The 57671-nt window shown below is 36.9% G+C and carries 62 protein-coding genes, 1 riboswitch and 1 other annotated feature (2 of these 64 cut by a window edge); of the genes, 15 read left to right on the top strand and 47 right to left on the bottom strand.

Going from position 1 to position 57671, the window contains the following annotated elements; genetic code table 11:
- Window positions 1–454: the 5' portion of a hypothetical protein gene (locus C9J37_RS05520; protein WP_153063483.1), read on the bottom strand. The gene continues 20 nt to the left of window position 1, outside the view; only the first 454 of its 474 coding nucleotides appear in the window; it begins with the start codon at window positions 452–454; its stop codon lies beyond the left edge, outside the window.
- 241 nt (window positions 455–695) lie between these two features.
- Window positions 696–1118 carry a hypothetical protein gene (locus C9J37_RS05525; protein WP_107894593.1) on the bottom strand — a complete coding sequence of 141 codons (423 nt, stop codon included), beginning with the start codon at window positions 1116–1118 and terminating at the stop codon, window positions 696–698.
- A gap of 376 nt (window positions 1119–1494) precedes the next feature.
- Between C9J37_RS05525 and C9J37_RS29380 the strand changes: the two genes are divergently transcribed.
- Window positions 1495–1626, top strand: coding sequence for a hypothetical protein (locus C9J37_RS29380; RefSeq protein WP_268807980.1), 132 nt, complete (start codon window positions 1495–1497; stop codon window positions 1624–1626).
- A 100-nt stretch (window positions 1627–1726) separates the two neighbouring features.
- On the opposite strand, the gene C9J37_RS05530 is transcribed toward C9J37_RS29380, so the two are convergent.
- Window positions 1727–1930, bottom strand: coding sequence for a transposase (locus C9J37_RS05530; protein ID WP_167397262.1), 204 nt, complete (start codon window positions 1928–1930; stop codon window positions 1727–1729).
- A 67-nt stretch (window positions 1931–1997) separates the two neighbouring features.
- Window positions 1998–2357, bottom strand: a complete 360-nt coding sequence (locus C9J37_RS05535) for a DUF4275 family protein (RefSeq protein ID WP_235617036.1) — start codon at window positions 2355–2357, stop codon at window positions 1998–2000.
- A gap of 439 nt (window positions 2358–2796) precedes the next feature.
- Between C9J37_RS05535 and C9J37_RS05545 the strand changes: the two genes are divergently transcribed.
- The 3 genes from C9J37_RS05545 (at window position 2797) to C9J37_RS29625 (ending at window position 4833) form a co-directional block, all read left to right on the top strand.
- Window positions 2797–3759, top strand: coding sequence for a S8 family peptidase (locus C9J37_RS05545; protein ID WP_107894596.1), 963 nt, complete (start codon window positions 2797–2799; stop codon window positions 3757–3759).
- On the top strand, window positions 3759–4568 hold the full coding sequence (locus C9J37_RS05550) for an endonuclease I family protein (RefSeq protein WP_107894597.1): 810 nt from the start codon (window positions 3759–3761) through the stop codon (window positions 4566–4568). The genes C9J37_RS05545 and C9J37_RS05550 overlap by 1 nt, the downstream gene beginning before the upstream one ends.
- Window positions 4569–4737: 169 nt before the next feature.
- Window positions 4738–4833, top strand: coding sequence for a putative holin-like toxin (locus C9J37_RS29625; RefSeq protein WP_219818977.1), 96 nt, complete (start codon window positions 4738–4740; stop codon window positions 4831–4833).
- 167 nt (window positions 4834–5000) lie between these two features.
- On the opposite strand, the gene C9J37_RS05555 is transcribed toward C9J37_RS29625, so the two are convergent.
- From C9J37_RS05555 to C9J37_RS28875, 4 genes are all read right to left on the bottom strand, one after another.
- Window positions 5001–5498 carry a P-loop nucleotide/nucleoside kinase family protein gene (locus C9J37_RS05555; protein ID WP_024363257.1) on the bottom strand — a complete coding sequence of 166 codons (498 nt, stop codon included), beginning with the start codon at window positions 5496–5498 and terminating at the stop codon, window positions 5001–5003.
- A 594-nt stretch (window positions 5499–6092) separates the two neighbouring features.
- Window positions 6093–6686 carry a GNAT family N-acetyltransferase gene (locus tag C9J37_RS05560; RefSeq protein WP_107894598.1) on the bottom strand — a complete coding sequence of 198 codons (594 nt, stop codon included), beginning with the start codon at window positions 6684–6686 and terminating at the stop codon, window positions 6093–6095.
- 257 nt (window positions 6687–6943) lie between these two features.
- Window positions 6944–7228 (bottom strand): CD3324 family protein, encoded by a 285-nt coding sequence (locus C9J37_RS05565; protein WP_107894599.1) that lies wholly within the window; start codon window positions 7226–7228, stop codon window positions 6944–6946.
- Window positions 7229–7621: 393 nt separating this feature from the next.
- Window positions 7622–7822, bottom strand: a complete 201-nt coding sequence (locus tag C9J37_RS28875) for an NUDIX hydrolase (RefSeq protein ID WP_235617037.1) — start codon at window positions 7820–7822, stop codon at window positions 7622–7624.
- A gap of 471 nt (window positions 7823–8293) precedes the next feature.
- Here C9J37_RS28875 and C9J37_RS05575 point away from each other — a divergent pair, with 471 nt between their 5' ends.
- Window positions 8294–9157, top strand: a complete 864-nt coding sequence (locus tag C9J37_RS05575; protein WP_235617040.1) for a LysR family transcriptional regulator — start codon at window positions 8294–8296, stop codon at window positions 9155–9157.
- 80 nt (window positions 9158–9237) lie between these two features.
- Here the strand turns inward: C9J37_RS05575 and C9J37_RS05580 are convergent, their stop codons facing one another.
- Window positions 9238–9426: a hypothetical protein gene (locus tag C9J37_RS05580; RefSeq protein WP_137067729.1), complete on the bottom strand. Its 189-nt coding sequence runs from the start codon at window positions 9424–9426 to the stop codon at window positions 9238–9240.
- A 174-nt stretch (window positions 9427–9600) separates the two neighbouring features.
- On the opposite strand from C9J37_RS05580, the gene C9J37_RS05585 reads away from it, so the two are divergent.
- The 3 genes from C9J37_RS05585 (at window position 9601) to C9J37_RS05595 (ending at window position 12308) form a co-directional block, all read left to right on the top strand.
- Complete coding sequence (locus C9J37_RS05585; protein ID WP_107894601.1) at window positions 9601–10605, top strand: nucleoid-associated protein; 1005 nt, start codon at window positions 9601–9603, stop codon at window positions 10603–10605.
- Window positions 10606–11191: 586 nt separating this feature from the next.
- On the top strand, window positions 11192–11755 hold the full coding sequence (locus C9J37_RS05590; RefSeq protein WP_107894602.1) for a sigma factor-like helix-turn-helix DNA-binding protein: 564 nt from the start codon (window positions 11192–11194) through the stop codon (window positions 11753–11755).
- 115 nt (window positions 11756–11870) lie between these two features.
- The gene (locus C9J37_RS05595) at window positions 11871–12308 is read left to right on the top strand and encodes a hypothetical protein (RefSeq protein WP_107894603.1); all 438 of its coding nucleotides are present in this window, start codon (window positions 11871–11873) and stop codon (window positions 12306–12308) included.
- Window positions 12309–12585: 277 nt separating this feature from the next.
- Here the strand turns inward: C9J37_RS05595 and C9J37_RS05600 are convergent, their stop codons facing one another.
- The 3 genes from C9J37_RS05600 to C9J37_RS05610 all read right to left on the bottom strand — a co-directional run bounded on the left by C9J37_RS05600 (window position 12586) and on the right by C9J37_RS05610 (window position 13662).
- Window positions 12586–13065, bottom strand: a complete 480-nt coding sequence (locus C9J37_RS05600) for a hypothetical protein (RefSeq protein WP_107894604.1) — start codon at window positions 13063–13065, stop codon at window positions 12586–12588.
- A gap of 158 nt (window positions 13066–13223) precedes the next feature.
- Window positions 13224–13433, bottom strand: coding sequence for a hypothetical protein (locus C9J37_RS05605; RefSeq protein WP_235617038.1), 210 nt, complete (start codon window positions 13431–13433; stop codon window positions 13224–13226).
- A gap of 46 nt (window positions 13434–13479) precedes the next feature.
- Window positions 13480–13662 carry a hypothetical protein gene (locus C9J37_RS05610; RefSeq protein WP_107894605.1) on the bottom strand — a complete coding sequence of 61 codons (183 nt, stop codon included), beginning with the start codon at window positions 13660–13662 and terminating at the stop codon, window positions 13480–13482.
- Between the two features lie 213 nt (window positions 13663–13875).
- Between C9J37_RS05610 and C9J37_RS05615 the strand changes: the two genes are divergently transcribed.
- A complete protein-coding gene (locus tag C9J37_RS05615) occupies window positions 13876–14352 on the top strand; it encodes a hypothetical protein (protein WP_107894606.1) in 477 nt (158 codons plus the stop codon).
- Window positions 14353–14371: 19 nt separating this feature from the next.
- Here C9J37_RS05615 and C9J37_RS05620 read toward each other — a convergent pair whose 3' ends face one another.
- The 4 genes from C9J37_RS05620 to C9J37_RS05635 form a co-directional block, all read right to left on the bottom strand.
- Complete coding sequence (locus tag C9J37_RS05620; protein WP_107894607.1) at window positions 14372–14818, bottom strand: hypothetical protein; 447 nt, start codon at window positions 14816–14818, stop codon at window positions 14372–14374.
- Between the two features lie 124 nt (window positions 14819–14942).
- Entirely contained in the window at window positions 14943–15446 is a 504-nt protein-coding gene (locus C9J37_RS05625) for a DinB family protein (RefSeq protein WP_107894608.1), read from the bottom strand.
- A gap of 124 nt (window positions 15447–15570) precedes the next feature.
- The gene (locus C9J37_RS05630) at window positions 15571–16089 is read right to left on the bottom strand and encodes a hypothetical protein (protein WP_107894609.1); all 519 of its coding nucleotides are present in this window, start codon (window positions 16087–16089) and stop codon (window positions 15571–15573) included.
- A 229-nt stretch (window positions 16090–16318) separates the two neighbouring features.
- Window positions 16319–17545: an MFS transporter gene (locus tag C9J37_RS05635; RefSeq protein ID WP_107894610.1), complete on the bottom strand. Its 1227-nt coding sequence runs from the start codon at window positions 17543–17545 to the stop codon at window positions 16319–16321.
- Between the two features lie 62 nt (window positions 17546–17607).
- Window positions 17608–17868: a binding site (T-box leader), on the bottom strand.
- 518 nt (window positions 17869–18386) lie between these two features.
- Here C9J37_RS05635 and C9J37_RS05640 point away from each other — a divergent pair.
- The 5 genes from C9J37_RS05640 to C9J37_RS05660 all read left to right on the top strand — a co-directional run bounded on the left by C9J37_RS05640 (window position 18387) and on the right by C9J37_RS05660 (window position 21997).
- Window positions 18387–18806: a hypothetical protein gene (locus C9J37_RS05640; RefSeq protein ID WP_107894611.1), complete on the top strand. Its 420-nt coding sequence runs from the start codon at window positions 18387–18389 to the stop codon at window positions 18804–18806.
- A gap of 527 nt (window positions 18807–19333) precedes the next feature.
- On the top strand, window positions 19334–19693 hold the full coding sequence (locus C9J37_RS05645) for a GntR family transcriptional regulator (RefSeq protein ID WP_024361599.1): 360 nt from the start codon (window positions 19334–19336) through the stop codon (window positions 19691–19693).
- A 3-nt stretch (window positions 19694–19696) separates the two neighbouring features.
- Window positions 19697–20563: an ABC transporter ATP-binding protein gene (locus tag C9J37_RS05650; protein ID WP_107894612.1), complete on the top strand. Its 867-nt coding sequence runs from the start codon at window positions 19697–19699 to the stop codon at window positions 20561–20563.
- Window positions 20560–21255, top strand: coding sequence for a hypothetical protein (locus C9J37_RS05655; protein ID WP_107894613.1), 696 nt, complete (start codon window positions 20560–20562; stop codon window positions 21253–21255). The genes C9J37_RS05650 and C9J37_RS05655 overlap by 4 nt, the downstream gene beginning before the upstream one ends.
- A 415-nt stretch (window positions 21256–21670) precedes the next feature.
- On the top strand, window positions 21671–21997 hold the full coding sequence (locus tag C9J37_RS05660; RefSeq protein ID WP_024361604.1) for a CotD family spore coat protein: 327 nt from the start codon (window positions 21671–21673) through the stop codon (window positions 21995–21997).
- 53 nt (window positions 21998–22050) lie between these two features.
- On the opposite strand, the gene C9J37_RS05665 is transcribed toward C9J37_RS05660, so the two are convergent.
- The 7 genes from C9J37_RS05665 to C9J37_RS05700 form a co-directional block, all read right to left on the bottom strand.
- Window positions 22051–23613: a sensor domain-containing diguanylate cyclase gene (locus C9J37_RS05665; RefSeq protein WP_107894614.1), complete on the bottom strand. Its 1563-nt coding sequence runs from the start codon at window positions 23611–23613 to the stop codon at window positions 22051–22053.
- A 434-nt stretch (window positions 23614–24047) separates the two neighbouring features.
- On the bottom strand, window positions 24048–24587 hold the full coding sequence (locus C9J37_RS05675; protein WP_107894616.1) for a PadR family transcriptional regulator: 540 nt from the start codon (window positions 24585–24587) through the stop codon (window positions 24048–24050).
- Between the two features lie 87 nt (window positions 24588–24674).
- Window positions 24675–25823, bottom strand: coding sequence for a YhgE/Pip domain-containing protein (locus C9J37_RS05680; protein WP_107894617.1), 1149 nt, complete (start codon window positions 25821–25823; stop codon window positions 24675–24677).
- Between the two features lie 287 nt (window positions 25824–26110).
- Window positions 26111–26710, bottom strand: coding sequence for a protein kinase family protein (locus C9J37_RS05685; protein ID WP_107894618.1), 600 nt, complete (start codon window positions 26708–26710; stop codon window positions 26111–26113).
- A 192-nt stretch (window positions 26711–26902) separates the two neighbouring features.
- On the bottom strand, window positions 26903–28237 hold the full coding sequence (gene glnA, locus C9J37_RS05690) for a type I glutamate--ammonia ligase (RefSeq protein WP_024361926.1): 1335 nt from the start codon (window positions 28235–28237) through the stop codon (window positions 26903–26905).
- Between the two features lie 99 nt (window positions 28238–28336).
- Window positions 28337–28711, bottom strand: coding sequence for a MerR family transcriptional regulator (locus C9J37_RS05695; RefSeq protein WP_069509993.1), 375 nt, complete (start codon window positions 28709–28711; stop codon window positions 28337–28339).
- Between the two features lie 222 nt (window positions 28712–28933).
- Window positions 28934–30184: a methionine gamma-lyase family protein gene (locus tag C9J37_RS05700; protein WP_107894619.1), complete on the bottom strand. Its 1251-nt coding sequence runs from the start codon at window positions 30182–30184 to the stop codon at window positions 28934–28936.
- Window positions 30185–30331: 147 nt separating this feature from the next.
- Between C9J37_RS05700 and C9J37_RS05705 the strand changes: the two genes are divergently transcribed.
- The gene (locus C9J37_RS05705) at window positions 30332–30937 is read left to right on the top strand and encodes a trimeric intracellular cation channel family protein (protein WP_024361929.1); all 606 of its coding nucleotides are present in this window, start codon (window positions 30332–30334) and stop codon (window positions 30935–30937) included.
- A gap of 404 nt (window positions 30938–31341) precedes the next feature.
- Here the strand turns inward: C9J37_RS05705 and cobT are convergent, their stop codons facing one another.
- The 24 genes from cobT to C9J37_RS05825 form a co-directional block, all read right to left on the bottom strand.
- The gene (cobT, locus tag C9J37_RS05710) at window positions 31342–32397 is read right to left on the bottom strand and encodes a nicotinate-nucleotide--dimethylbenzimidazole phosphoribosyltransferase (protein WP_107894620.1); all 1056 of its coding nucleotides are present in this window, start codon (window positions 32395–32397) and stop codon (window positions 31342–31344) included.
- A 109-nt stretch (window positions 32398–32506) separates the two neighbouring features.
- A riboswitch (cobalamin riboswitch) is annotated at window positions 32507–32681 on the bottom strand.
- A gap of 124 nt (window positions 32682–32805) precedes the next feature.
- A complete protein-coding gene (locus C9J37_RS05715; protein WP_024361931.1) occupies window positions 32806–33108 on the bottom strand; it encodes a rhodanese-like domain-containing protein in 303 nt (100 codons plus the stop codon).
- Between the two features lie 98 nt (window positions 33109–33206).
- A complete protein-coding gene (hfq, locus tag C9J37_RS05720) occupies window positions 33207–33437 on the bottom strand; it encodes an RNA chaperone Hfq (protein WP_024361932.1) in 231 nt (76 codons plus the stop codon).
- 107 nt (window positions 33438–33544) lie between these two features.
- Window positions 33545–34429 (bottom strand): tRNA (adenosine(37)-N6)-dimethylallyltransferase MiaA, encoded by an 885-nt coding sequence (miaA, locus tag C9J37_RS05725; RefSeq protein ID WP_107894621.1) that lies wholly within the window; start codon window positions 34427–34429, stop codon window positions 33545–33547.
- The gene (locus tag C9J37_RS05730; protein WP_107894622.1) at window positions 34416–35333 is read right to left on the bottom strand and encodes an alpha/beta fold hydrolase; all 918 of its coding nucleotides are present in this window, start codon (window positions 35331–35333) and stop codon (window positions 34416–34418) included. Before C9J37_RS05730 ends, miaA begins: the two co-directional genes overlap by 14 nt.
- 3 nt (window positions 35334–35336) lie before the next feature.
- The gene (locus tag C9J37_RS05735; protein ID WP_107894623.1) at window positions 35337–36983 is read right to left on the bottom strand and encodes a glycerol-3-phosphate dehydrogenase/oxidase; all 1647 of its coding nucleotides are present in this window, start codon (window positions 36981–36983) and stop codon (window positions 35337–35339) included.
- A 17-nt stretch (window positions 36984–37000) separates the two neighbouring features.
- Window positions 37001–38494 (bottom strand): glycerol kinase GlpK, encoded by a 1494-nt coding sequence (gene glpK / locus C9J37_RS05740; protein WP_107894624.1) that lies wholly within the window; start codon window positions 38492–38494, stop codon window positions 37001–37003.
- Between the two features lie 97 nt (window positions 38495–38591).
- Window positions 38592–40478, bottom strand: a complete 1887-nt coding sequence (mutL, locus tag C9J37_RS05745; protein ID WP_107894625.1) for a DNA mismatch repair endonuclease MutL — start codon at window positions 40476–40478, stop codon at window positions 38592–38594.
- Between the two features lie 14 nt (window positions 40479–40492).
- The gene (mutS, locus tag C9J37_RS05750; RefSeq protein ID WP_107894626.1) at window positions 40493–43060 is read right to left on the bottom strand and encodes a DNA mismatch repair protein MutS; all 2568 of its coding nucleotides are present in this window, start codon (window positions 43058–43060) and stop codon (window positions 40493–40495) included.
- Window positions 43061–43415: 355 nt separating this feature from the next.
- Window positions 43416–44036 carry an outer spore coat protein CotE gene (cotE, locus tag C9J37_RS05755; RefSeq protein ID WP_201262133.1) on the bottom strand — a complete coding sequence of 207 codons (621 nt, stop codon included), beginning with the start codon at window positions 44034–44036 and terminating at the stop codon, window positions 43416–43418.
- A gap of 179 nt (window positions 44037–44215) precedes the next feature.
- Window positions 44216–44653, bottom strand: coding sequence for a YlbF/YmcA family competence regulator (locus C9J37_RS05760; RefSeq protein ID WP_069510014.1), 438 nt, complete (start codon window positions 44651–44653; stop codon window positions 44216–44218).
- Complete coding sequence (gene miaB, locus C9J37_RS05765) at window positions 44654–46198, bottom strand: tRNA (N6-isopentenyl adenosine(37)-C2)-methylthiotransferase MiaB (protein WP_107894627.1); 1545 nt, start codon at window positions 46196–46198, stop codon at window positions 44654–44656.
- A 230-nt stretch (window positions 46199–46428) separates the two neighbouring features.
- Window positions 46429–47442 (bottom strand): histidinol phosphate phosphatase domain-containing protein, encoded by a 1014-nt coding sequence (locus C9J37_RS05770; protein WP_107894628.1) that lies wholly within the window; start codon window positions 47440–47442, stop codon window positions 46429–46431.
- Window positions 47442–48224 carry a DeoR/GlpR family DNA-binding transcription regulator gene (locus C9J37_RS05775; RefSeq protein ID WP_107894629.1) on the bottom strand — a complete coding sequence of 261 codons (783 nt, stop codon included), beginning with the start codon at window positions 48222–48224 and terminating at the stop codon, window positions 47442–47444. The genes C9J37_RS05770 and C9J37_RS05775 overlap by 1 nt, the downstream gene beginning before the upstream one ends.
- Window positions 48221–49222, bottom strand: a complete 1002-nt coding sequence (locus tag C9J37_RS05780) for an ABC transporter ATP-binding protein (RefSeq protein WP_107894630.1) — start codon at window positions 49220–49222, stop codon at window positions 48221–48223. The genes C9J37_RS05775 and C9J37_RS05780 overlap by 4 nt, the downstream gene beginning before the upstream one ends.
- Entirely contained in the window at window positions 49219–50004 is a 786-nt protein-coding gene (locus C9J37_RS05785; protein ID WP_024361944.1) for an ABC transporter permease, read from the bottom strand. Before C9J37_RS05785 ends, C9J37_RS05780 begins: the two co-directional genes overlap by 4 nt.
- Window positions 50004–50834, bottom strand: a complete 831-nt coding sequence (locus C9J37_RS05790) for an ABC transporter permease (RefSeq protein WP_407656230.1) — start codon at window positions 50832–50834, stop codon at window positions 50004–50006. The genes C9J37_RS05785 and C9J37_RS05790 overlap by 1 nt, the downstream gene beginning before the upstream one ends.
- A 99-nt stretch (window positions 50835–50933) precedes the next feature.
- A complete protein-coding gene (locus C9J37_RS05795) occupies window positions 50934–51767 on the bottom strand; it encodes an alkaline phosphatase family protein (protein WP_107894632.1) in 834 nt (277 codons plus the stop codon).
- Window positions 51757–52845, bottom strand: a complete 1089-nt coding sequence (locus tag C9J37_RS05800; protein WP_024361947.1) for an ABC transporter substrate-binding protein — start codon at window positions 52843–52845, stop codon at window positions 51757–51759. Before C9J37_RS05800 ends, C9J37_RS05795 begins: the two co-directional genes overlap by 11 nt.
- Window positions 52846–53099: 254 nt before the next feature.
- Window positions 53100–53474, bottom strand: a complete 375-nt coding sequence (locus C9J37_RS05805; protein ID WP_227665416.1) for a 2-oxoglutarate ferredoxin oxidoreductase subunit beta — start codon at window positions 53472–53474, stop codon at window positions 53100–53102.
- A 209-nt stretch (window positions 53475–53683) separates the two neighbouring features.
- Window positions 53684–54550, bottom strand: a complete 867-nt coding sequence (locus C9J37_RS05810) for a 2-oxoacid:ferredoxin oxidoreductase subunit beta (protein ID WP_107894633.1) — start codon at window positions 54548–54550, stop codon at window positions 53684–53686.
- Complete coding sequence (locus C9J37_RS05815; RefSeq protein WP_107894634.1) at window positions 54550–56289, bottom strand: 2-oxoacid:acceptor oxidoreductase subunit alpha; 1740 nt, start codon at window positions 56287–56289, stop codon at window positions 54550–54552. Before C9J37_RS05815 ends, C9J37_RS05810 begins: the two co-directional genes overlap by 1 nt.
- A gap of 438 nt (window positions 56290–56727) precedes the next feature.
- Window positions 56728–56994 carry a stage V sporulation protein S gene (locus C9J37_RS05820; protein ID WP_010858535.1) on the bottom strand — a complete coding sequence of 89 codons (267 nt, stop codon included), beginning with the start codon at window positions 56992–56994 and terminating at the stop codon, window positions 56728–56730.
- 230 nt (window positions 56995–57224) lie between these two features.
- Window positions 57225–57671 carry the 3' portion of a TIGR00282 family metallophosphoesterase gene (locus C9J37_RS05825; RefSeq protein ID WP_024361951.1) on the bottom strand. It continues 351 nt past the right edge of the window, so the window shows 447 of its 798 coding nt (coding positions 352–798); its start codon lies beyond the right edge, outside the window; the stop codon is at window positions 57225–57227.

Genomic DNA, 57671 nt, shown 5'->3' on the forward strand with positions numbered 1-57671 from the left:
TATTTGTAATGACAATATTTTCTTTATTAATAGTTACTTCCTTCGAATCTTGTTTGAAAACATGGATAATCCCATCTACTACGTTTTGAATAATTTGGTCATCAAATGTTGACTCCGTGCGCAGCACAACTGAACATGTTATTTCTTGATTCTCCGTATCACCTATATTGGATTCAGAGGTTGCCGAAACTAGAACATCTTCACCTTTTAAACCTGTTTGTTCTGCTATGAGTGATTTTATATCTGCCTCTTTTGCCCTACGCCACTGCGTTGTTTCTTCATCGACTTCTTCCATCACTCTTACCTTCATTTCACCATTTGGCAAAAACTCAGTCAATTCACTTGTAACCTCGGGTTTTGGTTTTTGTTGCCCAATAAGATAGTACGATACAGCAATCATCACAACCAGAAGCATCGAAAATAGTATTGTTTTCTTAGAAATCCTTTTCAACATAATCACACCTTTTTAATTCACTCGATATGAATAGTTAACTACTAAAGTTCCGCCCACAAGGCTTCCTAATGAAACATCATTGAAATTTATAGTTTTATCTGCTAGAAGAACACGTTTATATGTGATGTATCCTCCAGTACTTACAATAATATTATTGTTATTTTTTATGTAGGTATTTGTATTCCCTACGCTAAAGCCAGAAGGGGGTGTACCAAAAATAGAAACATTATTTACCGTTATTCTATATACATCTTTTCCAGGAAGCTATTGGGCTACCCGTAGTATAGTTCACAGTATATATAGTTATATCTCCAGAGCCTACTATGTTCGTAAGTCTTAAACTATAATTATAATTTGTATTTGCTTTAATAGAATCTCTACTACTACCAATTGCTCTTGTTCTTAAAACCTCTTGATTAGAAATTTCAGCATTAACAATAATCCCTTCTCCAACTGGAATATCATAAACTAACGAAGGTTCATTATTAAAATCATGATTTGCATGTTCATTTAAGTAGTCAAATACAATTCCTAATCTTCTATCAATTTCTTCTTGATCAATATCATTTTCATTCCCATAATTAACTTCCGCTGTAATTGATTCTGCTAAAGCTTTATTTTCTCCTACACCTATTGAAACTAATAATAAAAGTAATACAAACATGAATTTTTCATAAATTCTTCCCTCATATATTTTTTACTTTTAAGGATGTTTACGTTATTTCTTTACTTTTTAAGATTTTAGTAAAGAAATAGTATCATTAGACGTTTTTGTATTTTTCTAAAAGTACTCCGCTACACATCATTTGCTGTAAAATTTATAGAAAACAAACAACATCAAAAAATTCATTTACATAAGTTTAACTACTATTAAAACTTGTATGAATCATCATAGCTTCAATCTCCTTTCAAGTATTTTTTAATAATTTATCAGAATTTTTCGTTTGATTCAATTAAAAATAGAAGGACATTATTAAAAATTTCATTTCACTTTGTTAAACTTATTGTAAAGAAAAAACTAGTTTGCAGGATGGTTAAAGATGACAAAGAAGCTACTTCGTTTATACGTTATTGTTTCAGGTTTTGTCATTGATTTGGCTAGTGAAACATTAAGAGATTTAGAAGATGAGCGGTTAACCACACTGTTAGCCACTAAACAATTAATTTATTAAATAGACTAAACTTATAAGAGGATAGTATGTTCAATATATGAGCATAAATCCTCTTTTTCAATACATATTAGATTTATTAACTAGGTTTTGAAATATTAGTCTAATATGTATACAATATAACAGAGCGTATGTTCGTTTCTATTTTTATAAACTCTTCAACACCGTTATACTCATATTGTTTAGACCAGTTAAGTATAGTCGTATGATCTGTCCCGATCGATTTAGCAATTTCATGTGAACTTTCTTTGCCCTCTAAGTATCGTAATGCTGCTTGTAATTTTTCCTCTGCAGTATATTTAGCCATTAAAAAACTGCACCTCCAATTGTTAGATGTGTCTAACAATTGGGTGCAGTTCATATGGTGCTTAATTTCATATTACCTTATAAAAATATGGACCACACATTGACTCGTGCGTATGAACATATGTCCAAGTAAAGTTTTTATCAAATATATATATATCTAGTTGCGAATCAAAGTCTTTTGACACTACTTCCTTTGCACTTGTGTAAAGGAATACAATGGGGAAACCTTGATACATCACATAAAGTTCATCTTTGGAAGAAGTATCGAATGCCTCTCTTGCATCTTCTTTTTTCAAGCAATCTTGCTTCTCATAACTGAAAATATGCCATTTAAATTGTTCGTAATGTATTTCTTTCTTTAATTGCTCATTAATATTTTTTGCAAATGTCTTGTCCCATAAATCAATAATTTCATCTGCTTTCAACAAAATTTCTATCCTAAAAATACAATTTCACCATTTTCTTTTTTTGCTCGATATTGTAATTTTACCCACGCATTGTTTTGGATTTTTATAGCCCTTTTCACCTTTGTGAAATAGCGTAGAGAATAGATTTTCTACTTCAGTTTATGTTGTATCTTTAGAAAGTTTATGTACACGTATTAATTCGATACCTTTATAAGCATCTTCTATTCCATGAACTTCAACTTCTCCAATGCAGTTTATTTTAAGTACAAACATCCACATCTTTAAGATGTTATCATGCAATATTGACTAATAGATACCAATACTATTTTCACTATTAAAATTCTGATATTTTAGATAAAAACACATCTATTGTAACTGTTAATCAAAATTCAGAATTGTTAGAATGTTATTAATTACCAAGAATATACTTAAAACCTAATTTCTTTCAGGAGGGATACAAATGAAGCAAAAGTTACATTTAATTCCGTTTGAAGTGAATGAAGTGGTCGAAGTGGTCGAAGTGGTGCCAGAAGGTATTAAAATTATTGCAGCACCAAAAGTTTGGGAGAATTCTAAAGGAAAGGGGATTACTGTTGCGATATTGGACACAGGCTGCGACGTCACCCATCCTGATTTGAGTGGGCGTATTATCGGTGGGTGGAATTTCACTCATGATGATGATGGACAACCTGATCGATACATCGATTATAATGGCCATGGAACCCATGTGGCTGGCACAATTGCTGCAATCAATAACTACACAGGAGTAGTTGGTGTTGCACCTGAGGCAAGTTTATTGATTTTAAAAGTGCTTGATAAAAATGGATCAGGGCAATACGACTGGATCATAAATGGTATTAACTATGCAGTTGAACAAAGGGTGGATATCATCTCCATGAGCCTCGGAGGTTCTGTCGATGTACCTGAGTTACACCAAGCTATTCAAAACGCAATCACTAATCAAATACTAGTCGTTTGTGCTGCTGGTAATGAGGGAGATGGACAGAGTTCTTCAAATGAATTGGCCTATCCTGCCTGCTACAATGAAGTCATCAGCGTCGGTTCCATTAACCTGCAACGCAGATCTTCTTATTTTTCAAATTCGAATAATGAAGTCGACTTAGTAGCCCCTGGTGAAGAAATCCTTTCAACGTATTTAAACGGAACTTATGCAAAACTAAGCGGAACTTCGATGGCAACACCGCATATATCTGGTGCACTTGCACTCATAAAAGAGAATGCCAACAGAAACTTTGAGCGAAATCTGACAGAGGCTGAGCTGTATGCACAATTAATAAAAAGAACGATTCCTTTAGGAAACTCGCCAAAACTCGAAGGCAACGGCATGCTGTACTTAACAACAGAGGAATACTTATCGAATGTATTCAACCAAAAATTATCTGGACAGGCGTTGAAAATATAATGGAAAAACTAGATTTGCTATACTGTGAATGGGAAACGGCCAAGTCAGACTTTTTAAACTATCAGGAAAATCGACCCTATTATGACGAAAAGAAAGATAAGGAAGTCAGAAATCAATACTATCATAGCATTTCATTCACGAATACTACTCTTTTAGACAGCCTTCACACATTGCTTAAAAAAACACATACAGATCAATTAAACTACAGCCCGCACCGTTATGTGTACCCCTGGGTTGATTTACAGGAAAACGGTTCATTAAAAAGTCTTTATTCTGGAAAAAGGATGGATCCCCTTTCTGTCATAGAGGAGGACGTTCGGCTCCACGAAATGCAGGCAAAAGGGTTAATAAGCATCTTATCGGATAATCTATTTAACTGTGAACATGTAGTGCCTCAATCATGGTTCGATAAAAAAGAACCGATGAGAGGAGACTTGCATCATTTATTCGCCTGCAATCCTACCTGCAATAGCAGTCGCAGCAACTACCCTTATTACGATTTCCATGATTATATCCCTGAAGGATTAATTTTAGGAATCAAAGATGGCTGCGGCAAAGCTGAAGAAAGTAAATTCGAACCAGAATACGGCAAAGGAATCGTTGCTAGAGCAACACTCTATTTCCTAATTCGCTATCCAAACATAATAAAAAAAGAACTAGAGAATATCTCCTTATTGTTAAAATGGCATCAATCTTTTCCAGTATCTATCTATGAAAAGCATCGCAACCTAGCTATCCATGAACTTCAAGGCAATCGGAATCCATTTATTGATTTTCCAGAGATTGCAGACTGTATCGTAACAAATTAAAAAACACTAATTCCCATATAATCGTACAAAAGAATTAGTGTTCGCTTTTTTAACATTAAACGTTAATAAAGGTATAATTTCTACATGTAGTAGGTCGAGATATTAAGGGTGATTGGTCATCTTTTATTCCAAAAATTCGTTTCAAACGAAAACAAAGGAGATGGTTCCAATGACAGTTTATGAGTCTATAACGCTCATGTTTAGTTTCGCTACACTTATTGTAACGATTCTTGCGTTGTCATTTACTTTTTCAAAAAAAAAGTAAATCGCCCTCTATACCTTACAGAGTAGGGTGAATTACTAGAATGCCAATCGCCTTTAATGTAATCATCTAAATCCGAACAATCTCATTACCTTTAATAGAAACTATCGCTGGTCTATTTTGGTATTTTTTACACATTTTAAATCTTCAAGGATATGTTGCAAACCTTATTATTCTTCCCCACTAAACTCTAAAATATTTAAACCCTCGGATACTTCTGGTTCTTCAAAAAAATTAGTAACATGAATAAACGTCTCTTCTGTGTCAAAAGTTGCTCTTTCGGGTTGTTCGATACACCTTTGTGCAATTTGACGTAAGCATTGCTCATTATTTAAATTAAGGAAAATTAGTTGATGGTTTGCATTTACCTCTGATGCAATATCCAAAAACCATTTTCGCTGTTGTTGAGTATTACCTGGAAAATCCATGACTACATCTGTACCAACACTTAATATGTTTTGGACATGCTTTTTCATCATCGGCTTGAGTTGCGCTGAGAATTTAAGATAGTCTTCAAATGTTGTAATCTGATTAGGGTAAAGAGATGCAAGCCATTCATCCTCAGATAACAATACTGCTTGCTTCTCTAAAGCCACTTGTTTTGATTTAGTCGTTTTTCCAGCTCCCATTTTTCCGCAGAAAAAGTATAGAGTCCCTAGTTTTTTCATATTTTTATCCCTCCATCTTATTTTATCGGTTATTTCCTTATCTTGTAAAATTATAATTTACAACCTGGCTTATTAATAATAGTAATTGTTATGTAATGAAATTGCATACAAAGGGATTATTAGAAAACTCACCTATTATCCCAATATCACTATAAAGGAAAAAGTTGTTATAGTTTTCTTCCTGTTCTAGTACATTTATCGTTTCTTTAATCCATAAAGAAGCATATCCTTTTTTCTTTAATATAAAGGGGTAGCGATTGAACCAATCCCTTTTACTGCTTTTCAGAAAGATTTAGTTCATATACGATGGAGAAGCTAATTATGATTATTTAAATTTTATTAAATTTCCCCAAAATATACACTGACAAAATGACAGTTTTCATACACTATAAAATAGCCTCCAAAAAAGAAATAGCGCAATTCTTGCTACAGAATCGCGCCCGATTGTTGAGTACCTTATTGAAGAAAAGCACCCGTTAGTTTAAGTATATTTATTCACATTTAAATGTTTTACTAAGAACATTCCGTCCACTTATTACAGGAACGTTGCTTGGTTAGTAAGTAAACGTCTACATTATTGTTGAAACACTCCCACTAGTTGAATATTTCAATAGCCTTAGTGATTTTTTTTCCTTTCCAATCCTCTTTGTTAAGAGTGTAATGATAGTGAATTTGGTCTTCAATTTCAATTTCTCCATTAAAACGAAATCCACATTTTTGAATAACTTTATTTGAGCCTAAATTGTGAGGTAGAACAACTGTATTAAGTAGCTCTACATCTGTATTCTCAAACAAATATTTTATCAATCCTTTTACTGCTGTTGTTGTGTATCCACGACAACTGTATTGCTTTGAAATTGCATAAACAACTTCTCGGTTTGGTTCACTTAGCTCTTCTTTAATACCTGTATTGCAGAAACCAATAAATTCTCCAGTTTCCTTCAATATAATTCCCAACTTCAAATAATTAGCACCACTAATATTAGGTACAGCTAACAAAAACTTTTTATTGTCTGGAATTTCATAATTCGTGACCCAGTTTAATCGTTGTTCTTTTGTTGAACGCCAATCTGGTAGAAAATTATAAACTTCAGGTTGTGAAGTAAGCTCATAAATAGCATCAGCATCTTCAATTCTAAATTCTCTAAGCAATATGTCACCACAATCTATTGTAAATAAATTGTTCATATCTATCCCCCCTCTTCCTTTGCTAATATTCATTTTGCAAAAAAACAATTCCTTAAGTAACAATGTCCGCCCATACTTCCACTTCAGTTCATTAATCTAGATAAACTACGTCTGGGTATCAAAAATCAATTAGCTGGCTCCCTTACCTTTTATAAGAGTTGTTTAGATTATATCTGACTTACATCACTTGAAAAAACCTCAAACTTATTTCATAAAAGAAAATAAGCCAATGCGGCATAAAACTACATTGGCTTATTTTAAAAATTTGTTCTTTTTCTTTTTTCTTTTAATACAATTCTTTGAATACTTTTTGATGACAAATAATATTTTTCACACAAAGAAGCTATATTCAACCCCGATAGATAATCATTATATATATTAGAATTTCTTAGATCCAATTCTCCTCTGGTTGCAGTACTGGACCCCCAACTCTTTTTACTATCTTTTCTTCGTGGAATATAAATATATTCACCATCAACATATTTCTGTATTAACTCCACCAACTCAGTTGGAAGTATATGCTTTGCTTTTTTATAGCTCATTTTTGCACTCCTAATTTTAGTATTTCTTTTAGGAAGAGCAAAGGCTATTTTCAATTATTTTATTATGCAATAGCCTTTGCTATGCAAAAATAGTATTCCTTCTCATACACTCATTCCTCCTTGCAATTTTAGATTTTAATACAATTCCGCTTTACATTTAATACATATTATACCATATCTATTTTTGATTTATAGGAATCCAATACCTTAATCTGCTTCAAAAATTAGTTGTTTCAAAATAAATATTAACACTTTATTGTTAAACTAACCTGCTTCGTTAGTTTAATAAAAGTTACAGCAAATTTTTATTTAATATAGTCAAATATTTTAATGTCTACCTCATCTATATATCCAATCTGCTCCTATAAATCCCCCAATTTTATTTCAGATGTCTCACTTTTTTTTGAAATGATTGGAGTTCCTCAAGGTGGTAAAATAAATAGGATTATATTTCACTTCATCATTCGATAAGTTTTTCACTTTTAATAAACCTTTAAATTCTAAATCTGAAACTATTTGACCAGTTTCCTCGTAAAGTTCTCTGATTGCACAATCCTTTGACGTTTCATTCTTTTCTAATTGTCCTGCTGGCAATTCCCGTTGCTTTCTCCAAGTGTTATAACCTAAAAGATATTTGTCGTCGCACTTGAATACTGCATATGAGCCAGCTAATCTTAGATAATCATGTATTTTATCTTCTCTTACAATAAGAAAAGCAAAACCATTGTTCTTAGTGATTTTTTATTAATTACCTCCTAGTTATTGAAACATTACTTATTCAACTAAACTGCACCGTTAGTTGAATAAGAAAAAAGAGCTGCCTATGCAACTCAATAATCTTCAAGAAAAGCGCCCGATTGCTGAAGATCGTGATTTAGTACTGCATATCTACTTAAATTGCCATGCTACTTGAACGATTAATAAAATTAGGATGGTAGTTACTAACCCTTTAGCAATTTTTAAAGGTATTTTTGATACGATTTTTAATGCAACTTGTGTACCAATGATAGATCCCGTACCCAAAGCAATTGCATAATCCCATTGTAAATAACCCGTTCTTTAAGAATATTTAAAACGGTAGCTGAATTTGAAAATGTAACAAAGGCCGCAGAGTATCTATGTTTGAGTCAGCCAGCTGTAACGATACAAATTCGCCATTTAGAAAAAGAGCTTGATGTGACATTGATCCAATCGAAAGGTAGAGGAATTCAATTAACGAAAGTAGGACGCATTCTTGCAAAAGAGGCGGAAAACCTTTTTTCATTAGAAACCTCGATAGAAACAAAAATCGCGAATATAAAAAAACAAGCAGCTGAAACAATTGTCATCGCGTCGACCTATTTACCAGCTACGGCTATACTTCCACCATTCATTTCGAAGTATAAAGATGAAAATGAGTATATTCAATTCGTACTTCAATCAGGAAACACGAAAGACATGATTCATAATTTGCTAAATTATAAGGCAGATATAGGAATTATTGTTACTGAAAATATAGATGAGTCTAACATAGTAAGTAAACATTGGAAAGATATTGAGTTTTATTTCGTTACTCATCCAAAGCATAAATTAGCAAATAAAGAGGTCACTTTAGATGAACTTGTTCAATACTCATTTGTTATGCGAGAAGAAGGGAGTTCAACAAGAAAACTTTTTCAATCCATTTGTCATACTCAAGGTGTGCCATTTCCTAAAATAGGATTAGTTTTTAATGGATTAACGGAATCGGTTCAAGCAGTTCTTTCAGGTTATGGTATTACTTTATCTCCATCTATTGCTGTTGAAAGGTATTTAGATACTAATCAACTGCAGAGGATTTATGTGAAAAACATAGAAATTATACGCCCTGTACATGTATGCACACGATTAAACATGCAGCCAAATACTAGTTCTGAATTGTTTTTAGATTTTCTTTTAAATAATAAATAATAAGTTATCAAACCGCTGTTTGGTAACTTTTCATAAAAGAATGTTATTCAACAATATGGCTCATTTGTTGAATAAAATGACTAACATCCCTCTTGATCAAGATAATACGGTTGTCTCGTATCTGAAATTAAAACATTATTGATGCTCGCAATATCCAATGCTGGTACAGCCTCATCAAAAGTAATTAGTGGTCTAGTGGAATACCATATTAGCCAAATCACAACTACAATCAACAAAAACCATAATTTTTTATTGCGAATAGTCATCATCCTCCGTTCCCATAACCTCATTTTCTTTTATTATATCAAGACACTAGTATTACATTAAAGTGAAATCGCAATCCACACCAACTCCTGGTCACCCATCATATAAAATCCATGTAAATATTGCGTTCGGTGTGCTATGGTAAATTATCGAGACAATTATATTGAGGGTGGAAAATTATGTTGGAAGTAAGTGAAAGTAAAATAGCACAGTATGTCGTGCATTATGTAAGTGATACATTAGTTTTCGGTGAGGAAGCATTATCGCAACCAGAGGTTATGCTAGAAGCAGCCTTTACACAATTAGCATTTAACAAACTAGACTTTGAACAGCAGTATGAATTTTTTCATGAAACGAATATTGGATTGAATGAAGTGTATACGTACGTAAAAGCTATTTTTGACGAGGAAGCTAGTTTCCTCGAACAGTCGAAGCATATCGCCACGCACTTACATAGTGCATCTGGGCATCCTAATATTAAAAGCGGTGAGTTGTTTATTGGCTTATTTGACAATTGTTTTATGTCGACAGAGGTCAAAAAAGTTATCGCCATTGTTAAAATAGAAGAAAAAGAAATGTTTTTAGATGTAAAAAATGAACAAAATAAAGTGATTGTCAATGGAATCGACGGCATTAATGTCAAGAAAGTCAATAATATGGCTGTTTTCGTCGATATGGGGCCAGACGAAGCGCCAGTTGTCTTTATGAAAACGAAAAAGAAAGAAGATGTCGTGTACTGGCAAGAACGTTTTTTGAAAATTAAAGTAGCTGATGAACATTATCATAAAACAAACCTAGCATTAACAGAATGTAAAAAATATATTTTAAAAGAAGATAGTTTTTCGAATACCGAAAAATTAGGTCTTTTAAACAAAACGCTCGATTATTTCCGCAGTGAAGAAGAATTTCAAGTAAACGACTATATCGAAAACGTATTTGAAGAAGCCGATCCAACACAAAAAGATATTCTCGTTAATTCCGTCAAGCCCTATGAAACCGTTATTTCCGAAAGTGCCATTGCCAAAGCTGAAAAAAGCTATAAACGCAAAATCAAACTGGATTCTGCAATTGAAATCCAAGTGAACGTTCGTGATATCGAGCAAATGGATGAGCTAATTGAAGTTGGCTATGATGAGGAAACGAATCGAAAATTTTATAAAATCTACTTTAATGAAGAAGTTTAATGAAGGTGTTCTATTGATTGCAATCAATAGAACACTTTTTCATTACTGTTGATGTACGCGTCAGGGGGTCCTTCCGAAGTTTTAGTGGCGATTCATAGGCTTCAACCAAAAATGCGTGATCAAAAACACTCAGAACCCAAAGCTATTGATTATATAGTTTCACTTAGCGGTAGTGGCGGTGCATTTAAATTATATCTTTCGACGGCTCTTTGTTCATTGATGGAAAGCTAGAAGAAACATATCAAGTTGTTGATAACCAAGTACTGGATGCATTATTACATGTGGTATCTAAATAGCACACAATGACAGCACCTCTGTTTGTTTTAAAAATAGGAGGTGCTGTTTTTGGAATGGTTTTTTTTGCACTCGTATAATTTGATTAAAAAAATTATTAATTCTCTTCGAATATCCCCCTAAAAAAAGATTTTCCCGCTAAATTAAGAAAAAATCCCCTAACAAATTTAATCAAATGTATAAGTTGATTTTGATTTAAGAAAAGTCCTTTATATAAATAAAAAATCATGTAGAAAAGGATCTAATTTTCTATAGGTCCCCCATTCCATGAAGCGTAAAGGAGTTGGTTTTTTTGATTCAAAATCGATTACTAAAAAACTTTTTAAATGATGCAGAAATTAAAGAGCTGTATCAAAGTTATTTAGAAAAGCCTACTACTTGCAAGAAAGAAATGATTGAAAAAATGTTTCAAATCCATGGTAGAAAGATTCAGCTGCTTAGTTATTTTTCAAAAACTTTAACTTTTGAGTCTCAAAAATTTGATAAAAAAATTCGTCATAACAATAAATGGAATCAATTGATATTAGATCAAAACATAGATGAGAGAGGGGGTAAATTCCTTGATTTAGTCGCAGATGAACAATGTTATTACGATGTTGAATTCAATACACCTGTTGAATCTAGTGAATTAGAAATGATTTTTGAAGATAAACAACTGTACGACATCGTTTCCACATTAACCGAAAAGCAAAAAAAGATTCTCTACTTACTTTTTGTGAAGAATTGGACAGAAGAGGAATTAGCTATAGAGCTTGGTGTTTCAAAACAGGCTATTAATAAGGTTAAAAATTACACATTACGCAAAATAAAAAAAGAGTATGAGTCGGCAAACAGAAGAAATCTGAATACTAATTAAGTTGCAGAAAATCTATCAAGATGGTTGATAAATCACCCTAAACTTCCCTTTTATAAGTGTTAGGTTGGCCAACCTTAACACTTTTATATTAAAAAATTTAGGGAGGAATTACATTATGGCTATTTATAATTATCGAAGAGGATCTACAAATACTACAAACTTAACAAAAGAGCAGTTACTTCAGTTAGAGCACGCAACGTTTAGTGGAGCAGAATATTTACTTTCTATCGCTAATCATTCTACAATTCAAGATAAATTAAAAAATATTTATCCTGGTAATTTAACTAAAGTATTTGGAATCAGTTCTCTTTCAACTATTGCCACTCGCTTGTCTTTAATTTATGAAGGTATGCCGCGCTCAAGCAGAAATTCAGTAGTTACAGCAGCAAAAGATGCGGTTAAAAACTTTAGTGATATATTTAACAATGCTGATTCTAATGGCGCTAAACTTGTAACAGTGAACATTACTTATTACGAACTTTTCAACGCAACGACTGGTGTCACTAGCTTAACTCTACCTGTTAAAGTAACTGCTACTCGTTATCACAAGTAAATATATACACACAATAAAAACATGGAAAGTAAAAATCGCTCAGTAGTTTTCTGAGCGATTTTTCCCTTATCAATTTATAGAATACTATCACTATCTTAAAAATTAAATATCCACATCCACTTTTTTTAGACTCGATCAATTCCCTATTTTATTCCACTTGGATTTGGCTATTTCTTTTAATTTGATAAAACCATATGGAGATAAGAACCAACAATACCGGCACTGCCGAACTCAGACCTAAAACTATTAATTTATTTGGAAATGACTCAGTCTCTTACTATATAGATTGTTGTATAGCACGTTGTAAAATATCGGAAAATTCGTCATTGTTGAGTATATTAAAATATCTAGTATCATTATCCAAACGTATCTCTTTACCGTCATTAAAGATATAAATATAATAATCTTCATCAGAATTTATTTTCATCCAATAATCAGCATCACTTAACATATATATATTGTTTGATATTTGGAATTGTAAGTTTTGTAAATGGTGCAAGAGTTGTTTTTGCTGTTCTTCATCTTCTATAAAAATCGTTTCATAATCTTCTATATTCCCTTTTATTATCCCAATTCCAAGCTTTATGTTATCCTCACTAAAATCCGCATCTTTAAGTATGTCCGTGACCGTATAAATTTTTTCAGCCTCAGCCTTAAGAGCAGCATCTCTTTTTTTATTTTCATATACATCCAATCCCATTAAAACAACACTGATTACAGCGACAGCAATGATTAAGAAAATTCTACGTTTCCGCATAGAGTACCTCCTCATTTTATTTTTTAAAATTATATCAAATTTTATATATTTTCACTCTATATAGCTTAAAATTCTTGTAAATTCATCCTTTTTCTCTATCAATAGAAAAAAAGGATGTTTTGATTTTTTATCAAAACATACCCTCTCTATCACCAATTCTACTTTTCTATTTGTGTATCTTTCTCTTTATCCATAAGTTCAAAAAAGGAAGGAAGTTGCTTAAATTCCTTTCTTTTTATCGTTGAAAGCACCATTAAAATCAGTTCCTGCTCCAAATCCTTTCGATTTTGCCAATCTGTTTGTCTTAACACTGATTTAATTTTTGGTGTCAACAGTTCTATCACTTCTTGTTCAAATCTGCCATCCACCACTATCACCTCAGACCTTTTATAAGACTACATATCCCATCAATTTTTATGTTCGCCCCCCCTCCCTCCTCTTTTCTTTTTGCAATAATAACTGTACAGCTTGGGTGTTGTTATTGACCGCTTCAGTTAATAACGCTAATGACTTATCAAATTTCCAAAAGACCAATAGAAATGCCACTATTGGAAAACCAACATTACTAATGAAATTTATTAGTATCGAATGATCCATATTAAGACCTCCTTTGTATATATAAAGGGGGCTTTACCTGTATTTTAGCAACCTTTAATATTAATAATTGATTGTACTTTCGACCATATAAAAAACTCTAAATAATCTCCCTTTCGGTAAAACTAAATTTCACTTATAGGTTGTTATTTGGGCTACAAGTTCACCTTTATAGACTGTTAGCTAACACAATAAAACTAAAAAGGAGTGTTTGATATGCCTACAGTAACGAAAGAATATATCGAAGTAAAAAAAATTAAAGGAGATCGTGACATACTTCCAATTCGACTTGCCCAAATTGCAGCAATAGATTATCTAGAAGGAAGAACAAATGCAGATCAACTCAAAACAAATATTGGAAATATCGCTTCACTTGCAGGTATTGCTTATTCGGTCTTTGGAAAAAGTAGCGCAGTAGGGGTTGCATTAGGTGTTATTAGTTTCCTGGCTTCAAGCCCATCCCAATCACACCGAAATGGTATGATTCAAGGCCTTAAAGCAGGTAATAATGCGGTGCAACGCTTTGAGAGTGATTTAGTTAATTCATATCGCTATAGTGAAACATTCGATGTTGAGTTAGCCTTTTTAGAAGCGAGTGACTGGGCAACACAACAGCAGCTTTTCAAAGGTGTAACAGGAGTAGGTAAAATCCACGCCTTTTACGATGAAAAAGGTAATCGAATCCCAGTATAAAATAATGAGGTAGTCGATTTTATTCGACTACCTCATTATTACTTAAATAACTTTTAACAAACGCAAATAGCTCAGAACTATCCTCAAGAATATATTGCTTCAACATCTTAGGCCTCTCGATAATTCCTATGATATTTCTTTTATAATCTAAGATTATTGTATAGGATACTTCTGAATTTTTGGAATAAAAATAAATATAAGCATCCTCATTAAAAGCCGGTCTATTAGGAATTATTTTCTTTTTCATAAAAAGGCTATTTAGTATCGAGATAAATTGTTCTGTTTCCTCTTGCTCAATATAAAACGATTCTCTCATATCTGAAATCAAAAGATTATCGATGCTCGCAATATCCAATTCTGGTACAGCCTCATTAAAAGTAATTAGTGGTCTAGTATAAAACCATATTAGCCAAATCACAACTACAAACAACAAAAACCATATTTTTTTATTGCGAATATTCATCATCCTCCGTTCCTTCCAAAAGCTCATTTTCTTTTTTAAATTATATCAAAACCTAGCTATTCAATAATATTGAATCTGAATCTCTTCACGGATTTCTATCTGCGATTTCCTCGAGTTTATCAGCGATTCACGTGTTTCTATCCCCCTCATGACTGTCACTGTTATGCCAGCTCTTCTGTATCTTCCGAATATAAACAATTTGACTGATATGATATGCGTTATGGGTCGTTATATTCCCCAGTACTTGCCACCAGTTTGCATTAAAGTATCCTTGAACTTCGCTTTCTAATTGTTGTTCTGTTAATATTTTTTGCCAATGTAACAGCACTTCTAAAAGTTGTTGCTGCAATTCGTAAAATGTTTTATTTTTTGCAATGGTAAATGTACTGTCATTCCCTCCAATGTTAGGCACAGCATGTACACTATTTTCTTGATATCTTGTTTGCCACGTTTCATTCCAATAAAGCAAATGCTGTACAATTTCCGCAATACTATTGCTCTCTTCATTTACCTTCCAAAAAGCTTCTGCTTCTGTCAGATTTTTAATAGACTCTGAAAAGGGCACATACCAACTTGGATCGTTTGCATTCGCTAATAACTGATCAGATAAAACATCTTTTGGGTGAAACACTCCTACCCACTCCTTTATTTTAATTAATGTTAACATTCTCTTTAATAAAGTATTTCCCTCTTTAAAACCTTCAAAATAAAAAAGATGTTCAAAAAGGACCAACACCCTTTTGAACATCTGTAATTTATTTCAACGGAATCTTCATTTCAATATTTTCCCCAATTGGATTGTAGAAATAATCTATCTTGATTTTGGCTTTGCCATCGTAATTTTTAAAGGTTTCCGTTGCATATAGATACTCATCATCATCTGAGAACGAGCCACCAGCATATTCTAACTCCGTGCCATCCGCTTTTTGAGCAGTCGTAAAGAACATATGTCGCGCACTACCATCCCATTTCTTTGCAGCCGTTTTTAAGCTTTGTCCCTCTACAGATATATCCCAATCTAAATAGTCTGGTTTTGTGATGACTTCCTGTGTGCCAAAATCAACTTCGATAAAATCTTCACCCTTTGGCACTGCTTGAACAGCGCCAATCATCAGCGTCAATTCCTGTGGATCATTAAAATAATTACTTTGCAAATATACCGTGAATTTTCCATTTTCATTATTTATATATGTTGATGAGCGATTTCTAACTGTTTCTCTACGCTCTCCGCTTTCCGTTTCGACTGCAATATCTTCAAGTGCTAATATTTGCATTGTGTTGTCTTCATCAACTTCAAAAAAGGAACTAGAGTTGCAGGGTTAATTGGAGAGACACATGGAAATTTGCTACTAACGAGGAGAAAGCGCATATTTTTCAAGCGTTATTAAAATACAATCTTTCAAATCTTGAAGAAAAGGTAGTAAAAGATATTGGAATTTTTGTAGAAGATGAAACATTTTCACATTCAATATACTTCATTTTTCTTCCTCCTCTATTGCTTTATTAACTATTGAAAGAGGATACCTCTTTTTTAAAATACGCTTGCCGTTTTGTCCCCGCTACTGCTTTCCATGCCAATAACCCTAAGAAAAAGAAGAACAATGAACCAATTAACCCAACAGGTCGAATCGAAGTGAATTCAGCGGCAAAACCTATTACAATCGTGACAGCAACAATTATACTTGCTTCAATAACACGAAAGAGGCTTTCAAACCTTCCCATTATCTTTACAGGCACATGATTTTGGTAAAAAGTCAGATAGCCTGTATTTGCAAATGTTACGGCAAAGCCTATTAAAAATACACCCGGTACTGCACTAAAAAAACCGCTGGCACTATAAAATACTAAATATCCAATTGAGGTGAAAATAGTACCGATACCTATTAAATGATTCACCGCAAGTTGCTTTGTAAATATAGAATTAATGATAGACCCGATGATAATGCCGGCTCCAAAAATACTTAGTAAATACCCATAATTAGTATCTGAAATTGACAGTACACCTTTAGCAAATGCTGCCTCTAGAGAATCGATTGCAGTCATAAATATCGTAGTACCGCTAAATAATAAATAGATTTTTGTAATATAGGCATTTTCCTTAGTAAAATTAAAAACTATATGACAATCATTTTTTATTAGTTCCCATGAAAATCTTTGCATTTTTGTTTCTTTATCTCTTACATCAACATTAGGTAGCATCATGATAAGAAGTGCCGAAAAAAGTAATGCAATTGCATTTATATGAATGGCAGTATACGGTGTGCCCAGCCAAAATAATATACCCGCAATAGCAGGCCCTATTAATGAACCACAAGAATTGATAAAACTACGTAGAGCATTAAAACGTTGCCGATCTTGTTCAGGGATTAGTTTCGTCATATAAACCATTGATGTAGGCTGAAATATAGCACTGCCCACATTAATGATAAATGCTACTCCATAGACATAAATAAGCGAAGGTAAAAAAGGAATTACCGCAATACATAATGCTCGGAACATGTCCAATCCCATCATAAGTAGCCGCGTATTTACCCGATCAATTAAGCTACCTGCCCAAGTATTTGAAAAAATCGTTGCGATCGGACCGAGGCTATATAATAAAGCAATGGCAAGTGGGGAACCTGTTTCATTCAATAGGATTAAATTAAGTGCAATCAGATAAACCCACGCACCCACATTTGAAATGCCTATCCCTCCTAATAGCATTAAAGGATACTTCCATCTGGACATTATCACCACTCCTATTTTATTTTTAATAAAACAAAATAAAAAACTCACCCCCAAGATAGTATCTTGGGGGCGAGTCATATCGCGGTGCCACCCCAGTTCGTTTCTACATTGCTGTAGCAACCTTATCGAGTACGGCATTTTTCAAAATCGTGCGATACTCTATCCCGTTAACGTGAGAATACGTTGCATCATCATTGTGTCAACAAATAAATCCAATGCACAGCTCAAAGGCTTGTTTCAACATATTTCGTATCCCTCCTTTTCAGCTCCCAGAGGTCTCTGTAGATCGTACGTATGTTTACTCTTCTTTTCATAGCTTTTCATATGTAATTTTGTAAATCTTATACTATTTTAAATTAAATTTCAATACTAAAAGAAAACGACTATTTTTTTTCATGTCTAATATAACACACTAATGAGGGTTGATTATCCACATGCGTCTCGTCACATTTAAAGCTATACTTTCATAATTGACATCCAATTGACAACTACTTTTAATTATTTGATAAGAAATTTAAGCCAGATCCCCTTATCGTTTGTCTAATAGACTTACAACTAAAACGAAAGGAGTATCTCTACGCCTAATCGGAGCCGATGACGCAACACTTCTACGCTGTGTTGCGTCATACTTTTAGTAGTACGCTACAATTCCCTTAATAATGTATAAAACAAATAATGTTAAAACTTGAAGGTGCAAACGTAACGTCATAAAGTGTAAAATATCCACTATAATTTAGATGTATAATGTCGCCCAACTAGTATTTGTCGGCGATGTCATAAGTATCTTTTCTTCGTGGTTTTTGACAAGTTGTGCTATATTCAAAGTGTCAGGAGTGAGTTGATGAAAAAGTTTTTAACAATTATCACAATAATTCTTGTTTTACTCGGAGCAGCTGGCTATGCCATGTGGCATTTTGGGACAAATATTGCTTCCGAAAAAATTATCGAAAAAGTGGAGTCTACTTTAGATGACGAAAATCTAGCAGAAGTAAAATCCTATATCGAGAACGATCCGAAAGTTCAAGAAATTGTAAGCGAGGCAGCAACTACAAATCCGGATACTCTCCCCTTCCAAACTAAGGAAGAAGCAATACGTGTGTTAATAACAAAAGTGGGCGTTAATCGTTTACTTGATATTCAGGAACAAGCGCAAAACGGTTCAATTAGTGAGGATGAAATATTATCCGAAATGGAAGGTAAACTATCTGAAGATGAAATTTCTGCTTTAAAATATGTTTTATATAAAGAATTGAATAAATAAAACGAGCCATTTAAACGTTTAAATTATCAAAAGCAGGTATGCTAAGAAAACACAGCTATTGTTATTTCTTACACTAACGCCAACCACTCAAAAGTCTCACAGTAAAAAGTAGTTGTGGCAACCCATTGGTGCTGGTGGGTCTAATGATATGGACTCGATTCCTCTTTAGTGGAATCGAGTCTTTTTTTATAGACACTACCGCCAAGCACGACTAAATAATGGGTCCTTCAACAAATCCTCAAGACGCCTGCCATTTATATTTTTTCATGCACGTCCTCATGCTCACAGTTATAAACGACGACCTCCGTCATGCTATTTTATAACCTCCCAACTCATGCAACTCCGAAACGAACTAACCTAGCCCAACCATAAAAGGACAAAATTTAAAAATAAACTATATGAAAACAAGGTTTTTAAAACTAGGTTTTTAAAACTAGGGATAATTACCAACAATAAATTGACAATTTAATTGCTACGTTGTATGGTTAGTTACATAAGTAACGAACCAATTAACTAGGAGGTGGATTGTGATTTATTCGTTAAGCAATGAAAAACCAATCTTCCAGCAAATTCGTGAACGGGTTGAAGATGCCATTCTTGATGGGCAACTACAGTCTGAAGATCGCATTCCATCAACCAATGAATTTGCCAAAGAGTATCAAATAAATCCTGCAACGGCAGGCAAGGGTGTGAACGAATTAGTGGAAAAAGGTGTCATTTATAAAAAACGAGGTGTAGGTATGTTTGTCAGTACGGATGCGCGAAAAATTTTAATTGCTGAACGTAAGGAAAACTTTTTTGCACAACATATTGAACCGTTGAAAAAAGAGGCGGTACGATTAGGCATCTCTGACGAAGAATTACAAAATATGTTACAGAGGGGATAATTTATGAAGATTGATGTGAGAAATGTTAGCAAATTGTATAAACAGAAACATGCTTTAAAAAATGTGTCTTTTACGATTGAAGGGCCAAAAATCATCGGTTTTTTAGGTCATAATGGCGCTGGTAAAACAACATTTTTAAATTTATTAGCAGGGCTTATTCCTGCAACTGAAGGGCATATACGTATCAATGGCGAGAATGTTTTCAATGCCCCTGCTATACTGCGTAACATTTGTTTCGTTGCAGAGAGTGGCAATTTTCAAGAAGATATGACGATCGCACAATGTTTAAAGGCTAATCGTTTTTTCTATCCAAAGTGGGATGAACAGCTTGCAAATGAGCTTCTTCAAGTGTTTGCCCTTAATCCAAAAGATAAAGTGCGCAATTTATCGAAAGGGATGGTATCTGCACTTGGTATTATTACAGGGTTTGCTAGTCATGCTGCAATTACCATTTTCGATGAGCCCTATATTGGATTAGACGTAGCTGCCCGCAATACATTTTATGATTTATTAATTGATCAACAAATAGAACATCCAAGGCTATTCCTTTTATCGACGCATTTAATAGATGAAGCTAGTGAATTGTTTGAAGAAATCCTTATTCTGCAAGAAGGTGAGTTATTGCTGCAAAAAACGGCGGAGCAATGGGATCAGTATATTGTTGCAGTAAAAGGAAATGCTCAAGATGTTGAACGCGCAATACTAGACTTAGAAGTCATTTACAAGCATATTTTTATGCATGATATGACGGCCGTTGTCTATGCCAAAGGTCGTGCAATCGAAGGTGAAAATATTACATTAGAAAATGTATCTTTACAAGACCTGTTAGTGTATTTAAGTAAACAGCAGAAAGAGAGGTTAGTAAAATGAAAACAGTACAAGGTAGCTTATATGTATTTTTTCAAAGCTATAAAAAAAGTAATATTATTTTTTGGTGCATTTTGTTTGCCATTGTCCTACTGTCATTTTTTATCGATACCTTTTTTGGGCAATATATTACTTTTGCTATGACCATCTCTATACCTGTCTATATTTTTTATAGTACGATGGGGGCTAAAATTTTAAATAAAACATTGCCTTATTTTTTAAAGCTTGGCTTAAGCCGTATGCAGTATGTTTGGAACGTAGGCTTATTTTTCATCGTTTGGAGCCTTATTGGTGCATTTATAATTGCCTGTACACACAAAATGATTTCCTTCGTCTCAAATCTATTAGATTATCAAAATATGGTAATTATTCACCCTCTATTCTTTTTTAGCAGTTCGGATTCATTTTTTCTAACAATGGCGATAGATACTGTGTTACTACTACTTTGTTTAATCTCAAGCCTGCTTTTAAATGTCGTCTTTTATCGCTTCGGCACATTAGGTGGCTACAGTTTTATTGGTGTAATGGCTTTGATTCCGATAATGATGGTAATTTTCGGATGGTACTCGCCACTTTTGGTGACATTATCGAAAGCATCCACTTTGCAAATAATCAGTAGCTTACTAGGTATGATTATTATCATTTATATTGTCATCTCAAGTGCATTACGAAAAGCTCCTGCAATGCCATCATAAAACCTTGAAGGGATCGACAAAATGAAAAAAGGTAGACGGTGCCTGTCACTCAAACAATTTTGAATTCTTTTTTAATTCATATAAATATAAAAACAAAGGATAGTTCTCGCCAATAGCTTGGCTTCAGAACTATCCTTTATTCGTCTTCATGAAACTTTTATTTAACAGCTGGATTTTCATTTCTTTTGCTGTATACGTCGTGAAAATATTCGTAAATTGACAAATAGCCTAAATCCCTTTTTTACTTTTCACCATAATACTTTTTCAATTTAACATCACACGGGCAAGAAAATTCATGCTATTGGGGCGTTTAAGAGATTTAACTAGCCCTTAATAGGCATACAAATAGACCATTTAGTCTTACATCTCATATGTTAATTATGAACCACAACTTATCAAAACAGGAGGTAATAACATGTTTAATCGTAAGCGTCACCATGGAAGAGGACCACAATGCTGCCCACCACAAACAATGCCAACACAATTTGACCCACCACAATTTTTACCGCCAGAGCAATATGTACGCACAAATTACATTCATACAGTTGTACCACACGTTCAACCTGCACATATTACAACAGTGAACAAACATATCATCGATCATCAATACTACTTCCCATGCACGGAGAACGTAGTAAATGAATGCTGTGAAAATCATACACTATGTGGTATGCCACATAATCACTGCCATATGCCACAACAACACATGGGCCACCATAAACATATGGGTATGGGGTATTAATTTGTATGCGATGAGACACTTTATGTCTCATCGCTTTTCTTGGATAGATCACATTATTTTTCGCCTGCTGTTTTTACCTGGTTCCGACCTGCTTGCTTAGCAAGATACAATGCTCCATCTGCCGCTTCAATCAATGCTTCTGTCGTACTAGCCATTTTAGGATACTCTGCAACTCCCGCTGATAGCGTTACTGGACGACCACAAGGACTGTTCGAATTTGCTAACTGTTGTCTTAAATTTTCCGCTACAATGGCTGCTTCTTCAACAGTCGTATTAGGTAATAGAATGATAAATTCCTCACCGCCATAACGACAACAAATATCGTTTTCACGTGCCACTGCCTTCATTTTTTTGGCTAAATATTGTAATACTTTATCTCCCACTGCATGGCCATAGGTATCGTTGACGCTCTTGAAATGATCCAAATCCAGTAAAATAATTGAATGCATCAATTGATTTTTCTCCCATTCTGATAGCGTAGCATCCATTGTTCGTCGGTTTGTGACCCCAGTTAAAGGGTCGGTTGTCGACTGATCTTTAAAATAGGAAACTTGCCCTTGCAAAAAGGACAAACTTCGAATAAGTGCACTCTTTAAATAATATGCTTCAAAATACCAACTGCGTACGGACTTTAACCCTTCAACACTTCTCGAATCTAAGCTCTCTTCTGTTAATGTTGCCAACTGCTGCAACGGGCGGGCAATTCGCGCTGCGGTCCATAGTAAAACAAAAATCGACAAAAGCATAAGCGGTATTGCATTAATTGCTACTTCCTGTACTCGATCAAACGAAGGCTCTAGCGCTACTTCTAATGGTCGTTGAGAAATGACACCCCAACCAGTTATCGGTACTGAACTATATCCAGCCAACATTTCAATATTTTTAGTATTCGTGACTAGTTGTGCACCATTTTTTCCTGATACAACTGCTTTCACTGCTTTATTGTCCATTACAATATCATTGATGCGACTTGGATCTTGATGGTAGATAATACGTCCATCTGCATCTACTACAAACACATAAGAACCGTCATTATAATAATGCTCCCCTAACAGCAAATTAAATACATTATGTTCTTTTAAATAAATTGTACCTGCTACCATTCCTAAGTATTCGTTCTGCGCTGAAAATATAGGATACGAGATAAAAATAATTAGTCTCCCTGTAATCCCTTTATACGGTTTCGATACGAGAGGCGTTTTTTTGGATAACGCCTCTTTCCCTCCTACAGAGGTCAAATACTTTCCTTTTACATCTACAGAAGGTGGTGAAACTGACAGTACTAGACCATCCGCATTCGACACTATAACGGAGTTAAACATATTATTTTGCATTTTCAATCGGTCTGTTTCTTTATCCAATGCTGCGTCATCGTTCATAATTGATTCCATATGACCTGCGCTGTAACCTAAAATTTGAAAGGCTTCTTCTAAGTAGGCGCTTGCGGTAGTTGCCAATTTTTGAGCATATACACGATTTGTTTCAAGTGAATTTTCCTTGATGGAATCCACATTCATACGATAGCCGCTCCATATACTACCGATGCTTGTGAAAAAAAACGCTGCCATTGCTAAACCCATTATTAAATGCTTTAGCCTTAACTGTCTTGATTTCATTGTCTTCTTTTACTCCTATTTATGTATTTTGACTAGCTATTACTTAAGTTAAAAGACGCATATCTCTTAATCTATTAAAACACCTATATCATTTTATTTTACAATTTATTTGTATATATTTAAAGTTATTGTAAAAGCAACATTGTCAAAGGCCTATATAATTATTGAAAAGTAAAACTTTTTTCATAATTTGGACATAAAAAATTACTATAACCTTAGTTATAAATTTTATTGTCAGTATATTTTTGTATTTTTTAATAAGTATTTGCTGCTTCCTATTGGAATTGCCAGATAAGAGCTGCATTTTCCCCTTTCGTCGGCACTTATCATTCAATTATATAATACTCCCTTGATTATTTGCGGGAAAAATCTCATTGAAAAAGTAAACGCAAAAAAGACTATTTACAATCATCATTGCAAATAGTCTCTTTCTATTATATTTCTCCTTTTCGTACATGCTCAATTAATCTTTCTAGGTATTGTATGGAGCCCTGTATTCTAAAATTCGCATAATCGCTAACAAATTCAGCCAGCACTTCTACTCCTGGTTTCATAAACTGTTGTCTATCTGAATTAAAGAGATTGTCCCATTTCGAATGCATCGCGTTTACCTTTTTTTCTAAAATATGAATAACCCGATCGCGGTCAACATGTTTGATATTGGCTAAACCAATAACCATATCACCTATTGTGTTTGCATTTTCAAGCGATTTATAAATCTTTTTTGGCAAGGCTTCGCGTCCTTTTTCCGTTATAGCAAAAACGTGCTTATCTGGTCGATTATCTTCTTTTATAACTTCTTTCGTCTCAATTAGTCCTTGCTTCGCTAACGATTCAAAATGATAGTATAACTTACTTTCCGTCAAACCATTAATTGAGTCAAGAGACTGTAATTCAGAAATTTGTTTTTTTAAATTATAAGGATAATTATCTTCTTCCATAAGCTTGCTAAGAATGAAAATTTGAATTGCCATTATGTCAGCTCCTTAGGCAAATATTAGTTCCATTTTATCAAAACTAATGATTTACTTCATCAGAATTTTAAGCACTTATTTCTTTGCTTATTTTTCTACAGTTATTGGTAGTGGTTTATGAAGCATCCAAACGATCAGCACATTTATAACCATCGCTACAAATCCAACTGTTGTTAATCCTAAAATAAAAGGTGTGGCACTAATACTACCAAAAATATTGCTAAAGTATGCTTGAACGGAATAATACATTGGTGAAATATGGCTAATCCACTCATACGGTAAATACATCATTTCACGAGATATTGTTGCACCGTTAGCGATTGTCTGAATTAATAAAATTGGAATGTTTAAAATCATTCCCGCTTCCCCAATTAATAATACAACAACCGCATTGAAGTTAAAGCATGCCCAATAAATCAAAATTTGTTGTCCTAATATTTGGAAAAATACATCCATTCCTGATAAATCATTGATAGCAAATGACATGCCCGTTGAAACGAGCCCAGCCAAAATACCAATGAGTATCGCTGTTAATTGCATATAAACGAATAAACGTGTTTTCGTTGCTTTCCCACGATTTGCTTTCAACGCTCCTACTAATTGCATGGCGCCAATCATAGCACCTACATACAGCGCCATCGTTAAGAACATTGGCAGCATATTGTTATGCATACCGTCTGGCACATCATTAATTGTCTCGATATTTCCTACATAGCTATTTTCAATTTGCTCTGCTAATTTGGCTGCTTGCTCTTGTGGTAAATGTAAGTTCATTAAAATCCCTTGCGCTGTTTGTTGTGAAAACTGTGCACTTAGTTGCTCATTTAGTTGCATAACAATTTGTTGCATAGAGGACGATACAGCGGTTGCACTTGCTTCGTTAATGGAGAAATCAATGCTTGATGAAACATCTCCTTTTTGTAAATCAGCAGAAAATGTCTCTGGAATGTGAACGACTAACGCTAAGTCGTTTTTCTCTAACTCTTTTAATGCCTCTTTATTAGTAATATCTGTTTCAATATCCTTAAATGGAAGCTGTTCAGTTAAGCTATCAGCTATTTGGGCACCATATTCCCCTTTATCATCATTAATAATCGCAATTGGTAATGCATCAATATTGCCTGGTATCGCTGTGTAACCTGGTAGGAAGATACCCAACATACATACAGCATAAAAGATCCCCATAAAAATAGAGCCCTTGGCACCTTTCGTTTTTAAAAATTCTTTAAACTTCATTTAATTAGTACTTCCTTTCTACGAACACCTAGTCTATTTATAATCTAAACAAAGTAGTTTAATTTAAGTAGTTTAATTAAACCGTGAGTGTAATTCTACAAAAATACTGTTTACTTTGCAATAAATACATATAGCCGACTATCATTAATTTTTATTTTTTGTCCAAACTGTGAAGTAGAAAATGGCATGTTATCAACATTACAAAAAGTTAAACACACATTGCGCAACAAAAAAGCATTGCAGTTAAAAACTGCAATGCTTTTTATAGTGTATAGCCCCCATAGGCATTACCTATTCATCTCGTTAAATAAATCATAGCCATAAAATAAAAATTTTAATTTTACTTTTATAATACATTGTTCAATTCTTCTATTTTTTTCTTCTTCCGAATACTCCATTGGCATTTTTACACAAACACCTAAATCAATCCACTTGATTATTTCTTGTTCTTTATCCCAATAGATATGTTCTAGTTTAAAATCAAAATCATATCGATTGACACTCATCATTTCCTTTTTGGCTTTAATCAATTGATTAAGAATTTTTCTTAATTCTTCAAGACTTATACCCTCTTTTAGCATCTCTAAAAGCGTTTTACCCTTTGCTTTTTCTATAAATAAATAATCTCTTTTTTTATATGCGAACATCTTAGGAAAATATGGACTATCATGTAACTCTAACAAAGCACAAATATCATTATCGCCTTTTCCGTCTGGTAATAACTTCTTTAATATAATTTCTTGTTCTTTATCCTCAAAAACAATGGAACGTCTTCTAGAATTTTGTATAATTTTCACATCTTTATTTAATACTCTTTTAAAGTTATATAAGTAAATTGAATTCTTACTTTCTTTCGGTAGCTTATGAAAAAATTTTGTTATTTGCACAGTCAATGCTCCTTTCATCCATAAAAAAATTTTAAAAAATATTTGCTTATTATTCAATAATTTACAAAAATGTTTTTTAAAAATAATTAAAAATTTAGGAGTGTCAAAATAGCTGTGGACAATTTGTGGGCTTGACAAAAGGATTTGTGGGCAAAAAAAACGTTGGAGCCCATGAGCTCCAACGTTTTTTGATTAATACATTTTTAAATATTGGTCGCGTTCCCATTGGTGTACGGTTGTACGGTACATATCGAACTCGATTTCTTTTGCTTCTTTGAAGTTTGCGTAAATGTGTTCACCTAAAGCTGATTGAGCGACTTTATCTTGTGCAAGTAATGTTAACGCATCGTCAAGTGCTGGTGGTAAATTCGCAATACCGTTTGCTTTGCGTTCTTCTTCTGTCATTACATAGATATTGCGGTTAATCGCTGCTGGTGGCGTTAATTGTTGACGGATACCTTCTAGACCCGCTTCTAAAATAACAGCCATTGCTAAATATGGGTTTGCTGATGGATCCACTGAACGTACTTCTACACGAGTTGAAAGTCCACGTGCAGATGGAATACGAATAAGTGGTGAACGGTTTTGTGCAGACCATGCAACATAACATGGCGCTTCATAACCTGGAACTAAACGCTTATAAGAGTTTACTGTTGGGTTTGTTACAGCTGTGAATCCTTGTACGTGCGCAAGAACACCTGCCATAAATTGCATTGCTGTTTCAGAAAGACCTAGCTCTGTAGATTCATCGTAAAATGCATTTTCTTTACCTTTAAATAAAGATACGTTGAAGTGCATACCAGAGCCTGCTTCACCGAACAATGGTTTTGGCATAAATGTAGCATGTAGGCCGTGTTTACGTGCAATTGTTTTAACAACTAGTTTGAATGTTTGGATGTTGTCACAAGCTGTAATAGCATCTGCATATTTAAAGTCGATTTCATGTTGACCTGGTGCTACTTCATGGTGTGAAGCTTCGATTTCAAAGCCCATTTCTTCAAGCTCTAACACGATATCACGACGACAGTTTTCACCTAAATCTGTAGGCGCTAAGTCAAAATAACCACCGTGGTCATTTACTTCTAATGTAGGTTCACCTTTTGCATCTAATTTGAATAAGAAGAATTCTGGCTCAGGTCCTAAGTTGAAGCTTGTGAAGCCCATATCTTCCATTTTTTTAAGGATACGTTTTAAGTTGTTACGTGGGTCACCAGCGAATGGTTCGCCTTTTGCAGTGTATACGTCACAGATGAAACGTGCTACTTTCCCTTTTTCTGAAGTCCAAGGGAACACTACGAAAGAATCTAAATCAGGATATAAATACATATCCGATTCTTCAATACGCACGAAGCCTTCAATGGATGAGCCATCGAACATCATTTTGTTTTCTAGTGCTTTGTCTAGTTGACTAACAGGAATTTCAACGTTTTTAATAGTACCTAGAATATCCGTAAATTGTAAACGAATGAAACTTACATTTTTCTCCTCGATTAAACGCTTGATGTCGTCTTTTGTGTATTTACCCACAGTTTTCCACACTCCTATAAATTGTCTTGCTTATATCATTACCCTACCCTACTAAAAAAATAATAAACTGATTGTAATTTGAACCATTTCGTATTTATTTTAATAGAATCGGGATAAATCCCCACGTCGGATGGATGATTTTTGCATGCGCTGCGCTTGACGCATTTCTTCGCGCATAATCCGACGTAATTCTGTGTCGGTTAAATCTGGTTCTTCAGCGGCAACAGGATCTGATTTTTTGGCAAATATTTTTTTAATCTTCGCCATATTCATGCCCTGCTCCAAGTAATCTTTTATTTCAAGAAGTATATCGACGTCATTTAATGAAAACATACGACGATTGCCTTCTGTTCGGTGTGGCTCAATTAAATGGTGTTCTTCATAATAACGAATTTGGCGTGCCGAAAGCTCGGTCAATTGCATCACGATACTCATAGATAATAACGGCATAGTTCGTCTAATTTCACGACTCATTTAAGTCCCCCCCAATACCCGCTTATCATATAACGAAAAAAATTCACTGTCAATAAAGATGTTAGGTTTCCTAACATGGTTTTTTAATTTTTTTTAGAATTGATGCAAAATTGTTAAAAACTAGTCAAAATACCTGAACGAAACATACATATTTACAGTTTATCTATTTATATACAAGATAAGCCCCATCACTAAACTGTAATGGGGCCTTTCTAATAAAGTCTATTTTTGTAAGCCTTGAACTGCGCTACAAATAGCAAATTTCACGTGCTCATATGTCAAGCCACCTTGAATAAATGCTGTAAACGGTGGACGAATTGGACCGTCTGCTGTCAGTTCAATACTCGAACCTTGAATAAATGTCCCTGCCGCCATAATAACATCATCCTCGTAGCCTGGCATATAAGCAGGCTCTGGTGCATAATGCGCATTAATTGGCGAGTTGGCTTGAATTTCACGACAGAAAGCAACCATTTGCTCGGCTGTATTAAACGATACCGATTGAATTAAATCTGTACGTTCAGCATGGTAACTTGGGAACGTCGTCATGCCTACTTCCTCTAACATAGCCGCTGTGAAAATCGCACCTTTTAATGCTTGGCTGACTACATGTGGTGCTAGGAAAAAGCCTTGGTAAAAGTCACCTAGCGTATTTAATGTAGCGCCCGCTTCCGCACCAATTCCTGGTGATGTCATACGATAAGCACATTTTTCTACTAAGTCAGCTCGCCCTGCAATATAACCACCTATTTTAGCTAAACCGCCACCTGGATTTTTAATAAGCGAACCAGCCATTAAATCCGCACCTACTTCTGTAGGTTCTTGTGCTTCCACAAATTCTCCATAGCAGTTATCTACAAATATAATAGCATTGGGTGCTAATTCCCGTACCTTGGCACACATTTCTGCAATTTGCGAAATAGTAAAGGATGGACGTGATGCATAGCCTTTTGAACGTTGAATGGCTATCATTTTTGTGTTCGGTGTAATGGCTGCAGCGACTGCCGACCAGTCAACCGTTTCGTTATCGATTAAATCTACATGTCGATAACCAATTTTATAGTCCTTTAGCGAGCCCGTATCTTTGTCTCCTCCATCGACAATCGACTGTAATGTGTCATATGGTTGGCCTGATATATAAAGCAATTCATCACCTGGTCGTAACACGCCGAATAGACTAAGCGTAATTGCATGTGTTCCAGATATGATTTGAGGGCGAACAATTGCCGCCTCTGCTCCAAAAACTTCCGCATACACACGTTCAAGATTGTCACGGCCCTCATCATCATAGCCATAGCCATTGGATGGATGTAAATGAAAATCGCTCACTTGATGCGTTCTAAATGCTGAAAGGACTTTTTGCTGGTTGAAGAACGCCATATTTTCTACTTTCGTATGATATGGGCGGACTCTTTCCTCAATTTTTTCCGCTAATGCTAACGTTTCTGCTGTTAAATGGGTTGTAAAAGTCATTGTTTTCGTCTCCGTTTCAAATTGTTCTTTCCTATCTTATCAATTTGTTTGCAACCCTGCAAAAAATGCTATTGTGTCTAGCTGTTAAATACGCTAAGCTAAGGGGCGGACTTACTACAAATTATTCTCGTTTAAGGAGGGAAAGTGATGGCTTGGGAAGTTTTTAGCATCATTGGGACAATTGCCTTCGCTATTTCCGGGGCAATAATTGCAATGGAAGAAGAATACGATTTATTCGGTGTATATATACTTGGCATTGTAACTGCATTCGGTGGCGGTGCCATTCGTAATTTACTTATCGGTTTACCAGTTACAACGTTGTGGGGACAGGATATGATGTTTCAAATTGCAATCGCTGCCATTACGATATTTTTTATTTTTCCTCATCATCTTATACAGCATTGGCATCGTTGGGGCAATTTTACAGATGCCATAGGCTTATCGGCTTTTGCTATACAAGGTGCATTATATGCAGTGAAGCTCAATATGCCCATTAGTGCGGTTATTGTAGCCGCAGTCTTAACTGGTTCAGGTGGTGGAATAGTTCGTGATTTATTGGCAGGACGTAAGCCACTCGTGCTACGTGATGAAATCTACGGTGTCTGGGCAGCACTTGCTGGTCTACTGATTGGATTGGAATTACTAGAAGGGGATATCTTTTTATACGTGTTATTCGGGGTTATTACGATTTTACGAGTTCTTTCATATATGAAGAAATGGCGCTTACCTTTGCGAAAATTAAATCGAGCTTAAGTATCTTTAAAACAGAAAGGGGCTGGGACATAACTAAAAAAATTTAAGAAACAGACGAAAGGTGTTCATAATTTTTTGCTATATGGAGAACTTAGCTATTCTTGCTTTTGCAATAAAAAAATTAGAAGTGTTCACTAGTTGTTGGTAGCGAAGACGGTGACTCCAGCTCAGAACAGCACATAATGTTAGACGCTGGCATTCCGCGCGCAAGCAGAGGGTTGCGGCTTACTGTGCTGAGCGGAAAGCACCGCCGTAGCGGACAACAACGGCATAGCAAAAAAGTGTTAGATTGATTGGGTTCAATCTAACACTTTTTCTCTTTTGTCCCAGTTTCCTTTTTGCTATAGACGATTACGCTCTAAATGTTTAGCTATGATTTTTCCCTATCGGCACTTAACAAATGATTACTTCTCTACCAGCCCGACAGACTCAGCTAATGTCGCCATGTTGCTCACCATAGAGCAAGCTGCATCTAGTATTGGAAAGGCTAATGCTGCACCAGAACCTTCTCCCAATCGCATGTTCATATGAAGCATAGGCTCCACTCCTAACAGTTCAGCAGCAATTTTTGCCCCCGGTTCTTCAGAGGCATGGGAAGGAATAATATAATCTTGCACTTTCGGTTCGAGTTCATAAGCGATAAGAGCAGCGACTGTCGAAATAAAGCCATCAATTACAACGGGCTTACGATTGGCAGCAGCCGCCAGAATTACACCAGCCATCGCACCTATCTCTAACCCACCCACTTTTGCAAGTACATCAATCGCATCATGACGATTCGGTTTGTTTAAGGCAATGGCGTTTTGAATGACTTCAACTTTATGCGCAATTCCTCCTGATCCAACTCCTGCACCGAACCCTGTCACTTCTTGTGGGTGACACGCATGCAGTACGGATAAGATAGCCGCACTTGGTGTAGTATTGCCAATCCCCATTTCACCTGTACCCAGTACATTAACTCCTTGTGCTATTTCTGCCGTTGCTACTTCAATTCCTACTTCAATCGATTGAATCGCTTCTTCCCTTGTCATGGCTGGACCTTTTGCCATGTTATCCGTCCCGTATTTTATTTTTTTAATTATAACACCCGCATCGAGCGGAATATCCTGTTTTACGCCTACGTCCACTGTCACAATTTTGGCATTCGTTATGTTCGCAATAGCACAAACACCTGTTATCCCTTTTGGAAAATTTAATGTTTGAAGAAATGTTACATCTTGCGGATTGGATGTTACACCTTCATCACACACACCGTGATCACCTGCACAGACAATAATTGCTTTGTTATCAATTTTAGGATAGAGCTCTCCTGTAATACCAGCCAATTGTATAGCCAGTGATTCAAGTTTTCCTAAGCTACTCGGTGGCTTGCTAAGAGAATCTATATAGTCCCGTGCTTTTTCCATTATTTCGTTATTAGCATGTTGAATCTGTTGAAGTGTTTGTTGTAATAATTGCATGTCCATTTCTCCTTTTTAATAGCCTATTACATAAAGATTGAAATAAAAAAATGGAAAAACCTGTAGTTTATTTCATAACAAATAAACTACAGACTTTTCCATCGTCTATATCATCCGAAGCAATTAGGCAGGTCTCCTGGCTCAATTTCAACATTTTATAGAACCTTCCCAGCTACGCTAGTGGTATTCTCTATAAAACTCCGTTTTACAGTGGTGGGACCGCTAAAGATTTTCACTTTATTCCCTATTCTCCCAAAGTGGGCACCTAATGCTTTTATGTAATTACTTTAAATTTACGACAAAGTGTTTTTAGTGTCAAGATTGAAAAAATTTTTGTACTCGCACTTTAGTCCAATAAAAAACGAGGTACTTAACAAGCTGACCTGTTACATACCTCGATATACCTTATTATTTAAATTCTAATTCTCCATCATAAGCAAGCATGCCACCTTCAAGGTTTGTTACGTCAAAGCCTTGTGCTTCTAAGTATGCACAAGCATTTGCGGAACGTCCGCCTGCTTTACAAACGATAATATATGGTTTAGTCGTATCTAATTCATCCAAGCGCTCAGGGATTGTCCCAAGGGCAATATGTTGCGCACCAGGGATAACACCTTGTGCTACTTCATCGTCTTCTCGCACATCAATAATGTAAAGGTCTTCGTTTGCATCTAATCGTTCTAATAATTGTGTTGTATCCATCGATTTCATCTATAAAATCCTCCAATATATCAATTTCCTATTACATTATAGCGTGAACGAAAAAAAACAGCTAGTGATGTAACACTAACTGTTTCTATTTACTTTATTTATTCTTCTGCCTCTAAAAATTCGACTTGCTTTGCTGGAACGAATGTAGAAATTGCGTGTTTGTAAATGAGATGCTGTTTACTTTCAGCATCTACTAATAATACTGTAAAGTTATCATAGGATTTCACAGTTCCTTTTAACTGGAACCCGTTTAACAGAAACACAGTTACAAAAACACTGTTTTTACGTAGATGGTTCAAAAACGTATCTTGCAAATTGATTGATTTCATAGAATGCGCCTCCCCTACTCTCTTTCTACCTCTTCATTCCTATAGTAGCATGTTCTACCAAATTATCAATTAGTAATTTTTAGGAATTATTAAAGTTTTTAGTCTTTTCAAATAAAGTGAATATCCATTTTATTGCGGAAATAAGTCAACTGTCTTTTCGCATAACGTCGAGAATTTTGCTTTAAATTTTCGATTGCTTCTTCTAATGTACATCTACCATCTAAGTAATCATACAATTCCTTATAGCCAATCGCTTGAATCGACTGTACACCTCGAATATTTTGTTGCCATAGTCCCTGCACTTCTTGCAGTAGCCCTTTATCCATCATGATATCCACTCGGAGATTAATGCGCTCATAAAGTTCTTCGCGGGACATATTTTGACCAAGTCCTATAATTAAGTGGCGATACAATGGGATTTCTCCACGATTGTGTTCCTCTGACGCCTTTGAAACACCACTTAATTCAATCATTTCTAACGCTCGAATCACACGTCTTGTATTGTTTGGATGAATCGTTTCAGCAGTTTTCGGATCAAGTGCTGCTAACTTAGCATGCATAGCTTCTGGACCTAACTTTTCTAGCTCCTCATAATAAGCTTTACGTGCTATGTCATCAACCTGCTCCTCTGTAAATTGAAAATCATAAAGGACTGCTTGTACATATAGGCCAGATCCTCCAACAATAATCGGTAGCTTACCACGCGCCTGTATGTCACTAATTTTAGACCGTACTAACGCTTGGTATTCCGCTACTGAAAAGGATTCCGTTGGCTCTTTGAAGCTTAATAAGTGATGTGGCACACCTTCCATCTCTTCTTCAGTAATTTTCGCTGTACCAATATCCAAACCTTTATAAATTTGCATGGAATCGCCATTAATAATTTCACCATTGTACTTTTTGGCTAGTTCAATGCTTAGTGCTGTTTTACCTGAAGCTGTTGGCCCAACAATCGCTACGACCTCTGCTTGCTGTATTTTATTTTCTATCATACTTTTCTAACCACCGTAATAAAACTTGATGAACCGCCTGTTGATTGTCTTCATTTAAAATTTCATGTCGTTTATCTTCAAATAAATAGACAGTAACATCTTGTAATCCTGCTGCTGCAAATTGTTCAGCTACGGAATAAACACCTAGACCACTATCACCAACAGGGTCCTTGCTACCGCTGATCAATAGAATCGGCAAGTTTTTCTGTATTTTTTCAATCTCTTTTTTTCGATTCAATACCATAAAGCCAGCTGTTAAGTCAGCAAAAAATTGATTGCTTGGGATAAAGCCACAATATGGGTCGTCCATATATTTTTGCACTTCCTGCTCTACCGAACATAGCCAATCATACCCAGTTTTAGGATTTGGAAACTGCTTATTAAAGCTACCAAAGCTCAACTTATTTAATAAAGGGCTCTCGGTTTCTTTACCGCGCCGCATTGCGAATACTTGCGCAACATAATGTCCTATCCTATGCAACGCTGAAACACTTCCTGTTCCACAAAGAATAACGTTATCAACATTTGTTCCATAAAGTTGAATATACCTTCTAGCAATAAAGGACCCCATACTATGCCCGAATACCATTAAAGGCACATCTGCAAATTGGGCATGTATAGCCATCATGACTTCATGCGCATCTTCCACAACCCGATCAAAACCATTTTTTTCAGCGAAAAAGCCTAATGTGCCATTATAACCTGCCGTCTCCCCATGCCCGCGATGATCATGCATGGACACGGCATAGCCAGCCGCACAAAGAATTTGTGCAAAGTTTACGTAACGACCGCTATGCTCTGCCATACCATGCAAAATATGAAAATGTCCCTTACAGGGAATAGTCGGCGTCAAAATTCGTGTAAACACAAAATGTCCATCAGACATTTTCATATAACGCTCCATCTTTTACACCTCCACATTAGGAAAACTTGTCGCATCTAGAATCGCTTGTTCTAATTGAGCAATATAGATATTTCTTTGTGACTCTGAATAGTGTAAACGCTGCTGCATCACTTGCACTACTTGTTGTTTATAACGTTTCACTGCATCAATATCAAAGTATAGTAAGCCCGTACGACGAATAAAGAAATCACAAGGTGTATACACCATTTCCGCTTCTATGCCGTATAGTAGCATCGCATGTAAAGCGAGGGGCATCGTACTACCATGCTCATGTAAATATTTCACCTGATTAAATAATGCGTCAACATTGGTACCGAATTTTTGCACTAAATGCTTGGCCTCATCATAATTCAGTCCATATTGAACACCTTCTCTTGCTTTATAGGCAGTATAGTCTGGGAAATTAATCGCATTAATGCCCTTTGCACCAGAAAGCGACAACTCACGTGTCATACATGGACTTGCATGCTTAAATTTATGTGTTTTCACAATTTTATCAACGATCGTTTCAGCCATTTGACGATAGCCTGTTAGCTTGCCACCTGCAATGGTCATCAAACCACTTGATGCTGTCCATATTTCATCTTTACGCGAAATTTCAGAAGGATTTTTGCCTTTTTCAAAAATAAGCGGACGTACACCTGCCCAAGAAGATTCTATTGTATCTCTTGTAATTTCGGCTGTAGGGAATACTGTTTTAGCAGCCTCAATTAAATAATCTACATCTTGTTGTGTGGCAGTAGGATGTATTGGATCGCCTTCATAAACTGTATCTGTTGTTCCTATATATGTTTTGCCATCACGCGGAATAGCAAAAGCCATACGACCATCTGGAATATCGAAATAAACGGCTTGTTGCAATGGAAAATCCTTTTCACTAAGAACGATATGGACACCTTTTGTTAAACGTAATTGTTTTTTATCTGTTTGCTTATCTTTGTGACGTACTTCATCTACCCAAGGGCCAGTAGCATTGACGATTTGCGCAGCATGTACTTCCACTGTTTTTCCAGTGATATGGTCTTTTACTTTTGCCCCAATCAGCTTTTTCTTACTATATAAAAACTCTGTCATTTCTGTATAGTTTACACAAAGCGCGCCATATTCAACTGCTTTTTTTAGCACTTCAATTGTTAAACGTGCATCGTCAGTCCGATACTCCACATAATAGCCACCTCCAACTAGCTCATCGCGCTTTAAAAGCGGTTCTAGTGTGGCTGTTTCTTGTGCACTTAGCATCGTGCGACGTTCTTGTTTTTTGACACCTGCTAGTCTGTCATAAACCTTTAACGCCACCGAAGTCGTAAATGGTCCAAGTGTACCATGCTTATATAAAGGTAACAGCATCTTTTCAGGTGTCGTTACATGAACAGCATTGTCATAAACAATTTCACGTTCACGCCCAACTTCTGCCACTACCCCTATATCAAATTGTTTTAAATAACGAAGACCTCCGTGAATAAGCTTTGTTGAACGGCTAGAAGTACCCGCCGCAAAGTCTTGCTTGTCAATTAGTGCAACTGATAAGCCTCTCGACGCCGCATCAAGTGCAATCCCCGCACCCGTAATGCCACCTCCAATGACTAATACGTCAAAGCTATACTGCTCTAAATAATCCATAATTTTAGGACGATGCTCAAATGAAAACATACTTTCTCCCCCATTAGCTATGATTTGAATAAACGTGTAGCCTCCACAGCTCTCTGCCAGCCTGCATAGAAAATCTTACTTTGCTCTACAGTCATTTTCGGTTGATAGGTTTGCCCGTTAACCCACAATGCTGTTAAAGCCTCTTTATTTGGCCAAAAGTTCGTTGCTAGCCCAGCTAAATAGGCTGCCCCGAGCGCGGTCGATTCATTAAGCTTTGCTAGCTCTACCTTTAACTGCAAAATATCACTTTGGAACTGCATTAATAGACCATTACTGACAGCGCCACCATCTACTCGCAACACTTCAATTGGTGTGCCCGCCGCTTCTTCCATTGCATCAAGAACATCTTTCGTCTGGTAAGCTAGTGATTCAAGTGTTGCGCGGATAAAATGTTCTTTCGAAGTACCACGCGTTAAACCAAAAATAGCCCCGCGTGCATCGGTATCCCAGTATGGCGTGCCTAACCCTACAAATGCAGGAACTACGTAAACACCATCGGTATCAGCTACCTTTGTGGCATATTTTTCAGAGTCCTTTGCGGTACGAATCATGCGAAGCCCATCACGTAACCACTGAATAGCTGATCCTGCCACAAAGACACTGCCTTCTAACGCATAGGTCACCTTCCCATCAATGCCCCAAGCAATCGTTGTCAACAAACCATTTTCAGAATGTACCGCTTGGTCACCCGTATTTAATAACATAAAACAACCGGTACCGTACGTATTTTTAGCCATGCCTTTTGCAAAGCATGTTTGACCGAAAAGAGCGGCTTGCTGGTCACCGGCAATTCCTGCAATTGGAATTTCTTCACCAAAAAATATACTTGGTGCCGTTTTCGTATAAATTTCTGACGAGTTTTTCACTTCTGGCAACATCGACATCGGAATATTTAAAAGATCGCAAAGTTCTGCGTCCCATGTTAGTTCATGGATATTATAAAGTAATGTCCTTGCCGCATTCGAATAATCCGTAATATGTGCCCTTCCTTTTGATAATCGCCAAACAATCCACGAATCAATCGTACCGAACAGTAAATCACCTTGTTCTGCCTTGGCACGTGCACCATCAACATTGTCTAAAATCCATTTAATTTTTGTTGCGGAGAAATAAGGGTCCAGTCGTAATCCTGTTTTTTGCTGAAACATACTTTCATGGCCCTGTTCCTTCAATGCTGTCACGATGTCTTGTGTTTGCCTTGATTGCCAAACGATTGCATTGTAGACAGGCTGCCCCGTCTGTTTATCCCAAACAACTGTCGTTTCTCGCTGATTTGTAATGCCAATTGCGTGTACTTCGCTTGCTTCATGTCCACTTTCTGTTAACACAGCTGCGATAACAGCGAGTACTGAACCCCATATCTCATTGGCGTTATGCTCAACCCAGCCAGCCTTTGGAAAATACTGTTGAAATTCCTTTTGTGCCACATGGACAATTTCACCTTTATGATCAAATAATATCGCTCTTGAACTTGTTGTTCCTTGATCGATTGCTAAAATAAATTCTCCCATTTATTCCCCTCCTTAGGTTTTCACACCACGCTCGAAATCGCTGTAGGCTTTTTTTAAGGATATTGGTTACAATACGAACGCATATGCTTCGTTGTTATTACATTACCCGTTTAAACATTTTTTCCACTTCATATGTTGTAAAATGTATTAACACCGGCCGACCATGTGGACAAGTAAACGGATTATCCGCTCTACGTAAATCATCTAATAACGCAACCATTTGCTCTTTCGTCAAATAATGATTGGCCTTGATAGACTTTTTACAGCTCATCATAATGGCTGCCGCCTCACGCATTTTTTTGACATCTGCTGTTTTTGTGGTCAATACTTGCTCGATTAACTCCTCAATGATGTCCTGTTCCTCGCCATTCGGAAACCAGCTAGGATGCTCACGAATAACAAATGATGACTGTCCAAAATCCTCTAAAAACACACCAACGGCCTCTAGCTGCTGTCTATTTTCACGCAGGATCAGTGCCTCGTCTGCTGCATAGTGGAAGGTCAATGGTAGTAATAACGCTTGCCGTTCATTAGGATTTACTTGTCCTACTTTTTCACGGTAAAACTCATATTTAATACGTTCTTGCGCTGCATGCTGGTCGATTAAATAAAAACCGTCCTCCATTTGCGCAACAATATAAGTGCCATGTATTTGTCCTACTACTTCAAGCGCAGGAAATGGTTCTTTTTTAGGCTCTTTCATTGGAGATTCTACTATTTGAGGCTCCTCATTTAAAAAGTCCATATGCTCGTTTGGTGACGCTTCTTCTATCTGATTGGTTTCGATTGGTTGAATTGGTTGCCAGTGCTCTTCTATCACTGTAGGTGCAGGTTCTTCCATCGGTAATATGCTAGATTCCTGAACAGTTTGCGCGCCATAAAGCTTTTCAACGATAGCATTCATTTTTTCTACATCAAGTTGTGGTACAGGTTTCCACATGTTCAGCTGTTCCGTTGCAGGTTTTGCAATCTTTTCCTTCTTCTCCATAAGTGGTACACGCATAACATCGCGAATTTTGCCACGTATCGTTTCTTCAATCAATTTAAGTAGCTCTGGTTCTTTACTTAAACGAATCTGGTGTTTGGCTGGATGGACATTGACGTCTGTTAAATAAGGATCCCCTTCAATAAAGAGCACTACGATTGGAAAACGTTCAATCGGTAAATACGTATGATAGGCATCGATAATGGCCTTTTGCACTAAATAATGTTTCACCCAACGCCCATTCACAAACAGCGACATATAATTTTTAGAAGCACGTGTCACCTCTGGTAAAGACACATAACCCGTCACCTTATAGTCATGCGACTCGCCGTGAAACGGTACCATTTTTTTGGCGTTGTGCACGCCATAAATTGCGGCTAGGACTTGCTGTACATCACCTCGTCCATTCGTCTGCAATAATTGCTGACCGTTATGTAGCAATCGAAAGGCAATTTGTGGATTACCGAGTGCTAGCCGATTCATTAGATCTATCGTATGCCCAAGCTCGGTTTGTATCGTTTTCATATATTTTAAACGAGCAGGAGTATTGAAAAATAGCTGTGCCACTGTAATATCCGTTCCTTTTCGTAAAGGACCGGGCTTTTGCGTTGTGACATGTCCCCCTTCTAACTCTACATACGTGCCTGATTCGCCAGTTGAAGTAAGCATTGTCATTTTGGATACCGATGCAATCGATGCTAATGCCTCCCCACGAAATCCTAACGTACGGATACGAAATAAATCATGCTCCTGATGAATTTTACTTGTTGCATGGCGTGAAAAAGAGATTAGTGCATCTTCCTCATCCATCCCACTACCATTATCAATCACTTGAATTGAAGTGAGTCCCGCTTCCAGTAAAAAAACATCAATGGACGTACTGCCAGCATCAATCGCATTTTCGACTAGTTCCTTGACAACAGATGCCGGTCGTTCTACTACTTCTCCCGCAGCAATTCTATTGGAAAGCCACGCGTCCATAATTTGAATTTTCCCCATGGCGCATCACTCCTTTATTTTTTAGCGTTGACTAATTGCTGTTGTAATTCATATAAGATATTCATAGCCTGCATTGGTGAAATACCAAGGATATTCACCTTCTCCAAGTTTCTCAATACTTCAGCCTCAGCTGAAGGCAACGGCTCTTGTTCCGTAAATAATGACATTTGCACGGGCTGTTCAACGACCTCTTGTGATACCGGCAGCGCTTTTCCTGCTTCAAAGTTTTCGAGCAATATACGAGCTCTCGATAAAATTTCCTCTGGTAATTGTGCCAATTGCGCCACATGAATGCCATAAGACTTATCGGCCGCTCCCTTTTTCACCTTGTGTAAAAAGACAACCGTGCCATTCTTTTCAGTGGCAGAAACATGCACATTTTGTAATCGAGGTAACTCCTTTTCTAAAGCTGTCAATTCATGATAATGCGTAGAGAAAAGGGTATTGGCACCTATTTTGTCATGAATATATTCCATCATGGATTGCGCAAGACTCATTCCATCATACGTAGAAGTACCTCGACCAATTTCATCAAACAGCATTAAGCTATTTTCAGTGGCATGCATAATGGCATGCTGTGATTCTAGCATTTCTACCATAAATGTTGATTGTCCAGCAGCTAAATCATCTGCAGCTCCAATCCGTGTGAAAATTTGATCTGTAATTGGTAATCGCGCCTTTTCCGCTGGTACATAGCATCCCATTTGTGCCATTACAACAATCAGGGCAACTTGGCGCATATATGTACTTTTACCGGACATATTCGGCCCAGTAATGAGCATCATGTTGTGATTTTCTTCGAGTACACAATCATTCGGTACATACATTTGCTTATTGAGCATTTTCTCAACTACAGGGTGACGACCTTCAATAATTTCTAGCGCACGACCCGCGTGAAATTCTGGCTTTGTAAAACGATATTTCTCTGAGACGCTCGCAAAGCTAAGCAATACATCTAATTCACTTATACTCGCAGCTAGTGCTTGTACCCGTGGGATATATGATTTTAATTGTTCACGAATTTCAACAAAGAGGTTGTACTCTAAAGCTAAGCTTTCTTCCTCTGCATTCAAAATAAGTGCCTCTTTTTCTTTTAGTTCCTGCGTAATGTAACGCTCTGCATTTGCAAGTGTTTGCTTCCGTTCATAGCGTGTTAAATCCGCCAAATGAATATTGGACTTTGTAATTTCTATATAGTAGCCAAAAACGCGGTTATAGCCAATTTTCAAGTTTTTAATGCCTGTTTTTGTACGTTCTGCCTGTTCTAACTGGGCAATCCAGTCCTTCCCATTGCGAGATGCATAGCGAAGTTCATCTAATCGTTCGTTATAACCATCCCGGATCACATCGCCTTCTTTAATGGTAATTGGTGGATTATCTGTTATAGCACGCGCTAATAAAGCTTCAACGTCCGCACATGTATCGAGTGTTGCCCCTAGCTTTTGCAATGTTTCTTTTGGTGCTCCAATTAGCTGTTGTTGAATAATTGGAACTTGACGTAATGAATCACGAAGCTGTGCTAAGTCACGACCGCCTACATTACCGAAAGCTACACGACCGGCTAAACGTTCTAAATCATAGACTTGTTTTAAGGAAGATTGTAATTCTGATCTTACAAAATATTCTTCTAATAAATCACTGACCATTGCAAGTCTTGCCTCAATAGCTGAACGTGAGGCTAATGGTTGATGTAGCCATTGTTTCAGCTTGCGCCCCCCCATGGCAGTAACGGTGTCATCTAATAGCCATAACAACGTACCCTTTTGGTCGCCGCCACGAATGGATTGTATAAGCTCTAAATTTCGTTTCGAACTAGAGTCAATACGTAAATAGTTTTTCATTTCATTAAAGGTAAAGGCTTGAATATGCGAAAGTGACCGCATTTGTGTCTTATCTATATAATGAAGTAATCGCAGGCAAGCCACTTGTATAGTTGCTGGCACTGCTTCTAAATAGCTGGCTGCTTTGTCCATCGCCATTTCGTCTTCTTCAACGGATAGTACAATGCCGACATTGATTGCATGTTCTGCTAACAAAAGCTGTAAGCTCTCCGTCACGATTAATTCTCGAATACCATATGCCTGCATTTGCATAAGAAGGGCTTTCCCATCACCCTCAATGGATGAGGCAATCGCTTCACCTGTAGATAAATCCAAGTAGGCATAGCCAAATGTAGTAGCATCCAGCTGTTCTGCTGCGCCAATATAATGATTGCTTTTACCATCTAGCGCCTTCCCTTCCATAATGGTACCGGGAGTAATCAGTTGGACTACTTCACGTTTGACTACGCCCTTTGCTTGCTTTGGATCCTCTGTTTGCTCACAAATTGCAACTTTATAACCTTTTTGCACAAGTGTTTCTATATAATTTTTAGCCGAGTGATGTGGCACGCCACACATCGGAATACGCTCCTTGGCACCTGCATCTCGACTCGTTAATGTAATTTCTAATAGTTGTGATGCATTAATGGCATCTTCAAAAAACATTTCGTAAAAGTCACCTAATCTAAAAAATAAAAAAGCATCCTGATAATCTTCTTTGACTTGCAAATATTGTTGCATCATTGGTGTATAGGTTGTCATATATAAATTCCCTCGCTCTTGCACTAAAATCAAATATGCTTTGGCATATTTACGTCTAAATCATTTTATGTGTTGCCTCTATGTGCACACCCTTTTCGTTACTTCCTTCTTTGTGATAGCGAACCTTGACGCAGCAGTACGTCTTCTCCAGCGCTTATACTTGGGGCTAAGTGTTTGTTTAGCAACGATCCTGTACGATTCAAAGTTTCACCCTCAACGATTTTCTTCAAAGACAAGTAGACGTCATCCTCTGATTGTTAGTTTTATTATAACAAAAGATACATGCGAAACGCTTATTTCACCTTTGTAAAGATGCTAGCATTTCGCATGTATCAAAAAAATATCATCTTGTGATTTATCTTGGTCGTTCATCAGGAAACGATGAGGACTCTAAAACAAACCTACCATCGCTGCTTGAGCTAGACGAACTAGAACTAGACGAGGACGAGGATGAAGACGAGGATGAGCTTTCATCATTAAAGTTCCATTCCTCTTCGAAATCTAGCGGATGTACACTAATGCAAATTGTCATTTCACCCATTACTTCGACAATTGTCTCACGCTCTACTACAATTTCAAATTTCGTGCCACATGGAGAAATTATCGCTTCCATGCAATTTGGTTCTTGTATCACACGCACACGTACATCATCGCCAACTGTTACTTCGCCATCTCTAAAATGCAGCTTTACCTTATCTTTATAGTGAACCGTTTCTGAAAACACTGCTGTTTTCGAATGATTACTATAAGCATACCATACATTGACATCAAACTTTCCTGACACTTCTACAAATTTACCGACTTTTTTTGCTGAACAAGTATGGTTGATTACCCAGCAACCGAGAATGCTCGTCGGTTTATTTGTTGGACATAACGTTACACGTTCTTCTGTTCTCTTCTTCCCTTTGGCAACTACTGCTTTCGTCACGATTTGTCGTAAACGTTTCAGCGCAATTCCTCCTTCGACTCTTTTCACTCCATCATATGCAGGTAGCGCCCATTGGGTGAACAGATTTCATAGAATCTAATTGACTTACTTTCTACATTTTTGCATTCAACAGCGTTAAGATAGGCTCTAATTCAATGCAGATGCCATTCTAAATTTCGGCATAAAAATAGCCCGAATGCTGTCATTCGAGCTGTTTCTTCTATTATTTATGAGCAACTACCTGGCTGTGTATTTTGTACATACGAACCCGTTTCACCACGTAACACATCGCCACCTGTTGAACGTACAATTTCGTTTGTCACATTGTTAGCAATTGTATTTGATACTAATTGTAATAAGTCGTTGACATCGCCTTGTGATTCTTTAAATTGCTGCACAACAGGAATATCATTAATTTCTTCTTCAATTTTTGCAATTTTGTCTTCAATCATTTTTAACGCTTTTTCTTTACCTAGGTGTTGAAAGTTTACTGCTTGCTTTTGTAAGCTTTTTAAACTTGCAATACGTTCACGAACAAGTTGATTTTCATTAATTTGTGCTTCCGCTTTTTTGAAAAACTCAACTTCTGGTGTATTGGCAATCATATGCGCAATTTCATGGGATTTCTTAATTAAATCTTCTTTTGTATACAATACTTGAGTCATTTACGCTTCCACCTTTTCATTTTTTACTACTTCCACAAATTCACCAGTTAATGAATAAGAAGTAGCCTCTATTATTTTTACTTTCACTAACTGACCAATCAACTCTGAAGGTGCTTTAAAATTTACGAGACGATTTTTACGCGTATAGCCAGCAAGCACATCATCACGACGTTTACTTGTTCCTTCTACTAACACTTCAACCACTTCGCCCCTCAAGCCTTCTAGCGCTTTTCTAGAATATTCTTGTACGACAGCATTTAAACGATGTAGACGTTCCTTTTTCACCTCTTCAGGTACATTATCAACCATTTTCGCGGCTGGCGTTCCTTCACGAGGAGAGTAAATATACGTAAAGGCCATATCAAAGCCTACTTCACGATATAAAGATAACGTCTCTTCGAATTGCTCTTCCGTTTCGTTTGGGTAACCAACAATAATATCCGTTGTTAATGTAACACCTGGGATAGCGGCTTTAATCTTATCTACTAAGCGAAGGAAGTGCTCACGACTATATTTGCGCGCCATAATTTTTAATACGTCATTTGAGCCTGATTGTACCGGTAAGTGAATGTGTTCAACTAAATTGCCACCTTTCGCCAATACCTCGATTAAATGATCATCAAAATCACGCGGGTGACTTGTTGTAAAGCGAATACGTGGAATATCTATTTTTCGCAATTCATTCATTAAATCACCAAGTCGATAATCCATGTCCTCAAAATCTTTGCCGTAAGCGTTGACATTTTGCCCTAATAGCATGATTTCTTTATAGCCTGCAGCAGCTAGCTCACGCACTTCTGCTATGATTTCCTCTGGACGGCGACTACGTTCTTTACCACGTGTATAAGGTACAATGCAGTACGTACAAAACTTGTCACAGCCATACATAATATTGACCCAAGCTTTTATAGAACCTAGACGTTTTTTCGGCAAGTTTTCAATAACGTCGCCCTCTTTAGACCAAACCTCCACAACCATTTCTTTCGACATGTACGCTTCTTTTAAAATATTTGGCAGACGATGAATATTGTGCGTACCAAATACCATATCGACGTGTGGATACGTTTTTAAAATTTTATTGACTACGGATTCTTCCTGTGACATACAGCCACAGACGCCAATCAACATTTCTGGATTTTTACGTTTATATTTTAACAGGAAACCAAGCTCTCCAAATACTTTATTTTCTGCATTTTCACGAATCGCACATGTATTCAGTAACACCACATCTGCCTCTTCGATCATGTCTGTTGAAGTATAGCCAAGTTGCATAAAAATACCAGCCATTACTTCTGTATCATGCTCATTCATCTGACAGCCGTACGTACGGATATAAAATGTCCGCCCTTCACCCATGCCAGCGAATTGTTCAGCAATTTGGAAGTCTTTATGATATTTCACTTCTTCTTTGCCACGTTTTTTTGCATCTTTTAATGAAGGTGCCGTAAAGACCTTCTCAAAATATTTACTGTAATCCTTTTCAGGCTTGTCTTCTTTTTTTGGTTGATTGACTTGTTGACTTGTTAAGCGTTGTTCCTCATTCATTGCAGGTCAGGTAACTCCTTTCAAACGAAATCCGTGCATTCGAATTCCCATTTTACTATTATACTGAATGATTACTACTTCCTACAAGGTTTGCGTACTAAATGTCGTGGTTTTGACTTAAATACACTTTATTAGCCAGAAAATTTCGACATTTATCCTTTTATAAAATCTAGATGCTACTGCTTGAAACAGAAAAAATCACCGATGACAGGTATCAACGGTGATCTTCGTTAAAGCTCGATATATTTCTTGGTGCGTTGTTGGAAGCCTAAAAGCTTCTGGACACCCAAACTTTTTAGCCAATCTGTATTGGCAAATGTATAGTTTCCTAAATCATCTGGGAAGTGGGCGTCTGAAGAAACGGTAAACTCGACACCTCGTTTCACGAGAACTTGCAAAAACAGTGGACCGGGGCACATTTCTTTAACGGGATAGCGATAATATAACCCTGCGTTTATTTCTGTAGCGGTTTGTGTTGTGACAAGCGCCTGTGCAATCTGTTCATACCATAAAAGATTAAACGCCTCATCCTTCACATGATAATTAAAGACTTTAAAATTATCCAAGTGAGCTACAAAATCAAACATATTAGACTGAATCATTTGCACAACCGTCGTATAAAACTGTGTATACTTCATCTGTAAAGTTGGCTGGTCCATCTTTTTAAATAGACGCTCCGTTTGTGGATTATCAAAACCCCAGCCATCTATAAAATGAACCGAGCCAATAACATAATCCCACGGATGCCCTTGTAGGAGCGCAGTCAATTCTTCTTCACCGCCTACAAAATAATCCGCTTCAATCCCTAGTCTTAACTCAACACCGTGCTGACGCCATTTGTCCTTTGCCTTGTCAATTGCCATTACGAAATCGTCCATACTTTCTGTCATCACACTATTTAGCCAGTATCGTTGGAGTTGACCGATTTCTGTTGATTCATCCAATTGCATATAACGTTCAAAATAGGGGCGCGTTTCCTTAAACCGATACAAATGATCCACAATGCCAACCTCTCGTAAACCAAGTTGCTTTGCCCGTTGTAAATATAAATCGAGCCATTCTTCACTATAACAGCCATTATGCAATCTTTTAGCAAGCGTTGCCACTTGCCACTCCATTAAAGCTTTCGAGCCATTGTCAACATTTTTTAAGTCATGAAAATTGGCTATAGCTTGTGATGTTCGCTCCAACCAACGAAAAGAATAAGGGCCCTCCTCTAAATGTACATGATAATCAATTGTCATCAACTCTTCCCTCCACTACATACTGTCCATTGTTCTTCGTACGCTTGCCATTCCTCAGGACAAGCCATATCACACATGATTTCCGTACATTGTGCCAAATCACAAATTTGATAAAATGATTTGCCATTAAACTTTGATGCATCCGCTAGTAATATACAATTCTTACTTTGTTGAAGCATTTTTTGGGAAATCAAGGATTCATCTAAATCATAATCATAGACAATGCCATCCTGAATGCCCCCGCATGATAAAAATGCCTTATCAAAGTTCATATGACTTAACCACTCCAACGTCATCGCACCCGCAACTGAAGCTTGCCTTGGATTTGTTGTACCGCCTAGTAAAATAACTTTCCCTGTCATCCGTCTTTCTTCAATGGCGAGATTAAACTGTGCGGCGGCGGCAATAGAATTAGTGACAACCGTAATATCATCAACTGCCATTAAGTAATCCGCTATATGGACTGTCGTCGTCCCTGTATCAACGGCAATCGTATCTCCATCACAGATACGCTGAGCAGCCTGACGCGCAATAGCACATTTCGCCTCTTTATGCATTTGCAGTTTTCGCAAAAATGCTGGCTCCGTTCGAACGTTGGTATATTTGATTGCCCCGCCATGCACTCGGGTCAATAAATGCTGTTGTTCTAGCTCATCCAAATCTCGACGAACTGTTTCAGGTGCTACGAGCAGTGTCTCAGCAATATTTGCTACAATAATTTTGCCATCAAGCTCTAACTGCTTTAAAATAAATTCAAAACGTTCAATTTTTGCATATGTCATGACAGTGCAATCACATCTTCCTTCGCTACATAACAGTTGTAGTTTTTACCCAATTCAAGCTTATGCCCACGTTGATGTAACTGCTCCATTGTAAACATACAGTCACCTTCAAGCGTTGTACGGATAATATTGCCACTCATGAGTGACTGTGTCGCTACACCGCGAAGGCAAAGGTCACCTTCCATCATCTCTAAATGAAGAGCTTCTGGTCGTATGGCAAACTTGTTATTATCCCCAGGTAATTTTTCTCCAATCATTGTCTCTAACACTTGTCTAGGAATAACATTATAATGACCAATGAAATTGGCGATAAATTCACTTTGTGGATTTGTATAAATCTCTGTCGGTGTACCATATTGCGCAATTTGCCCATTACTCATCACAAATATTTTGTCTGACACAGCCATAGCTTCATCTTGATCATGTGTTACTAAAATCATCGTCATGCCAAGCTTGCGTTGTATTGCCCGTAAATCGGTCTGCAATTTTTTTCGTATTTGGGCATCAAGTGCACTAAGAGGTTCATCTAAAAGCAATACTTTCGGTCGCACAATAAGCGCACGTGCAAGCGCTACACGTTGCTGTTGCCCGCCGGATAACTCCTTTGGATAAGCATTCGCTTTTTCTGTCAAATGGACGATATGGAGCATTTCTTGTACACGTTGTTCTAGCTCTGTATTATTAACTTTTTGCATCCGCAAACCAAATGCTATATTTTCTTTAACAGTCATATTGGGAAATAGCGCATAAGATTGAAAAACCATGCCCACTTGGCGCTCTTTCGGTTGGACACCATTCATGTTTTGTCCTTCCAATTGAATTTCTCCTGCTGTAGCATTTGTTAAGCCCGCAATAATACGCAAAATGGTACTTTTCCCACAGCCACTCGGCCCTAAAAGCGTAATTAATTGACCTTTTTCAATTGTCATATTGATATTGGATAAGACAGTTGTTTGGTCATATTTTTTATGAAGTCCTTCAATCACAATATAGCTCATAAATTCGTCGCACCTTTCGAACGTTTCGTTAATATCGCAATAGCGAACGTTAATAAGCCCATCAGAACGATATAAATAAAGACAACTGCGCTAGCAATATGACCGCTCGTACTTAGCTTTTTCATTAAATAAATTTGTACCGTTTCAAAGCGTGAGCCGACGACTAAGTTAATAAGTACAAATTCTCCAAATAGTACGGAAAACGATAATAATGCACCTGCAAACAAGCCTGGATAAACGGTAGGCAACAGTATTTTCGTAAATGCCTGTGTTTTCGTTGCGCCTAATAATTGCGCAGCATCCAATAGCTGTCTTGCATCTACATTACGCAAGCTATTGCGCGTGCCTTGATAAATATAGGGCAAAATACCGATTACATAGGCACCCAATACGACCAAGATCATGGGTACACCTATTGTTGAATACACCCGAATCAAGCCAACAGCTAAAATAATCCCTGGAAATGAGTAGACCATTACAACGGCAACTTGAATCCATTTCTCATACTTTGGGAAATACAAAACGATGACAAAAATCGCAGGGACAATAACGATTAGTGCGATGATAACTGCCCCTCCCGCAAGGAGGACAGAGCGGCCAAATGCTTGCATAAATGCCGTATCTTGAAACAGTGTAGCAAGCCACTTGAATGTTAGCCCCTCGGGAAAAATACTTTTATGCCACTTTGACGAAAAAGCATACAGCATTGTCGCTACAATCGGTAATAGCAAATACAACATTAAAAAGAGGAAAATGATATTAGCTAAACTTCTTTTTTTCACTATAATTTCCCCCTCGTCTTTTTAATGCTCCATTCACTTATCAGCATGGCAGTTACCATTGTTACCGCTAGCAATACAGCAATCGCACTTGCCAACTCGGGTTGTGCAAATATATCCCCTTTAATGAGTGCTCCAATACGAATGGCCACTAAATTGTAATTACTATTTGTCAAAGCGTAAGCAGATGCATAGGCACCCATTGCATTGGCAAACAACACACTAAAGGTTCCAATAATCCCTGGTAACATAACAGGTATCCCTACCTTCAGCCAAAACTGTAAAGTAGAAGCTCCTAAAAGAGCGGCTGCTTCCTTCCATTGCTGCTGAATACCATCATAAATTGGATACAATAGCATCAATGCTAATGGCAGTTGAAAATAAATATAAATGAGTAATAGACCACTCCAGCTATAAAGGGAAAACGACGATAAAGCGCCAATTTCCCACTTATCAAATAGCAAAGTAAATAATCCACTATTCCCAAGCAATACAATAAACGCAAAAGCTAAAGGAATACCTGAAAAATTTGATGTTAAATTGGTAAGTATTAAAATTTTCTCCCGTACCGGCTGTGAAAAGTGCGTAATGGCATACACCGCAAACAATGTAACGACGAGCGCAATCACAGCCGAAATAACGGATAATGTCAAACTATTTTTAAAACCTTGTAAAATATACGTATTCGTTAAGACAGATTTGTATTGTGCTAACGTAAATCCTTCGCTATTACTAAAGCTCGTTATCAGCATATACAGTAAAGGCACAAGGAAAAATAACAGAACAAGTAATAAGAAAGGTGTAAGCCAGGCAAACGATTGCCGCTTAGAAATCAAAACAATCACTACTTTCTAACTTAAAGATTTTGTTGCTCTTCGGCTATCAAATTTATAATGAAAATTGTTCAAAATTCCCTGATATTATTCAATGTTTTATTTTACTGTCTGAACTCCCTCTAATAGTAATGGCACCATTTCCTCTGAAGGCGCTATATTTAGCAGGTGACAGCAAAGAGGTGCCACTTGTAGCTGTGATACTACACCATCTTTTATACCCGCCTTCACTGTTTGAGAGATGACAAACATCGGTACATGTCGATCCTCTATCGTTGTCCCACCATGATTACCATCACTTGTCATCCCATGATCTGCTGTCACAATGACATCATATCCCTGCGCCATGCATTTGGGTATAAACAACGACAATAGTGCATCCACAGCTAATACACGATTACGATATTGCGCTGAATTTGCTGTAAATTTATGCCCGTCGTCATCTACATTCATCGGATGAATATATAAGAAATCTGGTTGTTTTTGGTCCATTAGCCATGCGGCATCTGCAAACAAATGGCTATCAGGATAATGATCCTCAAAGTAAAACAAGCCATTTTCAATCGGTAGCTGTTTATCGAATTGTAAACGATCCTCCATATGCTGAAAGGGTGCACGATTATAAAGTTCACTTACCCAATAATAGGCAGCCGCTGCAGTCGATAAACCATTTGACTGTGCTAAATGGAATAAACTATTTTGTGTTGATAAGCGCACCGTCATATTACTCGTGACGCCATGAACAATTGGTGGAGTGCCCGTTAAAATCGTTTCATATAATGGTCTCGATAGTGATGGTACTTCCGAACGTACTTCAAAACGCGAGGCCATCTTGCGTTCTACTAAATGTTGCATAAAGCCCATATGTGTACAGGCAGTATCAAAACGAAGTGCATCAACAACAATGAGGACAACTTTGTTATTATTTGGCATGGATTAATACCTGCTCTTGATACATTTGTGGAATTTGCTTTGTTGTTTCCTCCCACTGCTTTTGGTCGCTAACAGGCTGCGCATTTTTATACATATCTGCTGGTAATAATAAATCCTTTACTTCTTGAGGTAATTGCACATTTTCACGAATTGGTCGAGCATAACCCTTTGCTAAGTTCTCCTGTCCTGCATCCGATAAAATATACTCTCGTGTTAACATTGCAGCATGTGGATTTTTCGCATATTTATTAATAACAGTTGCGTAGCCTGATGTGACAGAGCCTTCCGATGGGATGACTACATCAAAACGTTGCTCATCGATTTGATGACGATAACCTAGTGCATTGAAATCCCATAAAATTGCAACATCAATCTCTCCTTTTTCTAAATTAGCGACTGTTGGATCACCTTGTAGGCGTCCTTGTTTTGCTAATTCCGCAAAAAAGTCGATACCCGGCTGAATATTGGATTCATCTCCACCGAAAGCCATTGCTGCAGCTAATATCGCAAATTGTGCTTGGTTTGCAGTTAATGCATCTCCAATGCTGACATGATAGTCGCCATTTTTAAGGTCTTCCCAAGACGTTGGTGGATTTTTCACATTGTTTTTATCTGTTAGAAATGCAATTGTCCCTGTATAACCAACAATCCAATGGCCCTCTTCATCTTTTGCCCAGTCAGGAATATCATCCCAATAAGAAGTTTTGTATGGCAATGTAAGACCTTTATCTTTAGCGATTGGACCAAAGGCAATTCCTACGTCGCCAATATCGGCTGTCGCATCGTCTTTTTCTGCTTCAAACTTCGCTAGTTCCTCTGCACTCGACATATCTGTGTCCTGATGTTTGAGAGTGTACTCTGTTTCAAGCTCTTGCCATGTCTCTACCCAGTTTGCCCATGTATCTGGCATACCGACTGAATTGACAGTACCTTCTTGTTTTGCCTTTTCTGTAATTTCATCAAGCGTTAAATCACTTTTGATGTCATTTGCATTAGACGAACTGTCAGAACATGCTGCTAACATAGATATTGCTAATACACCAACTAAACTTTTCTTCCATAGCTTTTGAATTGCCATGAGTTGGACCCTCCATTTGTTTATGTTTATTTTTATTTGCTTACAACAGTAATCTTATAAAACAAACATTAAGCAAGTATGGATGGATTAAAAATATTTAGTAAAGAATATTGATCGTTTATAAATTTATGTGAAGTTTTTTAAGTCGTAGGGGAATTGTATAAAAGATGCTATTCTATCAAGAAGATAAGGAGGAATCCAGTTACGTATGCGCACGTTTGTTTAGTTTCAGACGTGCACACACCCTAGATGAATCAAGAAAGACCTAGAAAATCTGCATATGTATGCGGTTCATTTTCCTTTAAAATCGTTAAAAATGTAAAAGCAAGTTGAACAACTGACCACCATTTCATATTATAGGCCATTTCAAAACGGACAGGTTCTAATGTAAAAACGTCCTGAAAAATATGTAGCGGCTCAATTTGTTCATCCTTTAATATAGATAGAAAACCTAAAAACAATGTATGATCTTTCACTTCAATCATTTTCCCATCAACGAGTGCATCGATATTTTCTGGCTGATGAAATTTACAATGTGTTGCAACATAGCGTTCTAAATCTTGCGCACGTTGTCGTTCTTCTCGTTCCTTTTTTTTCGCAATAAAATCAATGATATTATTCACGAACATCGCCTCTTTTTTTCTTTTATTGTATCATTTTTTCATTTAATTTTACCCGCACACACCCCCTATTAATCATTGGTGCAATAATTTCAGAATTGTTTGGGTGCCTGACACTCAAACAAAAAGACAGAAGGCGTTAAGATATTCCATCTTAATTGCCTTCTGTCTTCATTTTGAAAGCCTCAATCGAGCATAGTGGCTTTCAATGTTTTTATTTACATAAACTCCTGCACAAGTGCATCGAATTCATTTTCGCTCATTTTAATGTCGATATCCGTTAATGGCAACTCAGCGTAGCCAGGTACTTTTTCTTGATAAGAAGCTGTTTCTTTATCTTGATAAATAATACCTGTTACTAAGCCTTCATGCTCCATTACTGTGCGCATTGCCATGCCACGGTCAGCATTATCATAACCTTCAATATCAGCTAGCTTTGTTAAGTTTTCTTTAAACCAATCGTACGTATTCACTTTGTTGTAAGTAACACATGGTGAAAAGACGTTGATGAAAGAAAAGCCTTTATGGTTAATGCCCGCTTCAATTATAGCTGTTAATTCTTTAATATCCGTTGAGAAGCCTTGAGCCACAAACGTTGCACCACTAGTTAAGGCTACTTCTAAAGGCTTTAATGATGGCTCAATTGCACCACCTGGCGTTGATTTTGTAATAAACCCAGCAGCCGAGCGTGGAGATGTTTGCCCTTTTGTTAAACCGTAAATTTGGTTATCCATCACAACGTATGTGATATCGATGTTACGACGGATGGCATGAATGGTATGACCCATACCAATCGCAAAACCATCTCCGTCACCACCAGAGGCAATGACGTTTAAATCACGATTGGCCATTTTCAACCCTTGTGCAATTGGTAATGCACGACCATGAATACCGTGAAAACCATATGAATTAATGTAACCCGAAATACGACCTGAACAGCCGATCCCAGAAATAACAGCTAGCTCGTTTGGTTCAATGCCTACATTTGCTGCTGCACGTTGAATCGCAGCCTGCACAGAGAAGTCGCCACAACCTGGGCACCAGTTCGGTTTCACTGTATTACGAAAATCCTTAAATGTTGCCATTAGCGAGTCAACTCCTTCACTCTATTTTCTAGTTCACCTGGTAAAAATGGTGTACCGTTATATTTTGTAATCATCTCAATTTTATCGTGACCACCAATATTCATTTTCATAATATTAGCTAATTGACCTGTGTAGTTGTTTTCCACAACGATTACTTTTTTCGCTTTCGCTACAAGAGGTGCCATCTCAGCAGAAGGGAATGGGTGAATTAAACGGATATGCGCGTGGTTCACCTTCATGCCTTGTGCGTTTAAACGCTCTTGTACTTCTTCAATCGCTCCACGTGTTGAATTAAAGCCTACTAATAAAACATCTGCTTCTTCATGTGGTGTATTTTTGTAAACTGGTGTATCAAACTTCAAGGCTTCTAGCTTGCGGAAGCGTTTGTCCATTTGTGCACGACGATTGCCCGTTGCTTCAGATGGTTTCCCTGTTTCATCATGCTCAACACCAGTAACATGGTGGATACCATTTAAGTGACCTGGTAACACACGCGGCGAAATACCATCTTCTGTATCTTCATAACGTTTGAAGTAAGCTTTATCTGCTGAAGCTTCAATATCATCAGTGACAATTTTACCGCGGCGAATTTCAATTTTATTGTAATCGAATGGTTCAACCGTTTGTTTACCAAGTGACAATTGTAAGTCTGTCATTAAAATAACTGGCAATTGTAATTCCTCTGCAATATTAAACGCTTGAATAGTATCAAAGAATGCTTCTTCCATTGTAGAAGGTGCGATGACCACTTTCGGAATTTCACCATGCGTACCATAAAGCATCGCCATTAAATCAGATTGCTCTTGTTTTGTTGGTAAGCCAGTAGATGGGCCGCCACGTTGTGTATCGATCACCACTAGAGGCTGCTCAGTCATACCTGAAAGACCGATTGCTTCCATCATAAGTGAAAGACCAGGACCTGCTGACGCTGTAAATGAACGGACACCACCGAAGTTTGCGCCAATCGCCATCGTCGCTGCAGCAATCTCATCTTCTGTTTGAATCACAGCGCCACCAAATTTTGGCAATTTTTTAATAAGGTATTCCATAATTTCAGAGGCAGGTGTAATTGGATAAGCTGCCATAAAACGAGTACCCGCAGCTAATGCCCCAAGTGCTACTGCATCATTACCGATCATAAACATACGACGTTTACCATCAGCTGGCGCTAATGCCCACTCACCAACGCGATCGCCTAATAATTCATTCATCATGTCATGACCGCGCGCAATGGCCTCCATGTTTTTCTGAACAACCTCTTCACCTTTTTTACCGAAGATGTCATCTACAACATTTTGGAACACAGCGTCTTCTAAGTTTAGAAGTGAAGCAGTAGCTCCAATAGCAACCATGTTTTTCATTAACGTTGTACCTAGTTCAGCTGCCACTTCTGTGAATGGTACGGCAAATAATGGCGCTTTTGAATCCTCTGGCTTTACAGGTTCAAATTTTGCATCGGCTAAAATAATCCCTTTTTCTGTTAATTCTTTATAATTGACGTCGATTGTTTCTTGATCGAACGCCACTAAAATATCTAAATCATCCGCAATGGAACGTACTTCTGTTGGACGAACTGTAATTTTATTATTAGTGTGGCCACCTTTTATACGAGAAGAGAAGTGACGATAACCGTATAGGAAATAACCTAGACGATTCATTGCCATCGAGAAAATCTCACCTGTACTCTCAATCCCTTCACCCTGCTGCCCACCGACTTTCCACGAAAGCTGATGTAACATCTCAACAACTCCTTAAATCCAATGTATACTATTATTTTTTTCCTTCATAAGTTTAACACGAAGATACGGTCTACACTATTGTTATTCAATGAATTAGACGAAATTCAGACCTTTGACTGAAAATGTTGTCCGAAAAGTTGTAATTTTCAAATCAATTAAGTATAAAAAATTAACTCACTAATTTCAAGTACTGAATAATTGTATGAATTGTATGAGTGACTGGCACGTAAAAAAATCCACTTCGCTGTTTGCGGGCACAACACAAGCCGCAACCCTCAATTTTACGAGGCTTGTACGTGTGTCTGTGTCCCACAGGAGCATTCGTGGATTTTTACTTTATTCGCCCTACTGGCAGAGTGATAAATATTCAGAATTGTTTCAGTGACTGGCACTAATAATCGGTGGGGGTTTCCCCCCACCGATTAAAGTTCTACTTTATTATCGAACTCGTTTTTCTACTAGCAGCTTTAAGGCTGTACGTTCTTCGCCTGCAATCAAAATATCGGCAAACGCCGGAGCGCAAATTAAATCTGTGCCACTTGGCGCTACAAATCCGCGTGCAATGGCCACTGCTTTCACGGCTTGGTTAAGTGCACCTGCCCCAACTGCCTGCATTTCTGCTTGCCCTTTTTCTCTTATTACCGCGACTAATGCACCTGCAACTGAATTTGGATTAGAGCGTGACGATACTTTTAATGAATCCACAATTATTCCTCCCCGTTTCGCGAATAGTGTTTACGCTCAACAACTCATGTCCCCCTTTTTGGTCCCCAAGTTATTGTCCGTAGCTCATTTTATGCTCGGCAATATGAAAATAGACTATTTTTCAATTCTTATATATTGTAAAGCCTTAAAAAACGAGTTATTTTCTTTCGTTAAAATAGCTCGACACAATAAAAAAACTACTGCACATGAAAAATGCACAGTAGTTTATCTTACGCCTGAAACGGATAGTCCTCATTAATATAAATTCTTTCACAACGCAATGCCTTCCCTGTCTTGTCATCAATCTCAACAAAAAAGCCACTTAACACATCACGACCCTTTTTCGGTACTTCAAAACGAGACGGCATATTTGTTTGGAACTTGTAAATCACACTTTCCTTTGTCATGCCTAAAATTTCATCATACGGGCCAGTCATACCTACGTCTGTAATATAAGCAGTACCGTTAGGATAAATGCGTGCATCTGCTGTTTGCACATGCGTATGTGTTCCAACGACTGCCGATGCCTTGCCATCCAAGTGCCATCCAAGCGCTATTTTTTCACTTGTCGCTTCAGCGTGGAAATCCACAAATACAAGCGGTGACGTTTTACGAGCTTCTTCAATCAATTGTTCAGCCATTGCAAACGGATCTTCATGCGGTGGCAAAAATACACG

Origin of the sequence: Lysinibacillus mangiferihumi (genome assembly GCF_003049665.1) — a bacterium.
In the GTDB taxonomy this organism is placed as follows: Bacteria; Bacillota; Bacilli; order Bacillales_A; family Planococcaceae; genus Lysinibacillus; species Lysinibacillus mangiferihumi.

What these genes read in the sequence shown, in the direction of transcription:
- miaB (WP_107894627.1), bottom strand. Translation starts at nt 46,198, where the DNA reads ATGAATGAGGAACAACGCTTAACAAGTCAACAAGTCAATCAACCAAAA.
- C9J37_RS05715 (WP_024361931.1), bottom strand. Translation starts at nt 33,108, where the DNA reads ATGAAATCGATGGATACAACACAATTATTAGAACGATTAGATGCAAAC.
- C9J37_RS05530 (WP_167397262.1), bottom strand. Translation starts at nt 1,930, where the DNA reads ATGGCTAAATATACTGCAGAGGAAAAATTACAAGCAGCATTACGATAC.
- mutL (WP_107894625.1), bottom strand. Translation starts at nt 40,478, where the DNA reads ATGGGGAAAATTCAAATTATGGACGCGTGGCTTTCCAATAGAATTGCT.
- C9J37_RS05730 (WP_107894622.1), bottom strand. Translation starts at nt 35,333, where the DNA reads ATGGAGCGTTATATGAAAATGTCTGATGGACATTTTGTGTTTACACGA.
- miaA (WP_107894621.1), bottom strand. Translation starts at nt 34,429, where the DNA reads ATGATAGAAAATAAAATACAGCAAGCAGAGGTCGTAGCGATTGTTGGG.
- C9J37_RS05780 (WP_107894630.1), bottom strand. Translation starts at nt 49,222, where the DNA reads ATGAGCTATATTGTGATTGAAGGACTTCATAAAAAATATGACCAAACA.
- C9J37_RS05650 (WP_107894612.1), top strand. Translation starts at nt 19,697, where the DNA reads ATGAAGATTGATGTGAGAAATGTTAGCAAATTGTATAAACAGAAACAT.
- C9J37_RS05680 (WP_107894617.1), bottom strand. Translation starts at nt 25,823, where the DNA reads ATGAAGTTTAAAGAATTTTTAAAAACGAAAGGTGCCAAGGGCTCTATT.
- glpK (WP_107894624.1), bottom strand. Translation starts at nt 38,494, where the DNA reads ATGGGAGAATTTATTTTAGCAATCGATCAAGGAACAACAAGTTCAAGA.
- C9J37_RS05660 (WP_024361604.1), top strand. Translation starts at nt 21,671, where the DNA reads ATGTTTAATCGTAAGCGTCACCATGGAAGAGGACCACAATGCTGCCCA.
- C9J37_RS05665 (WP_107894614.1), bottom strand. Translation starts at nt 23,613, where the DNA reads ATGAAATCAAGACAGTTAAGGCTAAAGCATTTAATAATGGGTTTAGCA.
- C9J37_RS05795 (WP_107894632.1), bottom strand. Translation starts at nt 51,767, where the DNA reads ATGCCAAATAATAACAAAGTTGTCCTCATTGTTGTTGATGCACTTCGT.
- C9J37_RS05760 (WP_069510014.1), bottom strand. Translation starts at nt 44,653, where the DNA reads ATGACTCAAGTATTGTATACAAAAGAAGATTTAATTAAGAAATCCCAT.
- mutS (WP_107894626.1), bottom strand. Translation starts at nt 43,060, where the DNA reads ATGACAACCTATACACCAATGATGCAACAATATTTGCAAGTCAAAGAA.
- C9J37_RS05555 (WP_024363257.1), bottom strand. Translation starts at nt 5,498, where the DNA reads ATGAAAAAACTAGGGACTCTATACTTTTTCTGCGGAAAAATGGGAGCT.
- C9J37_RS05545 (WP_107894596.1), top strand. Translation starts at nt 2,797, where the DNA reads ATGAAGCAAAAGTTACATTTAATTCCGTTTGAAGTGAATGAAGTGGTC.
- C9J37_RS05630 (WP_107894609.1), bottom strand. Translation starts at nt 16,089, where the DNA reads ATGCAAATATTAGCACTTGAAGATATTGCAGTCGAAACGGAAAGCGGA.
- C9J37_RS05805 (WP_227665416.1), bottom strand. Translation starts at nt 53,474, where the DNA reads ATGTTCGTGAATAATATCATTGATTTTATTGCGAAAAAAAAGGAACGA.
- C9J37_RS05525 (WP_107894593.1), bottom strand. Translation starts at nt 1,118, where the DNA reads ATGTTTGTATTACTTTTATTATTAGTTTCAATAGGTGTAGGAGAAAAT.
- C9J37_RS05615 (WP_107894606.1), top strand. Translation starts at nt 13,876, where the DNA reads ATGCCTACAGTAACGAAAGAATATATCGAAGTAAAAAAAATTAAAGGA.
- C9J37_RS05580 (WP_137067729.1), bottom strand. Translation starts at nt 9,426, where the DNA reads ATGATGACTATTCGCAATAAAAAATTATGGTTTTTGTTGATTGTAGTT.
- C9J37_RS05640 (WP_107894611.1), top strand. Translation starts at nt 18,387, where the DNA reads ATGAAAAAGTTTTTAACAATTATCACAATAATTCTTGTTTTACTCGGA.
- C9J37_RS05695 (WP_069509993.1), bottom strand. Translation starts at nt 28,711, where the DNA reads ATGAGTCGTGAAATTAGACGAACTATGCCGTTATTATCTATGAGTATC.
- C9J37_RS05800 (WP_024361947.1), bottom strand. Translation starts at nt 52,845, where the DNA reads ATGGCAATTCAAAAGCTATGGAAGAAAAGTTTAGTTGGTGTATTAGCA.
- C9J37_RS29625 (WP_219818977.1), top strand. Translation starts at nt 4,738, where the DNA reads ATGACAGTTTATGAGTCTATAACGCTCATGTTTAGTTTCGCTACACTT.
- C9J37_RS05585 (WP_107894601.1), top strand. Translation starts at nt 9,601, where the DNA reads ATGTTGGAAGTAAGTGAAAGTAAAATAGCACAGTATGTCGTGCATTAT.
- C9J37_RS05610 (WP_107894605.1), bottom strand. Translation starts at nt 13,662, where the DNA reads ATGGATCATTCGATACTAATAAATTTCATTAGTAATGTTGGTTTTCCA.
- C9J37_RS05700 (WP_107894619.1), bottom strand. Translation starts at nt 30,184, where the DNA reads ATGACTTTTACAACCCATTTAACAGCAGAAACGTTAGCATTAGCGGAA.
- cobT (WP_107894620.1), bottom strand. Translation starts at nt 32,397, where the DNA reads ATGCAATTATTACAACAAACACTTCAACAGATTCAACATGCTAATAAC.
- C9J37_RS05815 (WP_107894634.1), bottom strand. Translation starts at nt 56,289, where the DNA reads ATGTTACATCAGCTTTCGTGGAAAGTCGGTGGGCAGCAGGGTGAAGGG.
- C9J37_RS05675 (WP_107894616.1), bottom strand. Translation starts at nt 24,587, where the DNA reads ATGGCAATTCAAATTTTCATTCTTAGCAAGCTTATGGAAGAAGATAAT.
- C9J37_RS05635 (WP_107894610.1), bottom strand. Translation starts at nt 17,545, where the DNA reads ATGTCCAGATGGAAGTATCCTTTAATGCTATTAGGAGGGATAGGCATT.
- C9J37_RS05620 (WP_107894607.1), bottom strand. Translation starts at nt 14,818, where the DNA reads ATGATGAATATTCGCAATAAAAAAATATGGTTTTTGTTGTTTGTAGTT.
- C9J37_RS29380 (WP_268807980.1), top strand. Translation starts at nt 1,495, where the DNA reads ATGACAAAGAAGCTACTTCGTTTATACGTTATTGTTTCAGGTTTTGTC.
- C9J37_RS05560 (WP_107894598.1), bottom strand. Translation starts at nt 6,686, where the DNA reads ATGAACAATTTATTTACAATAGATTGTGGTGACATATTGCTTAGAGAA.
- C9J37_RS05735 (WP_107894623.1), bottom strand. Translation starts at nt 36,983, where the DNA reads ATGTTTTCATTTGAGCATCGTCCTAAAATTATGGATTATTTAGAGCAG.
- C9J37_RS05550 (WP_107894597.1), top strand. Translation starts at nt 3,759, where the DNA reads ATGGAAAAACTAGATTTGCTATACTGTGAATGGGAAACGGCCAAGTCA.
- C9J37_RS05770 (WP_107894628.1), bottom strand. Translation starts at nt 47,442, where the DNA reads ATGACAATTGATTATCATGTACATTTAGAGGAGGGCCCTTATTCTTTT.
- C9J37_RS05705 (WP_024361929.1), top strand. Translation starts at nt 30,332, where the DNA reads ATGGCTTGGGAAGTTTTTAGCATCATTGGGACAATTGCCTTCGCTATT.
- C9J37_RS05595 (WP_107894603.1), top strand. Translation starts at nt 11,871, where the DNA reads ATGGCTATTTATAATTATCGAAGAGGATCTACAAATACTACAAACTTA.
- hfq (WP_024361932.1), bottom strand. Translation starts at nt 33,437, where the DNA reads ATGAAATCAATCAATTTGCAAGATACGTTTTTGAACCATCTACGTAAA.
- C9J37_RS05565 (WP_107894599.1), bottom strand. Translation starts at nt 7,228, where the DNA reads ATGAGCTATAAAAAAGCAAAGCATATACTTCCAACTGAGTTGGTGGAG.
- C9J37_RS05655 (WP_107894613.1), top strand. Translation starts at nt 20,560, where the DNA reads ATGAAAACAGTACAAGGTAGCTTATATGTATTTTTTCAAAGCTATAAA.
- C9J37_RS05775 (WP_107894629.1), bottom strand. Translation starts at nt 48,224, where the DNA reads ATGACATATGCAAAAATTGAACGTTTTGAATTTATTTTAAAGCAGTTA.
- C9J37_RS05600 (WP_107894604.1), bottom strand. Translation starts at nt 13,065, where the DNA reads ATGCGGAAACGTAGAATTTTCTTAATCATTGCTGTCGCTGTAATCAGT.
- C9J37_RS05810 (WP_107894633.1), bottom strand. Translation starts at nt 54,550, where the DNA reads ATGGCAACATTTAAGGATTTTCGTAATACAGTGAAACCGAACTGGTGC.